51 protein-coding genes, 3 tRNA genes and 3 pseudogenes (1 of these 57 cut by a window edge) are annotated in these 41,609 nt (G+C 40.3%); 41 read left to right on the forward strand and 16 right to left on the reverse strand.

Annotated features, from left to right (window positions below; translation table 11 throughout):
• The 6 genes from ACF8D3_RS01890 to ACF8D3_RS01915 form a co-directional block, all read right to left on the reverse strand.
• Positions 1-216 carry the 5' end (the start) of a metal-dependent hydrolase gene (locus ACF8D3_RS01890; RefSeq protein WP_392469812.1) on the reverse strand. 729 nt of this gene lie to the left of the window's left edge, so only the first 216 of its 945 coding nucleotides appear in the window; it begins with the start codon at positions 214-216; its stop codon lies off the left edge, out of view.
• A gap of 129 nt (positions 217-345) precedes the next feature.
• Positions 346-1,122, reverse strand: a complete 777-nt coding sequence (yihA, locus tag ACF8D3_RS01895; protein ID WP_392469814.1) for a ribosome biogenesis GTP-binding protein YihA/YsxC — start codon at positions 1,120-1,122, stop codon at positions 346-348.
• A gap of 71 nt (positions 1,123-1,193) precedes the next feature.
• Positions 1,194-1,646, reverse strand: a complete 453-nt coding sequence (locus tag ACF8D3_RS01900) for an Rrf2 family transcriptional regulator (RefSeq protein ID WP_004877642.1) — start codon at positions 1,644-1,646, stop codon at positions 1,194-1,196.
• Between the two features lie 80 nt (positions 1,647-1,726).
• Positions 1,727-2,938: an NO-inducible flavohemoprotein gene (gene hmpA, locus ACF8D3_RS01905; RefSeq protein ID WP_392469816.1), complete on the reverse strand. Its 1,212-nt coding sequence runs from the start codon at positions 2,936-2,938 to the stop codon at positions 1,727-1,729.
• Positions 2,939-3,079: 141 nt separating this feature from the next.
• Positions 3,080-4,630: a helicase HerA-like domain-containing protein gene (locus ACF8D3_RS01910; protein WP_061393258.1), complete on the reverse strand. Its 1,551-nt coding sequence runs from the start codon at positions 4,628-4,630 to the stop codon at positions 3,080-3,082.
• Positions 4,631-4,649: 19 nt separating this feature from the next.
• On the reverse strand, positions 4,650-5,843 hold the full coding sequence (locus ACF8D3_RS01915; RefSeq protein ID WP_392469819.1) for a PLP-dependent transferase: 1,194 nt from the start codon (positions 5,841-5,843) through the stop codon (positions 4,650-4,652).
• 168 nt (positions 5,844-6,011) lie between these two features.
• Here ACF8D3_RS01915 and ACF8D3_RS01920 point away from each other — a divergent pair, with 168 nt between their 5' ends.
• The 29 genes and pseudogenes from ACF8D3_RS01920 to rplQ all read left to right on the forward strand — a co-directional run bounded on the left by ACF8D3_RS01920 (position 6,012) and on the right by rplQ (position 20,517).
• On the forward strand, positions 6,012-6,740 hold the full coding sequence (locus ACF8D3_RS01920) for a type 1 glutamine amidotransferase (protein ID WP_004877635.1): 729 nt from the start codon (positions 6,012-6,014) through the stop codon (positions 6,738-6,740).
• A 226-nt stretch (positions 6,741-6,966) separates the two neighbouring features.
• Positions 6,967-7,278, forward strand: a complete 312-nt coding sequence (gene rpsJ / locus ACF8D3_RS01925) for a 30S ribosomal protein S10 (protein WP_000070912.1) — start codon at positions 6,967-6,969, stop codon at positions 7,276-7,278.
• A gap of 58 nt (positions 7,279-7,336) precedes the next feature.
• Complete coding sequence (gene rplC / locus ACF8D3_RS01930) at positions 7,337-7,975, forward strand: 50S ribosomal protein L3 (protein ID WP_004678595.1); 639 nt, start codon at positions 7,337-7,339, stop codon at positions 7,973-7,975.
• Positions 7,976-7,986: 11 nt separating this feature from the next.
• The gene (gene rplD, locus ACF8D3_RS01935) at positions 7,987-8,589 is read left to right on the forward strand and encodes a 50S ribosomal protein L4 (protein ID WP_004877634.1); all 603 of its coding nucleotides are present in this window, start codon (positions 7,987-7,989) and stop codon (positions 8,587-8,589) included.
• A complete protein-coding gene (gene rplW / locus ACF8D3_RS01940; protein ID WP_004877633.1) occupies positions 8,586-8,906 on the forward strand; it encodes a 50S ribosomal protein L23 in 321 nt (106 codons plus the stop codon). Before rplD ends, rplW begins: the two co-directional genes overlap by 4 nt.
• Positions 8,907-8,917: 11 nt before the next feature.
• Positions 8,918-9,742 carry a 50S ribosomal protein L2 gene (rplB, locus tag ACF8D3_RS01945; RefSeq protein WP_004657675.1) on the forward strand — a complete coding sequence of 275 codons (825 nt, stop codon included), beginning with the start codon at positions 8,918-8,920 and terminating at the stop codon, positions 9,740-9,742.
• Between the two features lie 13 nt (positions 9,743-9,755).
• On the forward strand, positions 9,756-10,031 hold the full coding sequence (gene rpsS, locus ACF8D3_RS01950) for a 30S ribosomal protein S19 (protein ID WP_004641066.1): 276 nt from the start codon (positions 9,756-9,758) through the stop codon (positions 10,029-10,031).
• 11 nt (positions 10,032-10,042) lie between these two features.
• Positions 10,043-10,372, forward strand: coding sequence for a 50S ribosomal protein L22 (gene rplV / locus ACF8D3_RS01955; protein WP_004657676.1), 330 nt, complete (start codon positions 10,043-10,045; stop codon positions 10,370-10,372).
• A gap of 1 nt (position 10,373) precedes the next feature.
• A pseudogene (gene rpsC / locus ACF8D3_RS01960) lies at positions 10,374-11,190 on the forward strand (30S ribosomal protein S3).
• Complete coding sequence (gene rplP / locus ACF8D3_RS01965; RefSeq protein ID WP_004641059.1) at positions 11,130-11,543, forward strand: 50S ribosomal protein L16; 414 nt, start codon at positions 11,130-11,132, stop codon at positions 11,541-11,543. Before rpsC ends, rplP begins: the two are co-directional and overlap by 61 nt.
• Complete coding sequence (rpmC, locus tag ACF8D3_RS01970) at positions 11,543-11,740, forward strand: 50S ribosomal protein L29 (RefSeq protein WP_000849927.1); 198 nt, start codon at positions 11,543-11,545, stop codon at positions 11,738-11,740. Before rplP ends, rpmC begins: the two co-directional genes overlap by 1 nt.
• Positions 11,737-11,994 (forward strand): 30S ribosomal protein S17, encoded by a 258-nt coding sequence (rpsQ, locus tag ACF8D3_RS01975; RefSeq protein ID WP_004641057.1) that lies wholly within the window; start codon positions 11,737-11,739, stop codon positions 11,992-11,994. Before rpmC ends, rpsQ begins: the two co-directional genes overlap by 4 nt.
• Positions 11,995-12,086: 92 nt before the next feature.
• Positions 12,087-12,455: a 50S ribosomal protein L14 gene (gene rplN, locus ACF8D3_RS01980; protein ID WP_004657680.1), complete on the forward strand. Its 369-nt coding sequence runs from the start codon at positions 12,087-12,089 to the stop codon at positions 12,453-12,455.
• A gap of 9 nt (positions 12,456-12,464) precedes the next feature.
• Positions 12,465-12,782, forward strand: a complete 318-nt coding sequence (rplX, locus tag ACF8D3_RS01985; RefSeq protein ID WP_004877618.1) for a 50S ribosomal protein L24 — start codon at positions 12,465-12,467, stop codon at positions 12,780-12,782.
• A 15-nt stretch (positions 12,783-12,797) separates the two neighbouring features.
• Positions 12,798-13,334 (forward strand): 50S ribosomal protein L5, encoded by a 537-nt coding sequence (rplE, locus tag ACF8D3_RS01990; protein ID WP_004877617.1) that lies wholly within the window; start codon positions 12,798-12,800, stop codon positions 13,332-13,334.
• A 9-nt stretch (positions 13,335-13,343) separates the two neighbouring features.
• A complete protein-coding gene (rpsN, locus tag ACF8D3_RS01995) occupies positions 13,344-13,649 on the forward strand; it encodes a 30S ribosomal protein S14 (RefSeq protein WP_004877616.1) in 306 nt (101 codons plus the stop codon).
• A gap of 11 nt (positions 13,650-13,660) precedes the next feature.
• The gene (gene rpsH, locus ACF8D3_RS02000) at positions 13,661-14,056 is read left to right on the forward strand and encodes a 30S ribosomal protein S8 (RefSeq protein WP_007480533.1); all 396 of its coding nucleotides are present in this window, start codon (positions 13,661-13,663) and stop codon (positions 14,054-14,056) included.
• Positions 14,057-14,069: 13 nt separating this feature from the next.
• Positions 14,070-14,603 (forward strand): 50S ribosomal protein L6, encoded by a 534-nt coding sequence (rplF, locus tag ACF8D3_RS02005; RefSeq protein ID WP_392469823.1) that lies wholly within the window; start codon positions 14,070-14,072, stop codon positions 14,601-14,603.
• A gap of 14 nt (positions 14,604-14,617) precedes the next feature.
• On the forward strand, positions 14,618-14,968 hold the full coding sequence (rplR, locus tag ACF8D3_RS02010) for a 50S ribosomal protein L18 (RefSeq protein WP_004641044.1): 351 nt from the start codon (positions 14,618-14,620) through the stop codon (positions 14,966-14,968).
• Between the two features lie 2 nt (positions 14,969-14,970).
• Complete coding sequence (rpsE, locus tag ACF8D3_RS02015) at positions 14,971-15,468, forward strand: 30S ribosomal protein S5 (RefSeq protein ID WP_004657688.1); 498 nt, start codon at positions 14,971-14,973, stop codon at positions 15,466-15,468.
• 6 nt (positions 15,469-15,474) lie between these two features.
• Positions 15,475-15,651 carry a 50S ribosomal protein L30 gene (rpmD, locus tag ACF8D3_RS02020; protein ID WP_000849088.1) on the forward strand — a complete coding sequence of 59 codons (177 nt, stop codon included), beginning with the start codon at positions 15,475-15,477 and terminating at the stop codon, positions 15,649-15,651.
• A 3-nt stretch (positions 15,652-15,654) separates the two neighbouring features.
• Positions 15,655-16,095 carry a 50S ribosomal protein L15 gene (gene rplO / locus ACF8D3_RS02025; protein WP_004877613.1) on the forward strand — a complete coding sequence of 147 codons (441 nt, stop codon included), beginning with the start codon at positions 15,655-15,657 and terminating at the stop codon, positions 16,093-16,095.
• A gap of 45 nt (positions 16,096-16,140) precedes the next feature.
• Positions 16,141-17,460, forward strand: a complete 1,320-nt coding sequence (gene secY, locus ACF8D3_RS02030; protein WP_171061810.1) for a preprotein translocase subunit SecY — start codon at positions 16,141-16,143, stop codon at positions 17,458-17,460.
• A gap of 21 nt (positions 17,461-17,481) precedes the next feature.
• On the forward strand, positions 17,482-17,598 hold the full coding sequence (gene rpmJ, locus ACF8D3_RS02035) for a 50S ribosomal protein L36 (RefSeq protein WP_000867907.1): 117 nt from the start codon (positions 17,482-17,484) through the stop codon (positions 17,596-17,598).
• A 107-nt stretch (positions 17,599-17,705) separates the two neighbouring features.
• Positions 17,706-18,062: a 30S ribosomal protein S13 gene (rpsM, locus tag ACF8D3_RS02040; protein WP_000090815.1), complete on the forward strand. Its 357-nt coding sequence runs from the start codon at positions 17,706-17,708 to the stop codon at positions 18,060-18,062.
• 19 nt (positions 18,063-18,081) lie between these two features.
• Positions 18,082-18,468: a 30S ribosomal protein S11 gene (gene rpsK / locus ACF8D3_RS02045; RefSeq protein ID WP_001040166.1), complete on the forward strand. Its 387-nt coding sequence runs from the start codon at positions 18,082-18,084 to the stop codon at positions 18,466-18,468.
• Positions 18,469-18,480: 12 nt separating this feature from the next.
• Positions 18,481-19,107 carry a 30S ribosomal protein S4 gene (gene rpsD, locus ACF8D3_RS02050; protein WP_004877611.1) on the forward strand — a complete coding sequence of 209 codons (627 nt, stop codon included), beginning with the start codon at positions 18,481-18,483 and terminating at the stop codon, positions 19,105-19,107.
• An 18-nt stretch (positions 19,108-19,125) separates the two neighbouring features.
• Complete coding sequence (locus ACF8D3_RS02055) at positions 19,126-20,133, forward strand: DNA-directed RNA polymerase subunit alpha (protein WP_004657700.1); 1,008 nt, start codon at positions 19,126-19,128, stop codon at positions 20,131-20,133.
• Positions 20,134-20,151: 18 nt separating this feature from the next.
• A complete protein-coding gene (rplQ, locus tag ACF8D3_RS02060; protein ID WP_004641032.1) occupies positions 20,152-20,517 on the forward strand; it encodes a 50S ribosomal protein L17 in 366 nt (121 codons plus the stop codon).
• 131 nt (positions 20,518-20,648) lie between these two features.
• Here rplQ and ACF8D3_RS02065 read toward each other — a convergent pair whose 3' ends face one another.
• Positions 20,649-21,185 (reverse strand): hypothetical protein, encoded by a 537-nt coding sequence (locus ACF8D3_RS02065; RefSeq protein WP_392469826.1) that lies wholly within the window; start codon positions 21,183-21,185, stop codon positions 20,649-20,651.
• A 391-nt stretch (positions 21,186-21,576) separates the two neighbouring features.
• Between ACF8D3_RS02065 and ACF8D3_RS02070 the strand changes: the two genes are divergently transcribed.
• Together ACF8D3_RS02070 and ACF8D3_RS02075 are read left to right on the forward strand one after the other, a co-directional pair.
• The gene (locus ACF8D3_RS02070) at positions 21,577-23,070 is read left to right on the forward strand and encodes an NAD(P)/FAD-dependent oxidoreductase (protein WP_278396936.1); all 1,494 of its coding nucleotides are present in this window, start codon (positions 21,577-21,579) and stop codon (positions 23,068-23,070) included.
• Between the two features lie 124 nt (positions 23,071-23,194).
• Entirely contained in the window at positions 23,195-23,695 is a 501-nt protein-coding gene (locus ACF8D3_RS02075) for a DUF2059 domain-containing protein (protein WP_023013758.1), read from the forward strand.
• A 52-nt stretch (positions 23,696-23,747) separates the two neighbouring features.
• On the opposite strand, the gene ACF8D3_RS02080 is transcribed toward ACF8D3_RS02075, so the two are convergent.
• On the reverse strand, positions 23,748-24,920 hold the full coding sequence (locus ACF8D3_RS02080) for an acyl-CoA dehydrogenase family protein (protein ID WP_061397348.1): 1,173 nt from the start codon (positions 24,918-24,920) through the stop codon (positions 23,748-23,750).
• Positions 24,921-25,104: 184 nt separating this feature from the next.
• Between ACF8D3_RS02080 and ACF8D3_RS02085 the strand changes: the two genes are divergently transcribed.
• The 6 genes from ACF8D3_RS02085 (at position 25,105) to ACF8D3_RS02110 (ending at position 30,667) form a co-directional block, all read left to right on the forward strand.
• Entirely contained in the window at positions 25,105-25,362 is a 258-nt protein-coding gene (locus ACF8D3_RS02085) for a succinate dehydrogenase assembly factor 2 (protein ID WP_007481805.1), read from the forward strand.
• Positions 25,349-25,747: a hypothetical protein gene (locus tag ACF8D3_RS02090; protein ID WP_392469830.1), complete on the forward strand. Its 399-nt coding sequence runs from the start codon at positions 25,349-25,351 to the stop codon at positions 25,745-25,747. Before ACF8D3_RS02085 ends, ACF8D3_RS02090 begins: the two co-directional genes overlap by 14 nt.
• A 208-nt stretch (positions 25,748-25,955) precedes the next feature.
• On the forward strand, positions 25,956-26,165 hold the full coding sequence (locus ACF8D3_RS02095) for a hypothetical protein (protein WP_004877600.1): 210 nt from the start codon (positions 25,956-25,958) through the stop codon (positions 26,163-26,165).
• Positions 26,166-26,522: 357 nt separating this feature from the next.
• On the forward strand, positions 26,523-27,605 hold the full coding sequence (locus ACF8D3_RS02100) for a hypothetical protein (RefSeq protein ID WP_019385419.1): 1,083 nt from the start codon (positions 26,523-26,525) through the stop codon (positions 27,603-27,605).
• A 91-nt stretch (positions 27,606-27,696) separates the two neighbouring features.
• On the forward strand, positions 27,697-28,272 hold the full coding sequence (gene rrtA, locus ACF8D3_RS02105; RefSeq protein ID WP_061517610.1) for a rhombosortase: 576 nt from the start codon (positions 27,697-27,699) through the stop codon (positions 28,270-28,272).
• 184 nt (positions 28,273-28,456) lie between these two features.
• A complete protein-coding gene (locus ACF8D3_RS02110) occupies positions 28,457-30,667 on the forward strand; it encodes a TRAP transporter large permease subunit (protein WP_392469833.1) in 2,211 nt (736 codons plus the stop codon).
• Positions 30,668-30,752: 85 nt separating this feature from the next.
• Here ACF8D3_RS02110 and ACF8D3_RS02115 read toward each other — a convergent pair whose 3' ends face one another.
• The 3 genes from ACF8D3_RS02115 to ACF8D3_RS02125 form a co-directional block, all read right to left on the reverse strand.
• The gene (locus ACF8D3_RS02115) at positions 30,753-31,508 is read right to left on the reverse strand and encodes a DUF2314 domain-containing protein (protein WP_392469836.1); all 756 of its coding nucleotides are present in this window, start codon (positions 31,506-31,508) and stop codon (positions 30,753-30,755) included.
• A gap of 58 nt (positions 31,509-31,566) precedes the next feature.
• The gene (locus ACF8D3_RS02120; RefSeq protein WP_061397352.1) at positions 31,567-32,454 is read right to left on the reverse strand and encodes a DMT family transporter; all 888 of its coding nucleotides are present in this window, start codon (positions 32,452-32,454) and stop codon (positions 31,567-31,569) included.
• Between the two features lie 113 nt (positions 32,455-32,567).
• Positions 32,568-33,344, reverse strand: a complete 777-nt coding sequence (locus ACF8D3_RS02125) for an AraC family transcriptional regulator (protein ID WP_392469838.1) — start codon at positions 33,342-33,344, stop codon at positions 32,568-32,570.
• A 117-nt stretch (positions 33,345-33,461) separates the two neighbouring features.
• Between ACF8D3_RS02125 and ACF8D3_RS02130 the strand changes: the two are divergent.
• Positions 33,462-34,376 (forward strand): annotated as a pseudogene (locus ACF8D3_RS02130) (DMT family transporter).
• A gap of 45 nt (positions 34,377-34,421) precedes the next feature.
• Here the strand turns inward: ACF8D3_RS02130 and ACF8D3_RS02135 are convergent.
• The 4 genes from ACF8D3_RS02135 to rnr all read right to left on the reverse strand — a co-directional run bounded on the left by ACF8D3_RS02135 (position 34,422) and on the right by rnr (position 40,288).
• On the reverse strand, positions 34,422-34,877 hold the full coding sequence (locus ACF8D3_RS02135; RefSeq protein WP_392469840.1) for a hypothetical protein: 456 nt from the start codon (positions 34,875-34,877) through the stop codon (positions 34,422-34,424).
• Between the two features lie 14 nt (positions 34,878-34,891).
• Positions 34,892-35,098, reverse strand: a complete 207-nt coding sequence (locus tag ACF8D3_RS02140; RefSeq protein WP_004775846.1) for a YheV family putative metal-binding protein — start codon at positions 35,096-35,098, stop codon at positions 34,892-34,894.
• A 38-nt stretch (positions 35,099-35,136) separates the two neighbouring features.
• The gene (locus ACF8D3_RS02145) at positions 35,137-37,176 is read right to left on the reverse strand and encodes a M3 family metallopeptidase (protein WP_392469842.1); all 2,040 of its coding nucleotides are present in this window, start codon (positions 37,174-37,176) and stop codon (positions 35,137-35,139) included.
• 673 nt (positions 37,177-37,849) lie between these two features.
• Positions 37,850-40,288 (reverse strand): ribonuclease R, encoded by a 2,439-nt coding sequence (gene rnr, locus ACF8D3_RS02150; protein ID WP_007481782.1) that lies wholly within the window; start codon positions 40,286-40,288, stop codon positions 37,850-37,852.
• Between the two features lie 262 nt (positions 40,289-40,550).
• Between rnr and ACF8D3_RS02155 the strand changes: the two genes are divergently transcribed.
• The 3 genes from ACF8D3_RS02155 to ACF8D3_RS02165 all read left to right on the forward strand — a co-directional run bounded on the left by ACF8D3_RS02155 (position 40,551) and on the right by ACF8D3_RS02165 (position 40,857).
• A tRNA-Ser gene (locus ACF8D3_RS02155) sits at positions 40,551-40,640 on the forward strand.
• Between the two features lie 11 nt (positions 40,641-40,651).
• A tRNA-Arg gene (locus ACF8D3_RS02160) sits at positions 40,652-40,728 on the forward strand.
• 52 nt (positions 40,729-40,780) lie between these two features.
• Positions 40,781-40,857 (forward strand) — tRNA-Arg (locus ACF8D3_RS02165).
• A 110-nt stretch (positions 40,858-40,967) separates the two neighbouring features.
• Here ACF8D3_RS02165 and ACF8D3_RS02170 read toward each other — a convergent pair.
• Positions 40,968-41,609 (reverse strand): annotated as a pseudogene (locus tag ACF8D3_RS02170) (hypothetical protein); the annotation flags it as partial.

Genomic DNA, 41,609 nt, shown 5'->3' on the forward strand with positions numbered 1-41,609 from the left:
AATTTCTGGCAGTACTTTGTTGTATAGACGGCAAAACCAAAATTCACCAGCAGGCAAAATATTGTTAATTTCATTAATAAAATAGCTGGCAAAAGGCTGATTTGGAATCCAATCTACAGGTGTTTTTTCCCAATCAAATTTTACTTTTCGAGGGAGGATTTTATAGTCGATCGAAGAACCAAGAACTTTGTTCTTCACAAATGATAGTAATTTCATCGTTTAGTCCTAATCGATAGTGCAATGAACCAACACTAAGCAGTATATGCAAACGACCTAGTGTTTGTGTTTAGCAATTCGGGACAATTAAAATTTATTTAATGCATCAAGTTGCATGAAATGCATTTTTTATTCTTCAATGTCTGTTTCAGACACTTCTGGGATTTCATTTAAGTCAAATTCAGACGATTGTTCGAGCGTATAGTTCAAACGACCAGCCATCACGCTTGAGAGTTCCTCTAAACCGATACGGTTGAGTGATGAGAACAATTGAATCGAGAAATCAAGTTTTATTTTCTTCAACTGTTGTTTGACTTCTAGTAAAGTTTTGTTCGCTGGGCCACGGTTGAGTTTGTCCGCTTTTGTTAGAAGAATATGTACAAATAAATGACGTGAATGTGCCCATTCCAACATCATTAAATCAAAGTGTTGTAATGGATGGCGAATATCCATCAACAGTACGAGACCTTGTAAACTCTTACGATGGATTAAGTAGTTCTCAAGTTCTTTTTGCCATACTATTTTCATGGCTTCAGGAACAGCAGCATAGCCATAACCAGGTAGGTCGACTAAGCGTTGGTCAGGATTTCCTAAGCTAAAAAAGTTGATCATTTGAGTACGACCAGGTTTTTTAGAAGCGCGTGCAAGTTGCTTTTGATTGGTTAGTGCATTGATTGCACTTGATTTACCAGCATTCGAACGTCCTGCAAATGCAATTTCATAGCCTGTATCTTCTACGCATAAAGCGAGCTTAGGCGCACTCATTAAAAACTCAGCTTGGCGTAACCAATTTAAAGACTGTACCGCATACTCAGTTAATGCAGGATCAGTTTTCTTTTCATAACTGATTTTTTGTTTAGGTGCGAGTTTGGCTTTGGTGTCTTTAGATTGTTGACGCTGACGCATAGAAGCTTACTTTTGAATTGAAATAGCAAAGCTATTATAAAGGATGTCAGGGAATCGTGCGAATGTGATGGTTAAGCTTTTTGAGTGAGTTGTAAAAAATCAATATGAGAGCTTTGAGAGGACGGTAGAATACCGTGTTGTAAAACTTCGCCTAAAGTATAGCGGTCAAGGCTTTGGTAAAAGCTTTCTAGAGCTTGATCTAAGATACCTTTCAGGCCACATTGAGAGCGTAATACACAAGGTGGAGTATTACATTCTACGATTTGGTGATTACCTTGCAAAATACGAACAATTTCACCGAGTTTGATATTGCGTGCATCTGGATTTAAGCGAATTCCACCGCCTTTGCCGCGGATGGTGACAATCCAATGTTGTTTCCCCATAAAGTGAACAACTTTCACCAAATGGTTTTGTGAGACATGGAGGTCTTTGGCTATATCGGCGATTGTATAAGGCACATCGTTTGGACGAGCGACATACAATAAAATCCTTAATGCATAATCAGTAAATTTATTGAGTTGCATAACTTCGCCCAATCTATTGTTATAGATAGAAAAGGCTAGTCTATATCACCGACTAGCCTTATGCAAAACACTGATCGAGATCAGCTTAGTTTTACGCCGCCTGTTCCAAATGCTTCGCTATGAATGTTTTCAGCTGGAATGCCACGAGCAACCAGCGCTTTGTGTTGCTCTGCCATAAACGGCATAGGGCCACATAAATAGTAATCGGCATTTGCTGGCAAGATCGCCGTATCGATTGAACTCAAATCTAAGCGTCCTGCGAGATTATAATCTTCACCTAATACATCATTTTGATGTGGGAATTCATAGGCTGTGAATGTGCTCAAGCGAGGATATTGTGATTTAAGCGCATGAATATGTTTTTTCATTGCATGAACATGGCTACTGCGACATGCATGGATAAAGCTAACTGGTTGCGGCATATCCAGTGTTACGAGTTGATTTAGCATCGCGATCATTGGAGTTAAGCCAACACCACCGCTAATAAATACATTGCGTTTACTGCTATCAATCAGATAGAAATTACCTGTAGGTGCGGATACTTCAATTTCAGCACCTTCTGCCAAACTATGTAAAGTGCTAGATACCCAACCACTTGCGAGATCGCCTTTTTCATCTTCTCGTTTGACTGAGATACGAAGGTAATCGCTTTGCGGGCAAGTTGATAAAGTATATTGACGAGGTTGTTTTAAGTTGAGTTCAGGAACAAATACACGAACTGAAATGTATTGGCCTGCTTCATATTTTGGTAAATCGCCACCGTCGACAGGTTCGAGATAGAACGAAGTGATTTCTTCACTTTCCACAACTTTTTTCGCAATTTTAAAATTACGCCAACCTAACCAACTACCTTTGGTTTGTTGGTGTTGATCATAAATGGCTTTTTCTGTGCTAATGAAAAGATCAGCTAATTGACCATAAGCCGCAGCCCAAGCATCAATGAGTGGATCATCCATAGAAATGCTGAGAACTTCACTAATTGAATGCAGAAGATTTTCACCCACAATATTGTAGTCAGGTGCTTGAATATTCAGGCTGACATGTTTGTGTGCGATTAACTCGACGACAGGGAGTAGCACAGAGGGGTCTTCAATATTTTCTGCATAAGCTAAAACAGTACCTGCGAGTGCTTGAGCCTGAGCACCGCTACGTTGATGTCCCATATTAAAGGTTTCTTTTAATTCAGGATTATTGCCCAGCATACGGTTATAGAAGTACCCCGTTAGCGCGACACCATTTTCACGGAGAACAGGAACAGTAGCTTTTACTAGGTCGATTTGCTGCGGAGTCATGAGTGATCTCTCTTGGCTAAGATTTATAAGATGCATTTAAAATACATCTTATAAAATGTATTTGCAATACATCTTAGAATAAATTCCATAAAAAAAATAAGGGATAATAAATTATCCCTTGATTAATCATTGGAAAAGCTTTTATTTCTTTCCAAATAGCGAACCGAGCAAACCACGTACAATTTTTTGTCCTGTGCTGCCGCCTAAGCTTCTTGCCGCACTTTTGGCGAATGTCCCAACAATATCTTGTGTTAATTTTTCGCGATCACGTTGTGCTTTCTCCGCCGCTTTTTGCTGCTCTTTAGCAAAACGTTCTTGTTCTTTTGCTTGTTGTTTGGCTAAAATTTCTTGTTCTTTACTTTGCTGTTTAGCGAGAGCATCAGCTTCTTTTTGTTGAGCTTGTTGAAGTACTTTCTGTTGTAGTAATTCATAAGCGCTATCACGATCGACCGCTTGATCATAGACACCCGCCACAATGCTTTGCGCAATAATCACTTGTCGCTCTTCAGGTGTAATTGGGTTAAATGCGGAGTAGGGGGGCATAACCCAGCCGCGTTCTACAATTTGTGGCGTACCTTGTTCATCTAAGCAGCTAATCAGTGCTTCACCGACAGCAAGTTCAGTGATCGCTTGATCAACCTTAAAATCTGGGTTAGCGCGAAAGGTATCTGCAGCGGTCTTTACTGCTTTTTGGTCTTTTGGTGTGAATGCTCTTAACGCATGCTGTACACGGTTACCAAGTTGTCCTAAGACGCTTTCAGGTAAGTCGAGTGGATTTTGGGTGATGAAGTAAATCCCAACCCCTTTAGAACGAATCAGGCGAACCACTTGCTCAATTTTTTCTTGTAAATTTTGGCTGGCATTGTCAAAGAGTAAATGCGCCTCATCGAAGAAAAATACCAGTTTAGGTTTATCCATATCACCAACTTCGGGTAACTGTTCAAAAAGTTCAGACAGCATCCAAAGTAGGAATGTGGCATAAAGCTTGGGGGTATTCATGAGTTTGTCAGCAGCTAAAATATTAATATAGCCATGACCATTCGAATCGGTTTGAATGAAGTCTAAAATATTGAGGCTCGGCTCACCAAAGAATTGTTCGCCCCCTTGATCGCCAAGCGCCAGTAAGTTGCGTTGGATTGCACCAAGACTTGCAGGTGAGAGGTTGCCATATTCTGCTTTAAGATCAGCCGCATTTTCACTGACATAGGTCAGCATAGCTTTTAAATCTTTAAAGTCGATGAGCAATAGGCCTTGATCATCTGCAATTCTGAAGACTGCTGATAGCACACCTTCTTGCGTGTCATTTAGATTCAGCATCCGAGCTAATAATAGTGGACCAATTTCTGAAATCGTTGTGCGAATGGGGTGTCCTTGTTGGCCAAATAAATCCCAAAAAATCACAGGTGAAGCTGCAAATGGAACTGACTCTATGCCTAAAAGTTTCAAGCGCTCATCAAATTTAGGGCTGCTTGTTCCTGCTTTTGCAAGACTGGAAACATCACCTTTGGCATCGGCTAAAAATACAGGCACACCAAGACGCGAAAAGCTTTCAGCAAGAACTTTGAGTGTGACGGTTTTACCCGTACCCGTCGCGCCTGCAATCAAGCCATGTCGGTTTGCAAATTGTGAATGTAAAACGATATCTTGTGTTGTATCTGTGGTTTTCTTAGCAATAACAATTGGTGTACTCATTCTTCACCTATTTTTGATTTCATTCGAGCTGTTTTAATGCATTTTGAATATCTTGAATTAAATCTTCTGGATGTTCTAGTCCTATACAGAAGCGAACCAATAAACCTTGTTGTAAATGTGTATTGCTAAGCGAACGCATCTGTTTTAAATCGTAGGGCATCGCCAAGCTCACAGGCCCACCCCAACTAAAACCCAGTTTAAATAATTGCAGGCTGTCGCAAAATTTACGGACAGCGGTTAAATCATAATCTGGCTTAAAAATGACACTTACTAAACCTGCGCTTTTACCTGTACTACAAACTTCAGCCCAAAATTGATGACCCGCAGCATTGCTTAAACTTGGGTGTAATATTTGGCTAAATTGCGGTTGCTGTTTTAACCAATCTAAGACTTTGATTGCATTAAGCGATTGCTGGTCATAACGTAGCGACATATGTGCCAGACTACGTTGGATTTGAGCACTATCATCTCCTGAAACGCAGATCCCTTGTGTCGCATGCATTTTGAAAAGCTTGTGATGTAATTGTTGATCTCTGGTCACTACTGAACCCATTAAAATATCGCCGCCACCGCTTGGGTATTTGGTGAGTGCATGCACAGTTAAATCTACTGATAAATGTTCATCTGAAAAATCAAATGCATTAAATGCTAGACCAGCTCCCCAAGTATTGTCTAAGGCAGTGATGACATTAGCTTGTTGTGCTTTTTTGACTAAATTTTTTAGATCAGGAAATTCGAGTGTCACTGAACCCGCTGCCTCTAGCCAAATAAGTTTGCTTTTTTCAGTAGGCTGAAAGCTATCGGCATCAATAGGGTTATAAATTTTGACGGAAATACCGTAACGATCTTGTAGGTTGTTTAAATGCTCAAGGTTAGGCCCATAAATGTTGTCGGCTACCCAGACTTCATCACCTGAACTTAATAAAGTGGTATTGACCAAATTAATTGCAGATAGACCACTAGGCGCAAGTAAGCTGAAAATGCCGCCTTCGATTTGAGCGATGTTATCGCCTAAAGTAAATGTTGTCGGTGTCCCATGTGTGCCGTAACTATAATCATAGCGATCGGTCCAGTGACGATCAAAAAGGTGCGATGTGCTTTTAAAAATAATGGTCGACGCACGATATAGGGGAGGTTGAATCGTTTCTATATATTGAGGAGCTGTTCGTGGTGCATGAATTAAATCAGTTTGTGCATTCTTATGTTTAGTCATGGTGCAAAATCAAAGCAATATAATAATTTAGGTTAAGAGAAAATAACAAAAGCTGCCAGTGGTTTGCATCTTTTGTACAGAATCGTTACAGATAAAGCGCTTGGAGAAAAACTGGCTTTATTTTTGCTAAGACTTACTTATCATTCTAACGATAATAGGTTTGAGCGCATGAAGTCGCATTTAAGAGTGCATTATTTTCAGCACATTGCAGGCGAAGGTTATGGGAGTTGTTATGACTTCCTAAAGGCACATAAGGCAAAGATTACGGCAACCGAATTTTTTGCCTTACCTGTAGATTTGCCATTAGAGCTAGAAGCATTACCTCGAGTGGATGAAGTTGATTTACTCATTATCATGGGAGGAACCATGAGTGTGAATGATGAAGCGAATTATCCATGGTTAAAACTAGAAAAAAGATGGTTACGTCGTTATTTAGCGGCAGGTAAGCCTGCAATCGGTTTGTGCCTTGGTGGACAACTTATAGCAAATGCATTAGGCGCTGCGGTGAGCCGTAATCGTCATCAGGAATTAGGTTGGATGGATGTTGGTAGAGCTTCACATATTCCAGAAGAATGCTTTCAGATCCCTGAAAAGATTAATATTATGCAATGGCATAGTGAAACTTTTGAAATTCCAAAAGGCGGTGTGCGTTTGGCTGAAAATAAAGTATGCCGTAATCAACTCTATCAAATTGGTCGAAATGTATTGGGGTTTCAATTTCATCCTGAAATGACACCGCATGCTTTACAGCTATTAATTGAAAATGAAGAGGACTTGGCAATTTTTGATGGAGAGTATGTTCAGTCAATGAGTGATTTAAAACGATCAAATCAAACTAAATTTGAGCAGGGGAATACGTTGTTAAACCAAGCGATTGAATATGTAGTAAGTGCTTAACAAAACTTTAAAGTTAAAAAATTAAAAGAAGAATTGCATAAGACTTAAACAATAGTTATAATAAGCGACCCTCAAATGGAGGGCGTTTTCTACGAAGAAAGTAGTTAACGCATTACAGTCGTGGCATCGATCACGACCTTAGTGAATTTCACTGCCCTTGACACTTGCCAAATGGTGAGGTGCGTCATGGGTGATTCTTTATATATTTGGCTTGGAGTTTACTGGTATGTCTAACCAGAGAATTCGTATCCGTTTGAAGTCTTTTGATCATCGTCTGATCGATCAATCTGCTCAAGAGATCGTAGAAACCGCTAAGCGTACTGGCGCACAAGTGTGTGGTCCAATTCCGATGCCTACTCGCATCGAACGCTTCAACGTTCTTACTTCACCACACGTCAACAAAGACGCTCGTGACCAGTATGAAATCCGCACTTATAAACGTTTGATCGACATCGTTCAACCTACAGATAAAACTGTTGATGCATTGATGAAGTTAGATCTTGCTGCTGGTGTAGATGTTCAGATCGCTTTGGGTTAAGGCTTTCGGTTGATTAACGTTTAAGTTAATTAGGCCGCTTTATTAGAGGTTTATGCACATGGCTATTGGTTTAGTCGGTCGCAAATGTGGTATGACTCGCGTCTTTACAGATGCTGGTGTATCTGTACCTGTTACAGTTATCGAAGTCGATCCAAACCGCATTACGCAAATCAAAACACTTGAGACTGATGGTTATCAAGCAATTCAAGTAACTACTGGTGAACGTCGCGAATCGCGCGTAACTAACGCTCAGAAAGGTCACTTCGCTAAAGCGGGTGTTGCTGCTGGTCGTTTAGTTAAAGAGTTCCGTGTTACTGAAGCTGAGCTTGAAGGCCGTGAAGTTGGTGGTTCTATCGGTGTTGACTTGTTTACAGTTGGTCAAATTGTTGACGTAACTGGTCAGTCTAAAGGTAAAGGCTTCCAAGGTGGTGTTAAGCGTTGGAACTTCCGTACGCAAGATGCTACTCATGGTAACTCTGTATCTCACCGTGTATTAGGTTCTACAGGTCAAAACCAAACACCTGGTCGCGTGTTCAAAGGCAAGAAAATGGCTGGTCACTTAGGTGATGAACGCGTAACAGTTCAAGGTCTTGAAATCGTATCTATTGACGCTGAACGTTCTGTTTTAGTTGTTAAAGGTGCAATCCCTGGTGCAACGAATGGTGACGTGATTGTACGTCCTACCATCAAAGCGTAAGGTGAAATAGAATGAATTTAAAAACTGTTTCTGGCGCTGCGGTTGAATTATCAGAAGTTGCTTTTGGTCGTGAATTTAACGAAGCTCTTGTACACCAAGTTGTTACAGCTTACTTAGCTGGTGGTCGTCAAGGTACTCGTGCTCAAAAATCACGTGCAGACGTTTCTGGTGGTGGTAAGAAGCCATTCCGTCAAAAAGGTACTGGTCGCGCTCGTGCGGGTTCTATTCGTAGCCCGATCTGGGTTGGTGGTGGTAAAACTTTTGCTGCTCGTCCACAAGATTGGTCTCAAAAAGTAAACCGTAAGATGTACCGCGGTGCAATGCAATGTATCTTAGCTGAACTTGTTCGCCAAGATCGTCTTGTATTAGTTGAAGAGTTTGCTGTTGCAGCTCCTAAGACTAAAGAATTGCTTGCTAAATTGAACGACTTGAATGCAACTCGTGCATTGATCGTTACAGATGCTGTAGATGAGAACTTGTATCTTGCAGCGCGCAACATTCCACACGTTGATGTGGTTGATGCAACTGCAATTGATCCTGTTAGCTTGATCGCATTCGATAAAGTTGTCATGTCTGTAGCTGCTGCTAAGAAAATTGAGGTAGAACTCGGATGAACAACGAACGTTTATATCAAGTCCTACAAGGACCAGTATTCTCAGAAAAAGCGCAAGTTTTAGGTGATACTGCTGGTGTTCAAGTATTTAAAGTTGCATTAAATGCAAACAAACTTGAAATCAAAAAAGCAGTTGAGCAACTCTTCGGTGTTGAAGTTGTTAAAGTAAATACAACGATCACTAAAGGTAAAACAAAACGCTTTGGTCGTACATTAGGACGTCGTTCTGATGTTAAAAAAGCATACGTCACCCTGAAAGCTGGCCAAGATGTTGAAATGGCTGACTTGGGCGATACCGCTGAAAACGCAGCGGAATAAGGACGAAAACTATGCCTATTCAAAAATGTAAGCCAACGTCTCCAGGACGTCGCTTTGTAGAGAAAGTGGTTCATGACCACCTTCACAAAGGCGCTCCTTATGCACCGTTGGTAGAAGCTAAAAAACGTACTGGTGGTCGTAATAACAATGGTCACATCACTACACGTCACGTGGGTGGTGGTCATAAGCAAAACTACCGTATCGTAGATTTCAAACGTAACAAAGATGGTATTCCAGCGACTGTTGAGCGCATCGAATACGATCCTAACCGTACAGCTCATATTGCTTTGTTGAAATATGCTGACGGTGAACGTCGTTACATCATTGCGCCGAAAGGCTTACGTGCTGGTGATAAAGTTCAATCTGGTAACGATGCTCCAATTCGTCCAGGTAACTGCTTACCACTTCGTAACATGCCAATTGGTTCTACACTTCACAATCTTGAACTTAAAATCGGTAAAGGTGCTCAATTAGCACGTTCTGCTGGTACTTCAGTTCAATTGTTGGGTCGTGATGGTTCTTACGCTATCGTTCGTTTACGTTCTGGTGAAATGCGTAAAGTTCACGTTGAATGTCGTGCTGTAATTGGTGAAGTTTCTAACCAAGAAAGCAACCTTCGTTCATTGGGTAAAGCTGGTGCTGCGCGCTGGCGTGGTGTTCGTCCTACCGTTCGTGGTATGGCGATGAACCCGGTAGATCACCCGCACGGTGGTGGTGAAGGACGTAGTAAAGGTATTCAACCTGTAAGTCCATGGGGTCAAAAAGCTAAAGGGTACAAGACACGTACCAACAAGCGTACGACTAAGATGATTATTCGCGACCGTCGCGTCAAGTAAGGGAATCTGAATAATGCCTCGTTCATTAAAAAAAGGTCCATTCGTCGACGCGCATTTGTTCGCTAAGGTTGAAGCTGCGATTGCTGCTAACAACCGTAAGCCGATCAAAACATGGTCACGTCGTTCAATGATCCTTCCAGACTTTGTTGGTTTAACAATTTCTGTTCACAATGGCCGTAACCACGTTCCAGTAATTGTTACTGAGCACATGGTTGGTCATAAATTGGGTGAATTCGCGCCAACTCGTACCTATCGTGGTCACGGTGTTGATAAGAAGTCTAAACGTTAATAGGTGCTATGATGGAAGTAACTGCTAAATTACGCGGTGCCGCTATCTCGGCACAAAAAGCACGTTTAGTTGCTGATTTGATCCGTGGTAAGTCGGTTGCACGTGCGATAGACATTTTAAACTTCAGCAACAAGAAAGCAGCTGTGCTTGTTAAAAAAGCACTTGAATCTGCAATCGCGAATGCTGAACACAACAACAGCTTAGATGTTGATGACCTTAAAGTAACTACGATTTACGTTGATGAAGGCATGAGCCTTAAACGTATCATGCCACGTGCTAAAGGCCGTGCAGATCGTATTACTAAGCGTACTTGTCACATCACCGTTAAGGTAGGGGTTTGATATGGGTCAGAAGGTTCATCCAATCGGTATCCGCCTAGGTGTTGTGAAACGCCATAACGCTAACTGGTATGCGAATCCGAAACAATACGCTGAATACTTGCTTAAAGATCTTCAAGTTCGTGAGTTTTTAACTAAAAAACTTAAGAACGCGATGGTAAGCAATATTCTTATCGAACGTCCTACTGGCGCTGCTAAAGTAACGATTAGCACTGCTCGTCCTGGTATCGTTATCGGTAAAAAAGGCGAAGACATTGAAAAATTACAGCGCGAACTCACTAACATTATGGGTGTTCCTGCGCAAGTTAGCATCAACGAAATCGATCGCCCTGACTTAGACGCTCGTTTAGTTGCTGAAGCAATTGCTTCTCAATTAGAAAAGCGTGTTATGTTCCGTCGTGCTATGAAGCGTGCGGTTCAAAACACGATGCGTGCTGGCGCTAAAGGTATCAAAGTTGAAGTTTCTGGCCGTTTAGGTGGTGCAGAGATCGCTCGTACTGAATGGTATCGTGAAGGTCGTGTACCTTTGCATACACTTCGTGCGGATATCGACTACTCTACTTTCCGTGCAGAAACTACTTACGGTACGATCGGTGTTAAAGTTTGGATTTTCCGTGGCGAGATCTTAGGTGGCATGAAACAAGTCATGAACCCTGCTCCTGCTGAAGAGCGTCCAGCTAAACGTGGTCGTGGTCGTGGTGAAGGTCAAGAGCGTCGTGGTCGTCGCAATGACCGTGCTGCTGACAAGGGAGAATAATCCATGTTGCAACCTAAACGTACCAAATTCCGTAAAGTGCACAAAGGCCGTAACACTGGTCTAGCGCATCGTGGTAGTACAGTATCATTTGGTTCGATTGCAATTAAAGCAACTGAACGTGGTCGTATGACTGCTCGTCAGATTGAAGCTTGCCGTCGTACCATCAGCCGTCGTATTAAGCGTGGTGGTAAAATCTTCATCCGCGTATTCCCGGACAAACCAATTACCGAAAAACCATTAGAAGTTCGTATGGGTAAAGGTAAAGGTAGCGTGGAATACTGGGTTTGTCAGATCCAGCCAGGTAAGATCCTGTACGAAATTGAAGGTGTTAACGATGAGTTAGCGCGTGAAGCATTTGCTTTAGCTGCTGCTAAACTTCCGTTTAAAACCACTATCGTGACTCGGACGGTAATGTAATGAAAACTAAAGATCTACGTGAAAAATCGGTAGAAGAGTTGAAGGCTTTGCTTGATGAGCAACAGCTTAACCAATTCCGTCTTCGTATGGCGAAAGCAACTGGTCAATTAGGCAAATCGCATGAAGTGCAAATTGCTCGTAAGACAATTGCTCGTATCAAGACACTCCTTACCGAAAAACAGGGGAACGGACAATGAGTGAAAAAACAGTCCGCACGTTAACCGGCAAAGTCGTAAGCGACAAAATGGACAAGTCTATTGTTGTGCTTATTGAACGCCGCGTTCAACACCCGTTGTATGGCAAATCAATCCGCCGTTCAACTAAATTACACGCTCACGATGAGAACAATGTTGCTAAAACTGGCGACTTAGTGACCATCAAAGAAAGCCGCCCAATTTCTAAAACTAAAGCTTGGACTTTAGTGGAAGTAGTTGAAGCTGCTGCTGAGTAATTAGACGTTCTTGTTGCATCATCGGACAATTTCGAGTACTCTTTGAGCCTTTCGAAATTGTGACCGGTGATGCTCGGTTTTGGAGTAGGGCAATGATTCAAACCGAAAGTATGCTCGACGTAGCAGACAACAGTGGTGCACGCCGCGTACAATGTATTAAAGTACTTGGTGGTTCACATCGTCGTTATGCTTCTGTTGGCGACATTATTAAAGTTACTGTAAAAGAAGCAATCCCACGCGCACGTGTTAAAAAAGGTGACGTGATGAATGCTGTAGTTGTTCGTACAAAATTCGGCATCCGTCGTCCAGATGGTTCAGTTATTCGTTTCGACGATAACGCAGCTGTTATTTTGAATAACAACAAAGCTCCGATTGCTACTCGTATCTTCGGACCAGTGACTCGTGAACTTCGTACTGAACAGTTCATGAAAATCATTTCATTGGCTCCTGAAGTTCTATAAGAGGCAATCATGGCTAAGATTAAAAAAGGCGATCAAGTAATCGTGATCGCAGGTAAAGAAAAAGGCAAACAGGGTACTGTTTTGTCTGTTTCTGAAGATCGAGTTAAGGTCGAAGGTCTTAACTTAGTGAAGAAGCACCAAAAGCCAAACCGTGTAACTGGCGCTGAAGGCGGTATCGTTACTCAAGAGGCTACGCTTCATATCTCAAACGTGGCAATTTTTAATGCTACAACCCAAAAGGCTGACCGTGTTGGTTACCAAGTGATTGATGGCGCGAAAACTCGTGTTTATAAATCAAATGGTGAATCAGTGGCGGCAGCGAAGTAATAGGTTGAAAAGGCAATGGCCAGACTTAAAGCACGTTACAATGACGAACTTAAAGCGAAGTTAAAAGAAGAACTTGGCGTTAAGAACGTGATGGATATTCCACGCATCACTAAAATCACCCTTAACATGGGTGTAGGCGCAGCTGCAACTGATAAGAAATTATTAGATGGCGCTGTTGCTGACATGCAACTCATTGCTGGTCAAAAACCAGTTGTGACTCTTGCTCGTAAATCAATCGCAGGTTTCAAAATCCGTGATGGTTGGCCGATCGGTTGTAAAGTAACTTTACGCGGCGACCAAATGTACGAATTCTTGGATCGTTTGATCTCGATCGCAATCCCTCGTATCCGTGACTTCCGTGGTTTCTCTGCGAAATCATTTGATGGTCGTGGTAACTACTCTATGGGTTTAAAAGAGCAAATCGTTTTCCCTGAAATCGATTTTGACAAAATTGATCGTATCCGTGGTTTAGACATCACGATCACGACAACTGCTCGTAGCGATGACGAAGGCCGTGCGCTTATGCGTGCATTCGGCTTCCCGTTCAAATAAGAGGTCGATATGGCTAAGAAAGGTATGATTAATCGCGAATTGAAACGCGAAAAGACAGTTGCAAAATACGCTGCAAAACGTGCTGAATTAAAAGCTGTTATTGCAAATGTAAACGCAAGTGACGAAGAACGTTTCGAAGCGATGTTAAAGTTACAAGCATTGCCACGTAATGCATCTCCAGTACGTCTTCGTAACCGCTGTGGTTTAACTGGTCGTCCTCATGGTTACTTCCGTAAGTTCGGTTTAAGCCGTAACAAATTACGTGACACAGTAATGCAGGGTGATGTACCAGGCGTTGTTAAGGCAAGCTGGTAAGGAGCGACTAAATGAGTATGCAAGATACCGTTGCCGACATGTTAACACGTGTTCGTAACGCACAAATGGCAAAGAAACAAACTGTTTCTATGCCTTCTTCTAAGTTGAAAGTTGCAATTGCAAACGTACTTCAACAAGAAGGTTATATTTCAAATGTAGAAGTGGCTCAAGAAGACACTAAATCTACTTTGACTATTACGTTAAAATATTTCGAAGGCAAGCCAGTTATCGAAATGGTTAAGCGCGTAAGCCGTCCAGGTCTTCGCCAATACCGTGGTAAAGATAAACTTCCTAGCGTTAAGCAAGGTTTAGGCGTTGCAATTGTTTCTACAAGCAAAGGCATCATGACTGATCGCGCTGCACGTGCTGCGGGCATCGGTGGTGAAGTTATTGCTTTTGTTTCTTAATAGGTGATTCCTCATGTCTCGTGTGGCTAAAGCCCCAGTAGCTGTACCTAATGGTGTAACAGTTACTCAGAACGGCCGGCAGGTCGAAGTGAAAGGCAGCAAAGGTACATTGTCTTTCAACCTGCATGCGCTGGTCGAGCTAAAACAGGAAGAAGGTAAACTTCAACTTGCTCCAGCTAAAGAGTCGAAAGACGCTTGGATGCAAGCTGGTACTGCTCGCGCTGTATTGAATAACCTTGTAAAAGGTGTTAGTGAAGGCTTCGAACGTAAGTTACAGCTCGTTGGTGTTGGTTATAAAGCTGCAGTTAAAGGTTCTGTTGTGAACCTTGCACTCGGTTACTCACACCCAATTGACTACGCTTTACCTGAAGGTGTAACAGCGGAAACTCCAACTGCAACTGAAATCATTTTGAAATCGGCAAACAAGCAGTTGTTAGGTCAAGTGGCAGCGGAAATCCGTGCATACCGTTCTCCTGAACCATATAAAGGTAAAGGTGTTCGTTATTCGGATGAAGTTATTCTTCGTAAAGAAGCTAAGAAGAAATAAGGCGCGAGGTTCTTATGAACGAAAAGAAACAAACCCGTTTGCGTCGTGCGAAAAGCACACGCTTGCACATTCGTGCATTGGGTGCGACTCGTTTGTGTGTAAACCGCACGCCGCGTCACATCTATGCTCAAGTTATTTCAGCAGATGGTGGCAAAGTTTTAGCGCAAGCTTCTACTTTGGATGCATCTTTACGTAGTGGTACTACTGGTAATGTTGAAGCTGCGACGAAAGTTGGTGCTTTGATCGCAGAACGTGCTAAAGCAGCTGGTGTTACTAAAGTTGCATTTGACCGTTCTGGTTTTAAATATCATGGTCGTATCAAAGCCTTGGCTGATGCTGCTCGTGAAGGCGGCTTGGAGTTCTAATCATGGCGAAAGTTGAACAAAACGAAGGTCTCGTTGAAAAGCTGGTTGCCGTTGATCGTGTAGCCAAGGTTGTTAAAGGTGGTCGTATTTTCTCTTTCACAGCATTAACTGTTGTGGGCGATGGTAACGGTCGTGTAGGTTTTGGTCGTGGTAAAGCACGTGAAGTTCCAGCTGCTATTTCTAAAGCACTTGAAGCTGCTCGTCGTAACATGATTACTGTAGACCTCGCGGGTACTACTTTACAACACCCTGTGAATGCTCGTCATGGTGCAAGCCGTGTATACATGCAACCTGCTTCAGAAGGTACTGGCGTAATCGCTGGTGGCGCAATGCGTGCTGTTCTTGAAGCTGCAGGTGTACATAACGTACTTGCTAAATGTTATGGTTCTACTAATGCTGCTAACGTAGTAAACGCAACTTTTAAAGGTTTGCGTGATATGACTTCTCCTGAGAAAGTCGCTGCGAAACGTGGTCTTTCAGTAGAACAAATTCAAGGGTAATCAATCATGAAAACGATTAAAGTTACCCAGACTAAATCTTCTTCGCATCGTTTAAAAAATCATAAACTTTGCTTACAAGGTCTAGGTCTGCGTCGTATTGGTCATACTGTAGAAGTGCAAGATACGCCTTCTAACCGTGGTATGATCAACAAAGTTTACTATATGGTTAGTGTAGAGGAATAAGCCATGACTCTGCGTTTAAATGAACTTTCACCTGCAGAAGGTGCAAAGCGTGAAAACCGTCGTCTAGGCCGTGGTATCGGTTCTGGCGTTGGTAAGACTGGTGGTCGTGGTATCAAAGGTCAAAACTCACGTAAAAGTGGTGGTACTCGTCCAGGCTTTGAAGGTGGTCAAACAGCGTTATATCGTCGTTTACCTAAATTCGGCTTCACTAGCCAAATCGCTTTGAAAACTGCTGAAGTACGCTTGTCTGAGTTAAATAAAGTTGAAGGCGACGTAGTTAGCCTTGAAACTTTAAAAGCTGCGAATGTTGTTCGTCGTGACCAAATTCGTGCTCGCATCGTGCTTTCTGGTGAAATCACTCGTGCATTCACTGTACAAGGTGTTGCGTTGACTAAAGGCGCTAAAGCAGCTGTTGAAGCTGCTGGCGGTAAAGTCGAGGAGTAATCTCGAGTGTCTATGACTCCTAGTTCTTCAGGTCATGTTAACATGATGAAAGGTCAGCCATTTCATGTGAAATATCGTGAAATTATCCGCCGATTAATGTTCTTGATTGGCGCGTTGTTGGTCTTTCGACTAGGAGCGCATATTCCGTTGCCGGGTATTGATAATGTAGCGCTAGCACGGTTTTTTAAAGCTAATGAAGGTACCTTCTTAGGTTTATTTAACATGTTCTCTGGCGGTGCATTAGAACGTATGTCGATTCTAGCGCTTGGTATCATGCCTTACATTTCTGCATCGATTATCGTGCAGTTAATGTCTACGGTAGTTCCTTCGCTGGAAGCTTTGAAAAAAGAAGGCGAGCAAGGCAAACGTAAAATCAATCAATACACACGCTACGGCACTTTGCTACTTGCACTTGTGCAAGGTGTAGGGATGTGTGCAGGCTTGATCAGTCAAGGTATTACCTTAACCTCAGGCCTTGCATTTTATATTCCAGCTGTAACTTCTTTAGTTGCAGGCACAATGTTTTTGATGTGGTTGGGTGAACAGATTACCGAACGTGGTGTTGGTAACGGGATCTCAATGATCATTTTTGCAGGTATTGTTGCTGGTTTGCCAAACTTGGTGATTCAGTCATTTACATCAGTGCAGAATGGTCAAGGTAGTTTAATTGGTTTAGCAGTATTTGGTTTATTATCACTAGCTGTTTTAGCTGCGATCGTGTTTATTGAAAAAGCACAGCGTCGTATTCCAGTAAACTATGCTCAGAAACAACAAGGTCGTCGTGTATTTACTGCACAGCAAACACATTTGCCATTAAAGATTAATATGGCAGGTGTTATTCCTGCGATTTTCGCAAGCTCATTGTTATTATTTCCAGCGAGCTTGGGTCAATGGTTAGGTAGTGCTGATCCAAATGCAGGGATTGTAAAACGTAGTCTGCAAGACTTGGCATTGGTATTATCGCCTGGACAGCCGTTATATTTAATGCTCTTTGGCGCGTTAATTATTTTCTTCTGTTATTTTTATACGGCACTTGTTTTTAGTCCGAAAGAAGTATCAGAGAATTTAAAGCGCAGTGGAGCTTATGTGCCTGGTATCCGCCCAGGTGAGCAAACGGCTCGTTATTTAGATCATATTCTTAACCGTTTGACGTTTATTGGTGCAATTTACATCACTGTTGTATGTTTAATGCCAATGATTCTACAAAGTTCATTCGGTATTCCATTCCATTTGGGTGGAACATCGTTGCTGATCGTAGTTGTTGTAGTGATGGACTTTATGGCGCAACTTCAAGCGCACTTAACTTCGCATCAATATGATAATCAAACGTTAATGAGAAAAACGACTGCTCATCCTCAGGGATAAGCGCACTTAGAGGTTTTCATCATGAAAGTACAAGCTTCTGTAAAGAAAATTTGTGGTAGCTGTAAAGTTATCCGTCGTAATGGGGTTATTCGCGTAATTTGTAGCGCAGAACCTCGTCATAAGCAGCGTCAAGGTTAATTTAATTAAGACCTGTTGATTTCAGTAGGCTAATTAGGTTATTATCCGCCCCTCAAGATTTTTGTGGGGCGGTTGATTATCTTAACTGCCTTTTTGGAGAAAATTGAATGGCTCGTATTGCCGGTGTAAACATTCCGGATAACAAGCATGCTGTTATCTCTCTCACGTATATTTTTGGTATCGGTCGCCACACTGCTAAGAATATCTTAGCTGCTGTAGGTATCACTGAAACTACAAAGATTCGTGAATTAGATGATGCTCAGCTTGATGCGATTCGTGCAGAAGTTGCTAAGGTTCCGACCGAAGGTGATTTACGTCGCGAAATTTCCATGAACATTAAACGTTTAATGGATTTAGGCTGCTACCGCGGTCTTCGTCATCGTCGCAGCTTGCCTGTTCGCGGACAACGCACCAAAACTAACGCACGTACCCGTAAAGGTCCGCGCAAACCGATTAAAAAGTAAGATTTCTGGAAGCTAAAAGATGGCTAAAGATACTCGCACACGCAAGAAGGTCACTCGTACCGTCTCTGAAGGTGTTGCACACATTCACGCGTCTTTTAATAACACCATTGTAACGATTACCGATCGTCAAGGTAATGCATTGGCTTGGGCTACCTCAGGTGGACAAGGCTTCCGTGGTTCACGTAAATCAACTCCGTTCGCTGCTCAGGTAGCTGCTGAAGTTGCTGGTAAAGCAGCTTTAGATTACGGTTTGAAAAACCTAGACGTCCTTGTAAAAGGTCCTGGTCCAGGTCGTGAGTCTGCGGTTCGTGCATTAGGCGCAGTGGGTTATAAGATTAACAGCATTACCGATGTGACTCCAATTCCTCACAACGGTTGCCGTCCACCTAAAAAACGTCGCGTGTAAGGAGAAACATTCATGGCTCGTTATATTGGTCCAAAATGCAAACTCTCTCGCCGCGAAGGGACAGACCTGCAACTTAAATCTGGCGTTAAACCATTTGACGTCAAAACTAAAAAAGCTAACAAAGCACCTGGTCAACATGGTCAGGCACGCGGTGGTAAGCAATCTGAGTACTCACTACAATTACGTGAAAAACAAAAAGTACGTCGTATGTACGGTGTGTTAGAGCGTCAATTTAGTAATTACTATAAAGAAGCAGCTCGTGTTAAAGGCGCAACAGGTGAGAACTTGTTGAAATTGCTTGAAAGCCGCCTTGATAACGTAGTTTATCGCATGGGTTTTGGTTCTACACGTGCAGAAGCTCGCCAGTTAGTAAGTCACCGTTCTATTACTTTAAATGGTCGTCGTGTAAACATTGCGTCTATTCAAGTTAAAGCGGGCGATGTAATTGCAGTTCATGAAGGTGCTAAGCAACAATTGCGTATTAAAAATGCAATTGAGTTAGCTGCTCAACGTGGTACCCCAGCTTGGATGGAAGTTGACCATTCTAAGTTAGAAGGTACGTTCAAAGCTGCACCAGATCGTTCTGATTTACCTGCTGAAATCAACGAAAGCTTGATTGTAGAATTGTATTCTAAATAATCCTTGAGGTAGCAATAAATGACGCGTACTGCAAACGAGTTTCTAACTCCGCAAGCGATCAAGGTCGAAGCGGTGAGCGGGACCTCGGCAAAAGTGATTCTGGAACCTTTGGAGCGTGGCTTTGGTCATACTCTAGGCAATGCTTTACGTCGCATTCTATTGTCTTCTTTACCTGGCGCTGCTGTGGTTGAAGTAGAAATAGAAGGTGTCGAGCACGAGTACAGTACTTTAGAAGGCTTGCAGCAGGACATCGTCGAGCTCTTGCTGAACCTAAAAGGATTGTCTATTAAGCTGTTCGATCAAAATGAAGCATATTTAACATTAGAGAAACAAGGCGCAGGTGATGTAACAGCTGCTGATCTTCGTTTACCTCATAATGTTGAAGTGGTTAATCCTGATCATTTAATTGGTACTTTGAGTTCAACTGGTTCATTAAAAATGCGCCTTAAAGTTGCTCAAGGTCGTGGTTATGAAACATCTGACTCACGCTTCCCAGAAGGTGAAACACGTCCAGTAGGTCGTTTACAGTTAGATGCTTCATATAGCCCGATCAAGCGTGTTTCTTATACAGTAGAAAATGCTCGTGTAGAACAACGTACCGATCTTGATAAGTTAGTGATCGATCTTGAGACTAACGGAACTGTTGATCCTGAAGAAGCAATCCGCAAAGCGGCAACAATCTTGCAACAACAAATTGCAATCTTTGTTGACCTTCAGAAAGATCAAACTCCTGTTGCTCAAGAACCTCGCGAAGAAGTTGACCCAATTTTGCTTCGTCCAGTAGATGATCTCGAGCTTACTGTTCGTTCTGCTAACTGTTTGAAGGCAGAAAATATTTACTACATTGGTGATCTTGTTCAACGTACTGAAGTTGAGTTGTTAAAAACTCCTAACTTAGGTAAAAAATCGTTAACAGAGATCAAAGATGTTTTGGCATCGAAAGGTTTACAACTCGGCATGCGTTTAGAGAACTGGCCACCAGCTAGTCTCCGTATGGATGACCGATTTGCCTATCGTAGCCGTTAATTAAGTAGGACTATCACCATGCGTCATCGTAATAGTGGTGTGAAATTAGGCCGTACAAGCAGCCACCGTAAGGCATTGTTCCAAAATTTAACTAATGCTTTAGTTGAGCATGAGTTAATTAAAACAACTTTGCCTAAAGCGAAAGAACTTCGCCGCGTTGCTGAGCCTTTAATCACTTTAGCTAAAAACGATACAGTAGCAAACCGTCGTTTAGCGTTTGCTCGTACTCGTTCTGCAGCAACTGTTGGTAAATTATTTACCGTTCTTGGCCCTCGTTACAAAGAGCGTAACGGCGGTTATCTACGTGTTCTTAAAGCGGGCTTCCGTGCAGGTGATGCTGCACCGATGGCTTACGTTGAACTTGTAGATCGTGAAGTAAAATAATACTTCTATACAAGAGCAGCTCAGTTGTTCAAAAAGGTCGGTGTAATAACCGACCTTTTTTATTGCTAGGATATTGTGCGAAGTGATATTTAAAAGGGCTGTATGGTCTATTTAAATGACTTAATTAGGTTTCAATGATTTCTTTCACTAGGGGGCAAGTAGATTAAGAAAGCTTCAATGAACTGATCTGAATGTTCTGCTGAGTATGCTGTTCTATAGTTTGTTTCAATCTCCACAGGAATAATTTCACCAGCTTGACTGCTATCTTCTGTATATTCAAGATAGTGCCTGTCACCTTCAAAATAAAAATTATATTGGTTTTTGACCGAATCCAATCTATCACCTATTCCTAGTAAGCCTAATAATTTTCCTTGATACCCCTTCGCTACATAGATGAATTCTAATTTTTTGGTATCTGCATTGAATGTTAGAGTGACAGTTTTATTCCAATAACAACATATTTCATTAATGGACTCTTCCCATGGTAGTATTAAATTCCGATATAAAATCAGCCACTTATCTTTCTCATAATAGACGTTTTCAGATTCATTATAATCATGAATGATTTGATAATCGGATATTGCTCTAAAAGTGTTGAAATCTAATCCTAAGTTAATTCCAGCAGCAGATTTTGCAGGTATGATTTCGGCAGATAAATTTGGAATCAATTGCTTATACTCTATTAACAGCTTGTTTTATAAAATTATGATTGCTAAAGGTTAACTCGATACTTTGTATGTGAGTGTATTGAGCTTTCTATTTACATCAAAATTTTTTAACAAATTATTTATACATTCATTGGGGTTAACATATTTTTCATGCTTTACACATATTACTTAAATTAAGTTTTTTGGTTATACGGAGAAAATGATTTTTTCTTAAACTCTGATCCTTTAATAAATTGCAAATCCAAGCAAAAATCTCAGGATTTTTTACACTCTCTTTTTCTAAAAATGTCCCGAAGTGATATGAAAAAACCGATGAATGACTAAACTTGACATTGTGTATTGTCAAATTTGTGCTTTAATAAAGTCATGGTTTATACAGGGTATAAAAAAAATGGAAAAGCAAGTTGATGTATTGATTATTGGTGCAGGTATCTCTGGAATTGGGTTAGCTGTGCATCTCTCTAAAAACTGTCCACAACGCAAATTTGAAATCTTAGAGCGTCGTGAAAGCTTTGGTGGAACTTGGGATTTATTCCGCTATCCTGGTATTCGTTCAGATTCTGATATGTCAACGTTTGGTTTTAACTTCAAGCCATGGGCAAAAGACAAAGTATTGGCAAGTGGCGCTGAGATCAAAGGCTACTTAAGTGATGTCATTAGCGAAAATCAGTTAAAAGATAAAATTCACTTTGGTCATCGTGTACTTTCTGCGAACTATGATTCTACAAAGAAAAAATGGTTAGTTGAGATCGAAGATAACAACAAGAAAAAACAAACGTGGTCTGCAAACTTCGTAATGGGTTGTACAGGGTACTATAACTACGATCAAGGTTATGCACCTAAGTTCCCGAAACAAGAAGATTTCAAAGGTCAGTTTATTCATCCACAGCACTGGCCAGAAAATTTAGATTACACAGGTAAAAAAGTTGTGATCATCGGCAGTGGTGCAACTGCAATTACCCTTGTACCTTCTATGGTCAAAGGTGGTGCAGGGCATGTGACGATGTTACAACGTTCGCCAACGTATATTGCGACGATTCCTTCTATCGACTTTATTTATGAAAAAACACGTAAATTTATGTCTGAAGAAACGGCTTATAAATTTACTCGTGCACGTAATATTGGTATGCAACGCGGTATTTATGCACTAGCACAAAAGTATCCAAAAACTGTACGTCGTTTATTGTTGAAAGGCATTGAGTTGCAGTTGAAAGGTAAAGTCGATATGAAACACTTTACTCCAAGCTACAATCCTTGGGATCAACGTTTATGTGTTGTGCCAGATGGTGATTTATTCAAAGCATTGCGTGAAGGTCAGGCAAGTGTGGAGACAGATCAAATCGAGAAATTTACCGCAAATGGTATTCAATTAAAATCTGGTAAACATTTAGAGGCTGATATTGTGATTTCAGCAACTGGTTTAGAGATTCAGATTTTAGGTGGTGTGCAAGGTTCAATCGATGGTAAACCAATGAATACATCTCAACATATGCTTTATCAAGGCGTTATGGTAAGCGATGTGCCTAATATGGCAATGATCATTGGTTATATCAATGCGTCATGGACTTTGAAGGTTGATATTGCTGCTGATTATATTTGCCGTTTGATTAATCATATGGATAAAAATGGTTTTGATGAGGTGATTGCACACGCCGATCCTTCGCAGCGTGAAAATGACACAATCATGGGTAAAATGTCATCTGGTTATATCGCTCGCGCAGCGGATGTGATGCCAAAACAAGGTAAGCAAGCACCTTGGAAGATCACAAATAATTACCTTGCGGATCGTAAGGAGTTAAAAGATGCTAAGTTTAATGATGGTGTTTTAGAATTCCATAAGCGCGGTGAGCAAGCAACAAACCGTAAGCCAAAATTAGTATCATAATTTTTGCTTGAATGATTTGAAACCCTATGCATAGCATAGGGTTTTTTATTTGTGCTCAGGGTTTAAATCTTAGAAATATCGCGTATATTGAGCACATTAGAAAATTCATATTAGGGATAATACGATGAGAAAAATCATCATTTTGGGGACTATCTTACTTAGTACATTCAGTTATGCTGATGATGTTAAACAAAAGACAGCAATTGCTGAGAAGTTAGTTTCGGTTGATGGTACTGAACAAGGACTTGAAAATACGGATAAAATGATTCTTGAACAAATTCGTATGCGCTTACCAAAAGATATGCCAGCTGATTTTTTCACTGATTTAACTAAAAACTTAAATAGTGAACAACGTAAACAATTTATTGTTCAGCGTTATGTGGAAACGTTTAGCCAGAAAGAGTTACAAGCCGCTTTAAACTTTTATCAGTCAAATGAAGGGAAGGCTTGGGCAAAGAAAGCAAGTGAAATTGGAGGAGAGGTTGCTCATTTCACAACGCAAAATGCTCGTAATGCTTTAAACACTACCATGCAAGAACATGTTGAGAATCCTACCGTAAAACAGTTGATGGCTCGTATGAACCCAGCACCAGTAGCTGCGGTAGAAAAAGCTGAACAGAAATAATCAATCAAAAAAGGGATCATAATGATGATCCCTTTTTTTATGTTGTTTAGTTTTATAGAGTACGAGAAATGAGTTCTTTCATGATCTCATTGGTACCAGCATAAATACGGTTGGCGCGATTATCGATATATGCGCGAGCAATTGGATACTCAAGCATATAACCATAGCCACCGTGTAGTTGTAAGCAGTCATCTACAACTTTTGAGAACATATCTGAAATCTTATATTTAGCTGCTGCGGCGGCATCAACACCTAAACTTTCTTCGAGTTGTAGTTCCATACAACGATCTAAATAAGTACGACAAAAATCGATTTCTGTACGTAACTCAGCTAATTTAAAGCGTGTATTTTGGAATGTACCGATTGGTTTGCCGAATGCTTTACGATCTTTAGTGTATTGAACAGTATGTGCAAAAGCTGCTTCAGCACCTGCTTGGCAAATAATCGCAACTAACATACGTTCCCAAGCAAGTTCTTTCATCAGCATCATGAAGCCCATGCCTTCCATACCAAGCAGATTTTCTTTAGGTACACGAACATTGTCAAAGAACAGTTCGCAAGTATCTTGACCTTTCATTCCGATTTTATTTAAAGGTTTTCCTTTACTAAAACCAGCACGATCAGCCTCTACAATGATTAAAGAAAGATTTGCTGAACCTTTCTCTGTGTTGCCTGTTTTACAGACGACAATTGCCATATCGCAAAGATAGCCATTGGTAATAAAGATTTTAGAACCATTGATTACATATTCATCACCATCAAGTACGGCAGTCGTGCGGACGGCTTGTAGATCAGAACCTGTACCAGGTTCCGTCATGGCAATTGCAGTTACAGTTTCACCTGTTGCCATTTTTGGCAACCAATCTTGCTTTTGTTCTTCATTACCAAAGTTGTTGATATAGTTCGCAACAATGTCTGAATGGAGCGAGAAACCTGTGCTTGAATCCATTGCATAGGCTTGTTCTTCGATCAAAATCATACTGTAAAGACGATCTACGCCTGATCCACCATATTGTTCAGGCATAGTGGTACATAACAGACCAAGTTCGCCAGCTTTATTCCATAAGTCACGGTCAACATGTTGTTGTTTCTCGTATTTTTCAATATTTGGAACAACTTCTTTTTCATAGAATTTACGTACAGTTTCACGAAATGCTTCATGATCAGATGTAAAAAGCTTGCGTGGTAACATGTTTGGAATTGGACGAATAGCACCTGATTGCATTTGTTATTTTTTCCCTAGTTTATGGATTAAAAATCATCATCACCATACAAGAAATCGAAAATATTGAACAATGTGATCAATGCTCAATTTGATTGATGTATTTGGTCACTTAGGAAAAATGTTGACGAAAGTTATAGTGCGATCGGGTACACTATGCACAAATAGTTGCATAGCGGAACATAAGATGTCTGATGAAATGACGTTAGAAGAACGTAAGGTAATTTACCGTGCTCGTCGTGGGTTAAAAGAAATTGATGTGTATTTCGACCCTTATGTGAAGAATTGCTATTTGAGTGCTGAGCCTGCTGAAAAAGCTTTATTTGCTGAGTTGGTAGATCAAGAAGATCCAGATTTGCTTGATTGGTTTATGGAAGTCGGTAATCCTCCTCGAACTGAGCTAAAAGAATTTATCTTAAAATTAAAACATAATGTACACGGCTAATCAGCGTGTTTTTGAGTTGCGATACAGTCGGTTTTCGATTGTATTGCAACTTTTGATTTTTCTTGGAATCAACTTTTTATCTTATCTATTATTAAAACCTTTATTTTTCTTTATCAGTTTTCTTTTCATGTGTGGTGCGTGGGCACTATTTTTTAAACAATCTCAAATTAAAAAGATCGAGAATTTAGAAAAAAATTTATGGTCAGTCGAATTTTCTGATCAAAATTTAGATATTCAACAGCGGGAAATTCTTAAAATAATTGATCATCATTGCTACATCGTGATCTATTTTTCTGATCCACAGCATAAAAATTTAATCATTTGGTGGGATCAATTATCCTATTTTCACTGGAAAAACCTGAAAATACTCGTAAAACTAGCATAATTGTTCGACAATTCTACAGTTGTATATTTTTATTAAAATAATATTTTTCAGTTGGTTATATATTTATTTCATCTTTTTACTTTGAATTGTTAGATTAAATACTCTAAAAAATACTGAAAATATGGATTGTCAGACAATTCAGCCTTTAACCTGAGTTCATTTTCGTTAAAGTACAAACACCAACGTAAAGTGTGGTGGAGGTCCTAAGATGATGGAAATTCCAACATGGTCGTTTCTGGTGATTGCAACTATTCTTGCAATCGTTATAGGAAGAGCAGGAACTTTACTCAGGGAACTTCTTGAATCACAGCAGCATCATGTTGTAGTGACCAAGAGAAAGAGATTGAAGGTGTCATCAATATATCACAATCCCGTGAATGCTGATGATGAACGTCGATCTGGTATCTATCAAAAGTAGATACAAAAGTGTAGGAGGTCTCTATGGAGATTTCAATGTGGATGTTTCTAGTAATTGCAGTCGTTATGGCGATTGTTGTAGGAAGAGCTGGAACATTACTCAAGGATTATTTTTGATAAAAACTAAAAGATAAAGAGTTTCACGTTTTAACCAGTTAATAAGTAGCATGTGCTGAACCGTCGCAATGCTACTTTTTTTTGCCTGAAATTTATGTATTCTGAATTCTATGTCAATTCGCTTATCTGTGAATTGTGTCAAAATGTCCATGTTAAAATTAGAGCAATTACTCTTTAATTCAAGTATTGCATCTGATAATGTACATCTAAAAGGAAAAACAAATTAAAGAGGACAGGAAGAATGTCTAAGCTCCACAAAATGGGAAAGGGTGTGGCGGTTGCTTTGCTTACAACATCAATGTTATCTGGATGTTCGTATGTGATAAAAACAGGGGCGAATGTTGCATTAGGTTTTAGTGAAAATCATATTGTTCCACCAATTTTAGCGATGGATGATGCTGAAATGGTGTGTAATTCAGGGAATGCTTTAACCCCTGCAATTATGTCAACAAAAGATATGGGTGCAGACCCGACCCGTATGGCGGTATTGTTATATACCGCTGCGGGTATTTGTGCTGAAAATGAAGCACTTGAAGCTGAATTACGCTATTTACGTGCAGCTAAAGCTGGTCAAGTGACCGAAGCTCAGGATGCTCGAGTTGAGCAAAAACGCTGGGCTGGTATTGCTGCTGAACGTCAATATGCAAGTTATAAGCTTTTTGCCAATCGTTGGGAAGCAAAATACAATTATAAATTAGGTGACTCTTGCCCAACCATGCGCAACGACCTTGATCAAACTGTTTATTTGCTCGGTATGATTAATGGTTTGCAAGCAATGACCAATGATATTAACTCAGGCGGTGCGATTAACGTTCCTAAAGATATTGCAGGTATTGTTGAGCGCGGCATGGTTTGTCTAGATAATGAAAAATTCTGGGGTGCTCCAATGGCAACCCGTGCGGTCATTTGGACATTATTGCCAGGTGCCGGTGACGGTAAGCCAGAACCGTATGCGACGCTGAAAGAGTCGATGGCTATTGGTGAGAAGAAAGGTGTCCGTTTAGCGCATGCTTTGTATGCAGTTGCAGCACAAGCAAGTGGTGATGACGCCAAACTTCGTGATGCATTCCGTTCATACGCTGCTGCAACGGGAGATGATAAACCTGCTAATCCTCAATTTAGATTGATTGATAAAATGGCTGGTTTAATGGTTCGTGGTATTGCTGATCGTTATTGGACAGAAAATACGGGTGTAAGATCGACACGAGAAGGTTTATCAACGTTCTGGGATGATCAGCCAGAAACTTCTTCTGAACTCGATGATTTATTCGATGGTGGTGGAGATGAAGCATCTGCACCAGCTGAAGAGCAACCAGCTCAGTAACCTGAATTAAACGACCTTTTACAACATTAAAAATGAAGTGCTTTATTATTTTTAAATCGTAAAAGGTCTGTTTTAGAAGAGGGGGACGTAAATGAAAGATCAAATATGGATAGGGAAAGTCATTTTGATCGCGGTATGTGTTTCAGTATCAGCATGTCTTCAGGTTTTTCCCGATCTTTTTATTTACTGGAGACCGAGTTTACTCGCTGAGTTTTGGCGATTGTGGACCGCGCATTGGGTACATGTGGGATGGATGCATTTCTTTTTGAATATGTTGGCATTCGCTTGTTTACCATTTATCTTTCCCCATGCACGTAATTGGCATTTATGTGTATTACTGCTGTTACTTCCGCCATTTATCAGTCTCATTTTTTATTTCTATTTACCTTATATTGAAGCTTATGCTGGGCTTTCAGGTGTATTACATGGTTTATATACCGCAGTTGGTTTAGTGTATCTGCAATATCCGAAAGAAAGAAAGTTTGCCATTTTAGTGCTGTTACTTATTGCCGCAAAACTAGTTTGGGAAAATACCTTTGGACAAACGGGTACGGCACAGCTGATAGGTAGTCCTGTACTTACTGAGGCGCATTTGATTGGTGCGATCGGTGGTGTGTTATGTGGACTTAGTTATTTAATGTTTAAAAGGGTAGAGAGAACAGATTAATTGATAAAAACAACCAATAAAAAAGTGAATGTAGTCATTCTTTTTTGAAAAAGTTTGCTGCAAATTTAGGCGGTTTGAAAAAGGGATTGGTTACCAAGAGGGTAAATTCATTTATCTATCAACCATGGACTTCGCATGAATCAACATCTTTGGATGGATGTTGCTAACAAAAATTGGAATAGACATGCAAAATGATCAAGAGAAAAAGTCTGGATTAGGTCTACTGAGTTATATTTGGACGGAGTGGATATCGACATTTGTCATCCTCGTTTTATTACTAATGACGTTGGTCATTGGTACAGGTGAGATGATTCATGGTCAATTATTGCGTATGGGGGAGCGTCTGTATGGCGATCCTGATACAGGAATGCAATACTCATTTCTTCGTGCTGAACCAGAAAAGCCAAGCTGTGATCGACATCCGAATATCGATGCACAAGTTCAAGAGCAGATGAAAATCAATGCTGCTGATGAATTTGCAAGTATGTTTGGCGTTGCATCTGAAGCTGATGTACGTGCGTCATTGATTGCTGCTCGTGAGCAGTGTGATGAAAAGTATCAGTTCTATGATAAAGCTATGAAGCATATGGAGGCTCATCCGAGTATCCGTACTTATCGTAAAATTGAAACGAGCTTCTTTGGTATCTTTAAATTTGGTACTGAGAATCGTGCATTATTTTTGGTGATCATGGTTGTCTTCGCAGCAATCAGTGCGACCCTAAAAACACATCATATTGGTTTACGTAGTCCGGCGACTAAAATAGATTTCCGTGTCTACAGCGTTGCGATGCTACTCGGTAATGGTTTCCTTACATCATCTGTGATTAGCCAATATAATTCGGTCATGAATTCTGGCGTGCCAATGTCTCCAGAAATGAAGATTATTTATTGGCTATGGATGGTGCTATTTGGCTGTTTAACTTTAATTAGTTTATTCCAGTTAGCGAAGCCTCCAACACCAACACGTGAGGGCGGTAACATTGGTTTAGCATTCCTCAGTGTGCCGCTATATGCATATATGGCGATTATCACCGGTGTTGCATTTACCATTTTTATGGATTACCCAATGGGGCAAGGTATTTATCTTGGTCAGTTGGTTGAGTTCTCAAACATCTTCTTGAATCTTGCCTTGTTTATTTGGGCGGGTATGTTGCTGAAACAAACTCGTATTGTAGATTTATTCTTAAATATTCTACGTCCATGGAATTTGGCTCCTGAAACATTAACTTGGTTAATCTTAATTGCAGCAGCATTACCAACAGCCTACACAGGTGCATCTGGTATTTTCGTTATTGCGGCTGGTGCAATTATTTATAAAGAAGTATGGAATGCGGGTGGTCGTCGTCAATTTGCTTTAGCAGCGACAGCACTATCTGGTTCGATGGGTGTTGTACTTCGTCCATGTTTATTGATTGTCGTGGTTGCTTCATTGAACAAAGAAGTAACGACTGATTTACTTTATCAATATGGTTTATACACTTTCTTATTAACCTCGACTTTATTCTTGATCATTGCATTGATCTTTGCGGAGCAGAAATTCCGAATTGCACCGCTTAACATTGCTTTGCCAAAATCTTTACGTGCATTCGTGCCAGTATCTCCATATATCGTAATTTTCGTTTTAATCTGGTTGTTCTACAAACATGCTTTAGCGACTGATTTAAATGAATTTACAGCACCAGTGATGATGCCAATCATCTTATTAATGATGGTGTTGTTTGATAAATTACGTAAAGAGCCTGCACCATTAGCACCAGTAGGGCATTGGGATAGTACGTTAAATACCTATACTGCACCTGTAGATGGTACGCAACCTGCACCTCAGATCAATCCTGAAGATGACCCTCGCAAGCCAGAACGTAATGTTTCGTTTGGTAAAGCATTGCATTTAGCGACAAGTGAAACGGTTGGGCACATTGGTGCGCTTGTGATCTTGATGGCACTTTCAGTTAGTGTTGGTGGTTTCCTTGAGCATATCCAAATCATGGAAGCTTTCCCTAAAGATATTAGCAGTACCTTTGTTGTTATTAGCTTAATCGTAATGCTAATGATTTTCGTAGGTATGATCATGGATCCATTTGGTGCTGTGATTTTGATTACGGCAACTGTTGCGCCTGTAGCATATCAATACGGTATTGATCCAGTTCACTTCTGGATGATTGCATTGGTTGGGTTCGAATTGGGTTATATCACTCCACCAGTTGCATTGAACCACTTATTGGCAAGGCAGGCGATTGGTGATGCAGAAGTCGCTGAAGCGGATGCAGAAGTTCGTCATTTATCTTTCTTCTACCGTTATGAACGTTGGATCTTCCCATTGTTAGTGATGGTTCCTGCAATCTTGATTATTGCGTATGTTCCTTACTTCTTTAAGTTGTTTGGTTGGTATCACTAATTAAGTGAGAGACTTATTAAAAAAGCACCTTCGGGTGCTTTTTTTTCTGTATATCAAAATAGGAATGACTATAAGTGGGTGAAAGCTATGCTAATAATTTTGCAATATTTTCCCATCCCATTTTATGAGCTAGATCTGAGGCGGTCATAGATTGGTTATTCAGTGCTGATTTATCTAGATTATGTTGCAATAGTGCTTGAATAATTAAGAAATTACCCGCAATAGCTTCTCGGTGTAATAGTTGATTACCGCGATTATCTCTTTCATGAATTACGGTTGGATTGGTTTGGATAAAGTGTAAAAAACTATCTAACATCTTTTCGCACATGGGATGTTCAATTAAGTTTTCTGGATGTTCCTCTTGATCATAGACAAATAAGATATTGTTGGGGTCACCAAAATTTATTCCCCATGACGCATCATATTCTTTTCGCTCAGAATCAATTAATTGTTTACGATATTCTTGAATCGTAAAGCCACCATAAACTTGATCTTGAGTTAAAAACATCCAGTCGACGATCGTCTCAAATGGTTGCTCTATAATTTCACCAGCTTGTACATTGTCGATATAGTTTGGTTGATTCATTAACTGACCAGAGATCGTAGTTCCATCAAAATCAATTTGGCTTATCCACATATATTCAACTAGTGGTGAATCAGATGAGTCGCTGTGTTCTTGGATAAATGCACATTTAACATAAGCAAGATCAAAAGCAGGAATTATTCTGCGATATTCCCAAGAAAGCTCTCGCCAAAAGTATTTAAAAGTTTCTTGAGCTTTATTGAAGGCTGAAATCATTTCAGGAGATTCGCTTGCAAAAATGGTATTTCTTATATTCATGAGTTTGAATTTTCCTAATTTGTATTGTTGCAAGTTTATTCAAAAGAGAAGTGTATTGTTAAAGTTTAAAACGCCATTTCTTATCTCTTTGTGTAAGTGGGCTACATAATAAAATTGCCAACAAAATAATGCAAAAACCAGTAATGCTATATAGGTCAGGGACTTCATTCCATAGTAAAAATCCCCAAATCCCTGCGAAAATAATTGCCATATAATTGACGGGTGCAATCTGTCCAGCAGGTGCTAGGCGGTAGGCATGAGACATGAAAATCTGACTCACATTTGCAAGTACGCCTGCTGCAATCAGGAAAAACAATTCATGTAAATGATATGGACGCCATACCCAAAACATGGGAATGACTGAGATCAGCGAGCCGATAAGGCAGAAGTAAAAAACAATGCGTTCGGGTGGTTCTGTTTTGGTCAGTGCTCGTACCGTAACGAAAGCCATTGATGCAAATAAACTCGATGCGATTCCAATAATCGAAATCCAGTTCAATAATCCTTGATCAGGTTTGGCCACACAAAAAACACCGATAAAGCCTAAGCCCGCTGCACATAACATCCCCGTTGTAATTTTTTCTTTTAGGAATAGCCATGCGATCAGCGGAATGAAGATGGGGGATGAGTAGGTAAAGACCATAGCATTAGAAAGCTTTAGATGTGCAATTGCATAGAAAAAGCCATACATTGCTGCTAAGCCAATGAGGCTTCGCCATGTATGCATCCAGAGCTTTTCCGTTTTTACAAAATGAATTCCTTGTTTGAAAATAAATGGTAGAAAAAGAACTAATCCAACTAAATTACGGAAAAATACAATCGTGTAATTATCGACACTTTGTGAAGCATATCGAATGCAAATCCCCATGACTGAGAACAAGAGTGCTGAAATCGTTAGGCAACCAATCGCTAGAAATAAATTACGATTAGTTTGTATAAGCGTCATATGCTTTGAGGAGATTTGGATAATGCGTTCATTTTAAGCTGCTCAGTCATTGAAAGAAATCTCATTTAGCTCTTAGAAGATGAAATAAGTATTTATCAATGTTTTCACATTGTTTATTGAGTCGTAGGAAACTGACAAGCATAGCCACTTGGTGTCATGCCTGTTTCTCGCTTAAACATAGCACTAAACGCACTTGGACTATCATAACCAAGCTCTAAGGCGACATTCAAAATGGGTTTATTCATTGCTAGATCTATCATCGCTTGCATTAATTTGGCTTGTCGAACCCAATGGGAAAAATGCAAACTCGTTTCTTTTTGGAAATGTCGAGCAAGCGTCTTACTGCTCATATGTAAGTAGTTCGCCGTATCTTCCAAATTCCAATTGATACTGAGGTTCGCTTTGATTTCTTGGCATAATAATTTCAGCTTTTGACTTTGTGGTTCAGGCAAGTTAAACGCGAGTGTTGGTAGTAATTCAATTTCATCCAAGATCATTTCAAGCAATCTTTGATTCCTACTATTCGGTTGTATTGCGGTTTGAATTTCCATGGCGCTGCTCATTAACTCCCGTAGTAAAGCAGGGATGGCGATCACACGGCATTCGTTGACAAGATTTTCACGGGTGCAGGGAGAGATAAATACACCTCGTGCTTTAACGTCGCCACTACTGAATAATGCATGTGGTTTGTTGGCAGGAATCCAAACCCCACGTCCAGGTGGAGTAATCCAGATGCCCTGATCTGTTTGAATGCGAATTACGCCTGAAAGCGTATGGATCATTTGGATACGATCATGATGATGCCAATCCTCGACATGACCATGAGGGTAGTTCTCAGAAAATGCGTAGACAGGATAATCTAAAAAACCATGTTGAAAATTCTTTCCCATAGATTGGATATCCACGATTAGATTGTCTGTTTCTCGATAGTTATCGTCTTTTTATCGAGAAACTTTAAATAAATAGTTTTTTAGCATGATTGTCACCGTAATGCATAGGTTGAGATCATGTTTCAAAAAGCTTCTTTGTATCCATTATTTGCCATTTTATTTTGGGCGGGCAATGTCGTTGTATCCAAAATGGCAAGTCATAACATTTTACCAGTCGCGATTACTTTTTATCGTTTAGTGTTAGCGCTAGCAGTCATGAGTACTTTTGTGCTGATTCCTGTTTGGAAAAATCGACATACGATTCAACTCTATTGGAAGCAATTGGCCTTAGGTGGTTTTATATCTGTATCATTATTTCAGTTTTTGTCTTATCAGGCTGCCGCGACTACGACAGCGACCAATATGGCGATTGTTACCGCGCTTATTCCATTATTAACAATGATCCTGAGTAGTTTGATCTTAAAAGATAAAATAAGTTATGGCATGTTGTTTGGCGGTGCTTTATCTTTTTACGGCATTTTATATTTGCTTAGTCATGGTTCTATTTTAAATATATGGGATCAAGGTGTTCATCTTGGTGATGGTTTAATGCTGGTTGCTGCATAGGGTTATGCTTTGTATGGTGTTTTGCTCAAACATTGGAAAATGCCGATTCCCTCTTGGCAATCGAACGTTGTGCAATCGAGTTTTGCCATTCTATATGTGCTGCCTTTTTTTATCTTTTTACCTGCGGCTGATATGCAACTGAATCAAACTACAATTCCTTTGATTTTGTATGCAAGTATATTCTCCTCGATCTTGCTTTCTTATTTGTGGATCGAAGGGGTAAGACATTTAGGACCGAATCGGAACAGCATTTTTATGAATCTACTTCCATTGTTCACGGCATTGATTGCTGTCATCTTATTGGGGGAACATCTACAAGCTTTTCATTACCTAGGCGGTGGTTTAACGTTAATAGGTATTTTAATTGCACAAACGATTCAAAAACCGATTCAGTTCAAAGCTCGCTCTAATCAGGTTGTGGATTAAGGTATTAATAAAAAAGGCTTTAATATGGATTAAAGCCTTTGATCATTAAGATTTACTCTGCGCCGCAATTTGAGCTTCGAGTAACTTGATTTGCTCTTCTTTTAACTTGAGTAATGTGTCTGCATCCGTATGTTGCTGCTTTAACTCTTGCTGTTGATCTTGCAGCTGGTGATGAATATCATCAAGTTTTGCAATTTCTTCTTTTGCTAACGCATCATTTGAAGGGATTGGGTCTTTAATAATTGACTCTTCAACCAATTGAATTGGTGCAGCGACTTCACTCGCAGCATGCGTCGTTTCTGCTGTTGCGATAGGCGCTTCTGGTTTTGTAGGAACGGTTTTCTCTGCAACAGTTTTTGTTGATGCTGTCGGCGTTACCGCTGTATCTGTATTATTTTGAGATAGGAACCATTGAACAGCAAAGATAAGCACAACAATAATGCTGATCCCACCGATTATCATCCATAATAATTTTGAGTTTTCATTTTGATATGAGGACATCATCTTCTAACCTTCTAGTCAAAATGACGAGGTTTGAATTGTATGACCCCAATTTCATCTGGCTCAGCAGGTTGTTGCTCTTCCACATGGGTCGGGCGTTTTTCACTATAAGCACAGTCGATACATTCAATCCACTCGTCATCCACAGTGATGATCTTAACGACACGATCTAAGGCTCCGCATTTTGGGCATTTAGCACCCGCGATGAACTGTCTTTTCATGTCAGTTAATTACACCCTGTGAACAATATTGACGTAGTTTAAGCGCTTTTATTGGTGTTCGTCCAACCTTGATGACGTAATAATGCATCTATTTTTGGTTCTCTTTTTCGGAAATTGCGAAACGCATCAAGTGCTGTATCTTTTCCGCCAACTGCTAGAATAAACTTTCTAAATTCTTTTCCAGTCTCGGTGTTAAAAATACCTTCACTTTCGAAGCGATCGAAGGCATCACTCGCCAAAACCTCTGCCCATTTGTAAGAGTAATAACCTGCGGCATAGCCACCAGCGAAGATATGGCTAAAACTATGTTGGAAACGGTTATATGGAACAGTGGGTGCAACTGCAAATTTCGCTCGAATGTCATCTAATGTAGTTTGGATTTGCTCGCTGTTTAAAGCGGGTGCTTGACGGTGAATGGTTAAGTCAAACAAAGCGAATTCAATCTGACGCAGAGTTTGCATACCTGACTGGAAGAAACGCGCATTCAATAAAGCAGATAGCAATTCTTGCGGTAAAGTTTGCTTAGTTTCAGTATGTTCGCTGAGTACATCTAAACTTTCATTATCCCATGCCCAAAATTCCATGAACTGACTTGGTAACTCGACTGCATCCCATGCTACGCCGTGTGTTCCAGCCACAGAGATATTGTCCACCTCTGTCAGCATGTGATGTAAACCATGACCAAATTCATGGAATAGGGTAATGACTTCATCGTGTGTGAGTAGCGCAGGTTGATTGCCAATCGGTGGAGTAAAGTTACATACCATGTAGCAAATCGGTTTTTGTAGACCACTCTCTGTTTGCACACGAGAACGGAAACCACTCATCCACGCGCCGCCACGTTTGCCGTTGCGTGCATATAAGTCGAAGTAGAAACCACCGACCACTTGACCTTGATCTTCAATTTCAAAATAACGAACATCATTCTGCCAAACAGGTACTTGGCGCTCGATAATTTGGATGCCATAGAGACGTTGAACAATTTGGAATAAACCATCCATCACTTTTGGTGCTGGGAAGTATGGTTTCAATGCTTCTTGAGACAGATTGAATTGTTGCTGTTTTAACTTTTCAGAATAGTAGGTTGCATCCCACGGCTTTAATTCTTCAATGCCATCCTGTTGTGCGATTGTTTTTAATTCTGCAATTTCAGCAAGCGCAGGGGTACGTGCATGTTCAGCTAAATCTACAAGGAATTGATTTACTGTTTCAACATCAGGTGCCATTTTGCTAGCCAATGAATATTCAGCAAAATTATTGAAGCCAAGCAGTTGGGCCATTTCTTGACGCAAGCTCAGAATTTCTTCCATCACTGGGGTATTATCGAACTCGGCTTTATCAGATTGTTCTGATGCACGAGTGACATAAGCCTTATACAGTTCTTCTCTCAATTCACGATCATCTGCATAGGTCATAATCGCAAAATAAGCAGGAAAGTCGAGCGTGGCAACAGCTTGCTCAAGCTCACGTTGTTGCCCGTATTGCTTTAATAATTCAACACTACTTTGTGGTAGTCCTTTGAGCTGTACTTCATCTAAAGGTTTAAAGTAGGCTTGGGTTGCATCAAGTACATGATTGGAAAAGTCAGAAGAAAGCTGAGATAAACGTGCTGAGATTTCTGCATAACGTTTTTTTGCTTCACCTTCGAGTGCAACACCTGATAGTTTAAAATCACGTAAAGCGAGTTTAATCGCACTTTGTTGTGCTTCACTTAATGTTTGAAATACATTGCTATCATGAATATGTTGATAGATTTGATACAGCGCTGTGTGCTGTCCAAGTTGTGTGTAGTATTCGCTTAAACTGGGTAAAAGTGATTGGTAAACTTCACGGGTTTCAGCATTATTCATGACTGCATTTAAGTGCGACAAGATGCCCCATGACTCACTCATATTGTTTTCAAGTTGATCGACTTGATTCAGTATTTGCAATTGTGCTTCAGCTAGCTGAGGAACTTCTGTGAGTTGATTTAAAAAGTTTTGTCCGTCTTGGATGCTTTGTTCAATCTGTTGTTTTAAGTCGGCGAGTTGGATTTTGTCAAACTGTGGGATAGGGAGTGTTGCTTGCTGAAGTGTCATTGTATTTTTTGCCATATCATCTTTAAACATAGTTATAGATGTAGGGGTTTGGAGAGGGGAAATCAAGGCTAATAAAATAATTTTGAGTTCTCCATGTGTATCACTCATTTAAATCAGGAAAACGTCTTTTAGTTTCCTCTACTCTTAATTCATTTGAGAGAAAAGAGACCGTAGGATCAAAAGAATAACTATATATTCCTAGAGTAGGTTTATTGGAATTTTCATAGAATTTACCAAATCCATTATCAATAGTTAGCTCCCATTCGAAATTTTTTTATATTGCTCGAAAAGATATTTTTGAATTTTTCTCAATTGAACGGGATCTTCTGTTTTAAGAGTATAATTGATTTCATGTAATTTCCCCTTCCACTCGGTTAATTTAATATCAACAAGTTGAGCTTCAAAAAATAATGTTTTGATTCCTGAATATAGTTCTTATTAGGACTGTATTCTTGCAGGGGGGAATTCGGATTGAATGCTTGAAAAGTCTGAAAAAAGAGACAATATGGGAATATCTAGGTGTATTTCTCTAGATGTCGAAGATATTGATTTTTGAGTCTGTGCAAATAACTGAGATGAGTGTAGAAGTAAAAAGAGAATTAAAAATATTTTCATGAGATTGGCTGGTATAAAGTGAATGGCTTTAGGGCGTTAGCCCTAAAGCCATTATAAATTACTCAGTTTTTGCTTTCGCATTCGACTTTTTCTTTTTCACTTTTTTCTTTGCCTTTTCTTTAGTTTCAGGCTTAGCAGACGCTTTTTTAGCAGGTTTCTTAGTATAAGAACTTGGTTTGTTCTTATCTTTTTTCTTGCGTACAGGTTTTTCACCATCCTCACTGACTTTCGCTTTCGTAGATGATGGAGCTTTACCAAACACTTCTTCCGTTGTTGATGCGCGGTTTGAGCTAGAAGAATTCGCAGTACGGGGTGCTTTTTGACGAATCACACGACCTAAATGTGTCAATTGTTGTATCAATTGGAAGTCGATCTTACGCTCTTCCAAATTCACACCTGCAACTTGAATCTTCACTTCATCACCGAGGCTAAAAGATTGCCCACGATTCTGACCAATTAAGCTTTGACTCGCTTGATCATAAAGGAAGAAGTCTTCACCGAGCTGGCTGACATGAATCATGCCATCAACATAAAGATCTTTGAGTGTTACAAATAAACCAAATTCAGTCACTGCACTAATAATGCCGACAAACTCATCACCTAAATGCTGCTGCATATAGTGACATTTCAACCAAGTAGTCACACTGCGTGAGGCTTCATCAGCACGACGTTCAGTTTGTGAGAAATGCTCACCTGCATCATCTAGAGCAGCACCAGAAAGTGGGTAAACCTTCTTATCGAGATAAGCTTTAATCGCACGATGTAACAATAAATCTGGGTAACGACGAATTGGCGAAGTGAAGTGCGTATATGCTTCATAAGCGAGACCATAATGGCCTGAGTTTTTTGCGCCGTAGTAAGCTTGCATCATTGAACGCAATAACACAGCATGTATGCTTGGTGCATCCAAACGATCTTTGGTTGCTTCAATCACCGCTTGGTAATCAGCTTGAGTTGGTTGTTCAGGGAATGGCAAACCAAGTAGTTTGACAAAATCACGAACTTTTTGAATACGTGAGAATTCAGGCGCTTCATGCACACGATACAGCATTGGAATATCATGTTCTAACGCATATTCTGCTGCGGCAACGTTCGCTAACAACATACATTCTTCAATGAGTTTATGTGCATCATTACGCGTGCGCGGCAAGATTTCCTTGATTCCGCCTAACTCATCAAAGGTCATGTAAGTTTCAACGGTTTCAAACTCCATCGCATGACGTTTGGCGCGTAGCTCTTTTAAAGTTTGATAAAGTTGAAATAGCGTATTCAATGATTTATGAATCGTTTTATCCGCTGGAATGGCATCAGTCGCACCTTCAAAATATTGACCGACTTGGGTATAAGTCAAACGTGCTTTTGAATGCATGACAGAAGGGTAGAATTCATAACCTGTTACTTTGCCCGCGCGGGAAAGCTTCAAGTCACAGACCATACATAATCGATCAACATGCGGATTTAAAGAACATAAGCCATTTGATAATGCTTCAGGTAGCATCGGCAAAACGAAGTGCGGGAAATAAACTGATGTACCACGTTCTTCTGCTTCTTCATTTAAAGGCGAATCTAAACGAACGTAATGACTTACATCGGCAATTGCAACCACCACACGATAACCGCCACCTGGACGTTTCTCTGCATAAACTGCATCGTCAAAGTCACGTGCATCTTCACCATCAATTGTCACTAATGGTAAATCACGTAAATCGACGCGTCCTTTAATATCTTGTTCAGAAGGTTCTTTGAAGCTTTCAGCTTCTTTAATGACTGCTTCAGGAAATTCATAAGGCAGACCAAACTCTAAAATCGTTTGCGGAATAATAATTTCCGTATCTGCTTTATCCGCCATTGATTGAATCACATGGCCTGTTGCCAGCTCTTCACGCGTTGGATAATCGTCAATTGCAACACGCAACATATCGCCAACTTTAGCATTGGCATGTTCAATCAACTCCTTTTCAAGGGTAATCGGCTGATGCTGATTAGGATTGCTTGGTTGAATAAAGTATTCGCCCTGATGTTCAGAGACTTTACCAATAATCTGTTTTACACGTCGTTGTACGACTTCAGTGATAAAACCCCAGGCTTTACCTTTACGGTCTACTGAAGTCTGACGCACTTTAACGCGATCACCATTAAAGACTAGACGTAACTCGCGTTCAGGTAACAACACATCATTTTGACCTGCAATATTCGCCGTGCCTAAACCTTTACTATTAATATAAACCGTTGCTTCATGACTAGGTGCATCTGTGGCAGGTTGATATTTAAAGCCATCTTTCATGAGCTGGCCATCACGAACCATTGCACTGAGACGGTGATTCAGCGCATCAATACTTTTTTGATCAGGAATATTAAAGTGGTCTACGAGTTCTGCATGAGACTGTGCGGTTTGTAATTGTTCTAATGTAGTTAAAATAAGAGTTCGGCTAGGAATAGGATTATCGTAACGTTCAGCTTCTGCTTTTGCTTCGGGATCAACCCAATTATTAGTCATATCGTTCCAATTCACATTTGGCAGATCACTTTAGCATAAGACATTCAAACTTGGACTGCACGTCAAAGATTGCAAGATTCTATTTATGCACATGATCTAAATAAAAGAAGAGACGACTATATTATCAAGCGCGACAACAAAAAATGCTGAAAAAAAAACAGAAATTGATTAAAAAATATTTGATTGATTTAAAAAAACATAAAAAATAAGGATCATGGCTTGTGTAATGAGCTTTTAGTTTGTATTATTGCGCTCGTGTTACGGTGAGATGGGTGAGTGGCTGAAACCACATCCCTGCTAAGGATGCATACGGGTAACTGTATCGAGGGTTCGAATCCCTCTCTCACCGCCACTTTACTTAAGGCGCTCATAGCTCAGCTGGATAGAGCACTTGGCTACGAACTAAGGGGTCGGGAGTTCGAATCTCTCTGAGCGCACCAAGTAAAGATTGTAAGTAACACTAGCTCACGATAAGTGAAGCACCTAAGTAATGCGCTCATAGCTCAGCTGGATAGAGCACTTGGCTACGAACTAAGGGGTCGGGAGTTCGAATCTCTCTGAGCGCACCAACTTAAAGAAATTAACCGCTTAATTGCGGTTTTTTTACGTCTGAATTTTATATATTTTCGATAGATAATAAAAAAGCCGCTGATGACAGCGGCTTTTTCGTCTTTGTGAGTTAGAATAAGCTTAAGCTGTGGAATAAGTTGTCAGTTAAGTGTGTTAGAGAGGTTTGAGGCGTAACCGTCTCAGTTAATGAGCTATCACTGGTTGTTGTATCCGCTACAGTTGTAATGGTTGAAGTTGTTCCTGTGATGGCGGTTAGTAAATTATCTACAGTATTATTTGCAAGATCACTATCTGTATTGAGTGTTATGCCAATCAGATCATTAATACTGTCAAATGTAGTATCACTAAACAATGTGCTTACGCTGTCTTGAAGAATATCGATAGTTGTATTACCACCGCTAATAATTGTTTGTGTTGGTTCAGCAACACTTAAAACTAAATCTGCGCTGTCGAATTCAAATCCAAAATTATCGCTAATACCATCAATAGCATCTGTCACATAATTGAGTGAGTCACCACTTAGGGTTTCACTAATTGTATCTGTAAGCCCAGTCAATCCGCCAAGCACACCACTGTTTAGATCCCCAGTAATGCTTCCAAGTAAGTTGGTTACTGTTCCTAATGAATCTTCTGAATTGATTACATCAGTAAGTGCATTGGTCACTAAATCGATAGGACTACCGTCAGTACCACCTGTGATGCCGTCAATCACACCAGTGACAAGATCGATAGGGCTACCATCGGTACCGCC

The organism is Acinetobacter sp. YQ_14 (assembly GCF_043102985.1).
GTDB lineage: Bacteria > Pseudomonadota > Gammaproteobacteria > Pseudomonadales > Moraxellaceae > Acinetobacter > Acinetobacter venetianus.

Coding starts and splice junctions, on each gene's coding strand:
- ACF8D3_RS02125 (WP_392469838.1), bottom strand. CDS start 33,344: ATGGGAAAGAATTTTCAACATGGTTTTTTAGATTATCCTGTCTACGCA.
- rplD (WP_004877634.1), top strand. CDS start 7,987: ATGAATTTAAAAACTGTTTCTGGCGCTGCGGTTGAATTATCAGAAGTT.
- ACF8D3_RS02070 (WP_278396936.1), top strand. CDS start 21,577: ATGGAAAAGCAAGTTGATGTATTGATTATTGGTGCAGGTATCTCTGGA.
- ACF8D3_RS02075 (WP_023013758.1), top strand. CDS start 23,195: ATGAGAAAAATCATCATTTTGGGGACTATCTTACTTAGTACATTCAGT.
- rpsS (WP_004641066.1), top strand. CDS start 9,756: ATGCCTCGTTCATTAAAAAAAGGTCCATTCGTCGACGCGCATTTGTTC.
- ACF8D3_RS02110 (WP_392469833.1), top strand. CDS start 28,457: ATGCAAAATGATCAAGAGAAAAAGTCTGGATTAGGTCTACTGAGTTAT.
- rnr (WP_007481782.1), bottom strand. CDS start 40,288: ATGACTAATAATTGGGTTGATCCCGAAGCAAAAGCAGAAGCTGAACGT.
- rpmJ (WP_000867907.1), top strand. CDS start 17,482: ATGAAAGTACAAGCTTCTGTAAAGAAAATTTGTGGTAGCTGTAAAGTT.
- rpsH (WP_007480533.1), top strand. CDS start 13,661: ATGAGTATGCAAGATACCGTTGCCGACATGTTAACACGTGTTCGTAAC.
- rplX (WP_004877618.1), top strand. CDS start 12,465: ATGGCTAAGATTAAAAAAGGCGATCAAGTAATCGTGATCGCAGGTAAA.
- ACF8D3_RS02145 (WP_392469842.1), bottom strand. CDS start 37,176: ATGACACTTCAGCAAGCAACACTCCCTATCCCACAGTTTGACAAAATC.
- ACF8D3_RS02055 (WP_004657700.1), top strand. CDS start 19,126: ATGACGCGTACTGCAAACGAGTTTCTAACTCCGCAAGCGATCAAGGTC.
- rplP (WP_004641059.1), top strand. CDS start 11,130: ATGTTGCAACCTAAACGTACCAAATTCCGTAAAGTGCACAAAGGCCGT.
- ACF8D3_RS02090 (WP_392469830.1), top strand. CDS start 25,349: ATGTACACGGCTAATCAGCGTGTTTTTGAGTTGCGATACAGTCGGTTT.
- rplW (WP_004877633.1), top strand. CDS start 8,586: ATGAACAACGAACGTTTATATCAAGTCCTACAAGGACCAGTATTCTCA.
- rpsQ (WP_004641057.1), top strand. CDS start 11,737: ATGAGTGAAAAAACAGTCCGCACGTTAACCGGCAAAGTCGTAAGCGAC.
- rplO (WP_004877613.1), top strand. CDS start 15,655: ATGACTCTGCGTTTAAATGAACTTTCACCTGCAGAAGGTGCAAAGCGT.
- rplV (WP_004657676.1), top strand. CDS start 10,043: ATGGAAGTAACTGCTAAATTACGCGGTGCCGCTATCTCGGCACAAAAA.
- hmpA (WP_392469816.1), bottom strand. CDS start 2,938: ATGACTCCGCAGCAAATCGACCTAGTAAAAGCTACTGTTCCTGTTCTC.
- ACF8D3_RS02120 (WP_061397352.1), bottom strand. CDS start 32,454: ATGACGCTTATACAAACTAATCGTAATTTATTTCTAGCGATTGGTTGC.
- ACF8D3_RS02080 (WP_061397348.1), bottom strand. CDS start 24,920: ATGCAATCAGGTGCTATTCGTCCAATTCCAAACATGTTACCACGCAAG.
- rplC (WP_004678595.1), top strand. CDS start 7,337: ATGGCTATTGGTTTAGTCGGTCGCAAATGTGGTATGACTCGCGTCTTT.
- ACF8D3_RS02140 (WP_004775846.1), bottom strand. CDS start 35,098: ATGAAAAGACAGTTCATCGCGGGTGCTAAATGCCCAAAATGCGGAGCC.
- rplQ (WP_004641032.1), top strand. CDS start 20,152: ATGCGTCATCGTAATAGTGGTGTGAAATTAGGCCGTACAAGCAGCCAC.
- rpmC (WP_000849927.1), top strand. CDS start 11,543: ATGAAAACTAAAGATCTACGTGAAAAATCGGTAGAAGAGTTGAAGGCT.
- ACF8D3_RS02115 (WP_392469836.1), bottom strand. CDS start 31,508: ATGAATATAAGAAATACCATTTTTGCAAGCGAATCTCCTGAAATGATT.
- rplR (WP_004641044.1), top strand. CDS start 14,618: ATGAACGAAAAGAAACAAACCCGTTTGCGTCGTGCGAAAAGCACACGC.
- ACF8D3_RS02100 (WP_019385419.1), top strand. CDS start 26,523: ATGTCTAAGCTCCACAAAATGGGAAAGGGTGTGGCGGTTGCTTTGCTT.
- rpsK (WP_001040166.1), top strand. CDS start 18,082: ATGGCTAAAGATACTCGCACACGCAAGAAGGTCACTCGTACCGTCTCT.
- rplF (WP_392469823.1), top strand. CDS start 14,070: ATGTCTCGTGTGGCTAAAGCCCCAGTAGCTGTACCTAATGGTGTAACA.
- rplB (WP_004657675.1), top strand. CDS start 8,918: ATGCCTATTCAAAAATGTAAGCCAACGTCTCCAGGACGTCGCTTTGTA.
- rpsJ (WP_000070912.1), top strand. CDS start 6,967: ATGTCTAACCAGAGAATTCGTATCCGTTTGAAGTCTTTTGATCATCGT.
- ACF8D3_RS01920 (WP_004877635.1), top strand. CDS start 6,012: ATGAAGTCGCATTTAAGAGTGCATTATTTTCAGCACATTGCAGGCGAA.
- rrtA (WP_061517610.1), top strand. CDS start 27,697: ATGAAAGATCAAATATGGATAGGGAAAGTCATTTTGATCGCGGTATGT.
- ACF8D3_RS02095 (WP_004877600.1), top strand. CDS start 25,956: ATGATGGAAATTCCAACATGGTCGTTTCTGGTGATTGCAACTATTCTT.
- ACF8D3_RS01900 (WP_004877642.1), bottom strand. CDS start 1,646: ATGCAACTCAATAAATTTACTGATTATGCATTAAGGATTTTATTGTAT.
- rpsM (WP_000090815.1), top strand. CDS start 17,706: ATGGCTCGTATTGCCGGTGTAAACATTCCGGATAACAAGCATGCTGTT.
- ACF8D3_RS02135 (WP_392469840.1), bottom strand. CDS start 34,877: ATGTCCTCATATCAAAATGAAAACTCAAAATTATTATGGATGATAATC.
- rplE (WP_004877617.1), top strand. CDS start 12,798: ATGGCCAGACTTAAAGCACGTTACAATGACGAACTTAAAGCGAAGTTA.
- rpmD (WP_000849088.1), top strand. CDS start 15,475: ATGAAAACGATTAAAGTTACCCAGACTAAATCTTCTTCGCATCGTTTA.
- rpsE (WP_004657688.1), top strand. CDS start 14,971: ATGGCGAAAGTTGAACAAAACGAAGGTCTCGTTGAAAAGCTGGTTGCC.
- ACF8D3_RS01910 (WP_061393258.1), bottom strand. CDS start 4,630: ATGAGTACACCAATTGTTATTGCTAAGAAAACCACAGATACAACACAA.
- rplN (WP_004657680.1), top strand. CDS start 12,087: ATGATTCAAACCGAAAGTATGCTCGACGTAGCAGACAACAGTGGTGCA.
- secY (WP_171061810.1), top strand. CDS start 16,141: ATGAAAGGTCAGCCATTTCATGTGAAATATCGTGAAATTATCCGCCGA.
- yihA (WP_392469814.1), bottom strand. CDS start 1,122: ATGCGTCAGCGTCAACAATCTAAAGACACCAAAGCCAAACTCGCACCT.
- rpsN (WP_004877616.1), top strand. CDS start 13,344: ATGGCTAAGAAAGGTATGATTAATCGCGAATTGAAACGCGAAAAGACA.
- ACF8D3_RS02085 (WP_007481805.1), top strand. CDS start 25,105: ATGTCTGATGAAATGACGTTAGAAGAACGTAAGGTAATTTACCGTGCT.
- rpsD (WP_004877611.1), top strand. CDS start 18,481: ATGGCTCGTTATATTGGTCCAAAATGCAAACTCTCTCGCCGCGAAGGG.
- ACF8D3_RS01915 (WP_392469819.1), bottom strand. CDS start 5,843: ATGACTAAACATAAGAATGCACAAACTGATTTAATTCATGCACCACGA.